Annotated in this window: 59 protein-coding genes (2 of these 59 running past the window's edge); 31 read left to right on the forward strand and 28 right to left on the reverse strand. The window is 68.9% G+C overall.

Translation table 11 applies throughout. The features are described from left to right. Together NL115_RS18090 and NL115_RS18095 are read right to left on the reverse strand one after the other, a co-directional pair. Window positions 1-1,188, reverse strand: partial view of an MFS transporter gene (locus NL115_RS18090; RefSeq protein WP_254830721.1) — the 5' portion only. The gene continues 276 nt to the left of window position 1, outside the view; 1,188 of the gene's 1,464 nt are visible here — the first part of the coding sequence; it begins with the start codon at window positions 1,186-1,188; the stop codon falls past the left edge of the window. Window positions 1,189-1,290: 102 nt separating this feature from the next. After that, entirely contained in the window at window positions 1,291-1,995 is a 705-nt protein-coding gene (locus NL115_RS18095) for a 6-hydroxymethylpterin diphosphokinase MptE-like protein (RefSeq protein ID WP_254830722.1), read from the reverse strand. A 246-nt stretch (window positions 1,996-2,241) separates the two neighbouring features. Between NL115_RS18095 and NL115_RS18100 the strand changes: the two genes are divergently transcribed. Beyond that, window positions 2,242-2,634 carry a DUF5658 family protein gene (locus NL115_RS18100; protein ID WP_254830723.1) on the forward strand — a complete coding sequence of 131 codons (393 nt, stop codon included), beginning with the start codon at window positions 2,242-2,244 and terminating at the stop codon, window positions 2,632-2,634. A 60-nt stretch (window positions 2,635-2,694) separates the two neighbouring features. Here the strand turns inward: NL115_RS18100 and folP are convergent, their stop codons facing one another. Continuing rightward, window positions 2,695-3,831, reverse strand: coding sequence for a dihydropteroate synthase (gene folP, locus NL115_RS18105; protein ID WP_254830724.1), 1,137 nt, complete (start codon window positions 3,829-3,831; stop codon window positions 2,695-2,697). A 131-nt stretch (window positions 3,832-3,962) separates the two neighbouring features. On the opposite strand from folP, the gene NL115_RS18110 reads away from it, so the two are divergent. The 3 genes from NL115_RS18110 (at window position 3,963) to NL115_RS18120 (ending at window position 7,490) form a co-directional block, all read left to right on the forward strand. After that, window positions 3,963-5,600: a potassium channel family protein gene (locus tag NL115_RS18110; RefSeq protein ID WP_254830725.1), complete on the forward strand. Its 1,638-nt coding sequence runs from the start codon at window positions 3,963-3,965 to the stop codon at window positions 5,598-5,600. A 68-nt stretch (window positions 5,601-5,668) separates the two neighbouring features. Beyond that, on the forward strand, window positions 5,669-6,694 hold the full coding sequence (locus tag NL115_RS18115; RefSeq protein WP_254830726.1) for a deoxyhypusine synthase: 1,026 nt from the start codon (window positions 5,669-5,671) through the stop codon (window positions 6,692-6,694). Window positions 6,695-6,782: 88 nt separating this feature from the next. Next, entirely contained in the window at window positions 6,783-7,490 is a 708-nt protein-coding gene (locus NL115_RS18120) for a FlaD/FlaE family flagellar protein (protein ID WP_254830727.1), read from the forward strand. A gap of 42 nt (window positions 7,491-7,532) precedes the next feature. On the opposite strand, the gene NL115_RS18125 is transcribed toward NL115_RS18120, so the two are convergent. Continuing rightward, window positions 7,533-9,185, reverse strand: a complete 1,653-nt coding sequence (locus NL115_RS18125; protein ID WP_254830728.1) for a vWA domain-containing protein — start codon at window positions 9,183-9,185, stop codon at window positions 7,533-7,535. 161 nt (window positions 9,186-9,346) lie between these two features. Between NL115_RS18125 and NL115_RS18130 the strand changes: the two genes are divergently transcribed. Next, complete coding sequence (locus NL115_RS18130; protein ID WP_254830729.1) at window positions 9,347-9,655, forward strand: hypothetical protein; 309 nt, start codon at window positions 9,347-9,349, stop codon at window positions 9,653-9,655. Window positions 9,656-9,769: 114 nt separating this feature from the next. After that, on the forward strand, window positions 9,770-10,060 hold the full coding sequence (locus NL115_RS18135) for a hypothetical protein (protein ID WP_254830730.1): 291 nt from the start codon (window positions 9,770-9,772) through the stop codon (window positions 10,058-10,060). A gap of 33 nt (window positions 10,061-10,093) precedes the next feature. Here NL115_RS18135 and NL115_RS18140 read toward each other — a convergent pair whose 3' ends face one another. After that, entirely contained in the window at window positions 10,094-11,308 is a 1,215-nt protein-coding gene (locus NL115_RS18140; RefSeq protein WP_254830731.1) for an MFS transporter, read from the reverse strand. Between the two features lie 143 nt (window positions 11,309-11,451). Here NL115_RS18140 and NL115_RS18145 point away from each other — a divergent pair, with 143 nt between their 5' ends. Beyond that, window positions 11,452-12,027: a hypothetical protein gene (locus NL115_RS18145; RefSeq protein ID WP_254830732.1), complete on the forward strand. Its 576-nt coding sequence runs from the start codon at window positions 11,452-11,454 to the stop codon at window positions 12,025-12,027. Between the two features lie 37 nt (window positions 12,028-12,064). On the opposite strand, the gene NL115_RS18150 is transcribed toward NL115_RS18145, so the two are convergent. After that, entirely contained in the window at window positions 12,065-13,156 is a 1,092-nt protein-coding gene (locus tag NL115_RS18150; RefSeq protein ID WP_254830734.1) for an actin-like salactin, read from the reverse strand. A gap of 62 nt (window positions 13,157-13,218) precedes the next feature. Continuing rightward, the gene (locus tag NL115_RS18155; protein WP_254830735.1) at window positions 13,219-13,602 is read right to left on the reverse strand and encodes a FlaD/FlaE family flagellar protein; all 384 of its coding nucleotides are present in this window, start codon (window positions 13,600-13,602) and stop codon (window positions 13,219-13,221) included. 306 nt (window positions 13,603-13,908) lie between these two features. Here NL115_RS18155 and NL115_RS18160 point away from each other — a divergent pair, with 306 nt between their 5' ends. After that, window positions 13,909-14,103, forward strand: a complete 195-nt coding sequence (locus NL115_RS18160; RefSeq protein WP_254822335.1) for a cold-shock protein — start codon at window positions 13,909-13,911, stop codon at window positions 14,101-14,103. A gap of 287 nt (window positions 14,104-14,390) precedes the next feature. Here NL115_RS18160 and NL115_RS18165 read toward each other — a convergent pair whose 3' ends face one another. Further along, entirely contained in the window at window positions 14,391-15,005 is a 615-nt protein-coding gene (locus NL115_RS18165; protein WP_254830736.1) for a class I SAM-dependent methyltransferase, read from the reverse strand. Between the two features lie 95 nt (window positions 15,006-15,100). Further along, window positions 15,101-15,607 carry a response regulator gene (locus NL115_RS18170; RefSeq protein WP_254830737.1) on the reverse strand — a complete coding sequence of 169 codons (507 nt, stop codon included), beginning with the start codon at window positions 15,605-15,607 and terminating at the stop codon, window positions 15,101-15,103. 304 nt (window positions 15,608-15,911) lie between these two features. Between NL115_RS18170 and NL115_RS18175 the strand changes: the two genes are divergently transcribed. The 3 genes from NL115_RS18175 (at window position 15,912) to NL115_RS18185 (ending at window position 19,106) form a co-directional block, all read left to right on the forward strand. Then, entirely contained in the window at window positions 15,912-17,006 is a 1,095-nt protein-coding gene (locus NL115_RS18175) for a CapA family protein (protein WP_254830738.1), read from the forward strand. 83 nt (window positions 17,007-17,089) lie between these two features. Then, on the forward strand, window positions 17,090-18,208 hold the full coding sequence (locus NL115_RS18180; RefSeq protein ID WP_254830739.1) for a sensor histidine kinase: 1,119 nt from the start codon (window positions 17,090-17,092) through the stop codon (window positions 18,206-18,208). 28 nt (window positions 18,209-18,236) lie between these two features. Next, complete coding sequence (locus NL115_RS18185) at window positions 18,237-19,106, forward strand: ion transporter (RefSeq protein ID WP_254830740.1); 870 nt, start codon at window positions 18,237-18,239, stop codon at window positions 19,104-19,106. 144 nt (window positions 19,107-19,250) lie between these two features. On the opposite strand, the gene eif1A is transcribed toward NL115_RS18185, so the two are convergent. Next, window positions 19,251-19,535, reverse strand: a complete 285-nt coding sequence (eif1A, locus tag NL115_RS18190; RefSeq protein ID WP_286667195.1) for a translation initiation factor eIF-1A — start codon at window positions 19,533-19,535, stop codon at window positions 19,251-19,253. A 202-nt stretch (window positions 19,536-19,737) separates the two neighbouring features. Here eif1A and NL115_RS18195 point away from each other — a divergent pair, with 202 nt between their 5' ends. Then, entirely contained in the window at window positions 19,738-19,896 is a 159-nt protein-coding gene (locus tag NL115_RS18195) for a hypothetical protein (RefSeq protein WP_254830741.1), read from the forward strand. 1 nt (window position 19,897) lies between these two features. On the opposite strand, the gene NL115_RS18200 is transcribed toward NL115_RS18195, so the two are convergent. Together NL115_RS18200 and NL115_RS18205 are read right to left on the reverse strand one after the other, a co-directional pair. Then, complete coding sequence (locus tag NL115_RS18200) at window positions 19,898-20,335, reverse strand: universal stress protein (protein WP_254830742.1); 438 nt, start codon at window positions 20,333-20,335, stop codon at window positions 19,898-19,900. A gap of 78 nt (window positions 20,336-20,413) precedes the next feature. Next, window positions 20,414-21,538 (reverse strand): sulfite exporter TauE/SafE family protein, encoded by a 1,125-nt coding sequence (locus NL115_RS18205; protein WP_254830743.1) that lies wholly within the window; start codon window positions 21,536-21,538, stop codon window positions 20,414-20,416. Window positions 21,539-21,815: 277 nt separating this feature from the next. On the opposite strand from NL115_RS18205, the gene NL115_RS18210 reads away from it, so the two are divergent. Continuing rightward, on the forward strand, window positions 21,816-22,247 hold the full coding sequence (locus tag NL115_RS18210) for a universal stress protein (protein WP_254830744.1): 432 nt from the start codon (window positions 21,816-21,818) through the stop codon (window positions 22,245-22,247). A gap of 7 nt (window positions 22,248-22,254) precedes the next feature. Here the strand turns inward: NL115_RS18210 and NL115_RS18215 are convergent, their stop codons facing one another. Together NL115_RS18215 and NL115_RS18220 are read right to left on the reverse strand one after the other, a co-directional pair. Next, window positions 22,255-22,533, reverse strand: a complete 279-nt coding sequence (locus NL115_RS18215; RefSeq protein ID WP_254830745.1) for an Rpo12/RPC10 RNA polymerase subunit family protein — start codon at window positions 22,531-22,533, stop codon at window positions 22,255-22,257. 38 nt (window positions 22,534-22,571) lie between these two features. Beyond that, the gene (locus NL115_RS18220) at window positions 22,572-24,203 is read right to left on the reverse strand and encodes a spermidine synthase (protein WP_254830746.1); all 1,632 of its coding nucleotides are present in this window, start codon (window positions 24,201-24,203) and stop codon (window positions 22,572-22,574) included. A gap of 85 nt (window positions 24,204-24,288) precedes the next feature. Here NL115_RS18220 and NL115_RS18225 point away from each other — a divergent pair, with 85 nt between their 5' ends. The 7 genes from NL115_RS18225 to NL115_RS18255 all read left to right on the forward strand — a co-directional run bounded on the left by NL115_RS18225 (window position 24,289) and on the right by NL115_RS18255 (window position 30,802). After that, a complete protein-coding gene (locus NL115_RS18225; RefSeq protein ID WP_254830747.1) occupies window positions 24,289-24,762 on the forward strand; it encodes a GNAT family N-acetyltransferase in 474 nt (157 codons plus the stop codon). Window positions 24,763-24,848: 86 nt separating this feature from the next. Further along, window positions 24,849-26,267: a cytochrome P450 gene (locus NL115_RS18230; protein ID WP_254830748.1), complete on the forward strand. Its 1,419-nt coding sequence runs from the start codon at window positions 24,849-24,851 to the stop codon at window positions 26,265-26,267. Window positions 26,268-26,314: 47 nt separating this feature from the next. Next, a complete protein-coding gene (locus tag NL115_RS18235; RefSeq protein ID WP_254830749.1) occupies window positions 26,315-27,250 on the forward strand; it encodes an E3 ubiquitin ligase family protein in 936 nt (311 codons plus the stop codon). Between the two features lie 183 nt (window positions 27,251-27,433). Further along, window positions 27,434-28,132 (forward strand): type 1 glutamine amidotransferase domain-containing protein, encoded by a 699-nt coding sequence (locus NL115_RS18240; RefSeq protein WP_254830750.1) that lies wholly within the window; start codon window positions 27,434-27,436, stop codon window positions 28,130-28,132. Window positions 28,133-28,298: 166 nt separating this feature from the next. After that, window positions 28,299-28,526, forward strand: coding sequence for a hypothetical protein (locus NL115_RS18245; RefSeq protein WP_254830751.1), 228 nt, complete (start codon window positions 28,299-28,301; stop codon window positions 28,524-28,526). Window positions 28,527-28,609: 83 nt separating this feature from the next. Then, window positions 28,610-29,512, forward strand: a complete 903-nt coding sequence (locus NL115_RS18250) for a CbiX/SirB N-terminal domain-containing protein (protein ID WP_254830753.1) — start codon at window positions 28,610-28,612, stop codon at window positions 29,510-29,512. Between the two features lie 168 nt (window positions 29,513-29,680). Continuing rightward, window positions 29,681-30,802, forward strand: a complete 1,122-nt coding sequence (locus NL115_RS18255; protein WP_254833116.1) for a DR2241 family protein — start codon at window positions 29,681-29,683, stop codon at window positions 30,800-30,802. 34 nt (window positions 30,803-30,836) lie between these two features. Here NL115_RS18255 and NL115_RS18260 read toward each other — a convergent pair whose 3' ends face one another. From NL115_RS18260 to NL115_RS18270, 3 genes are read right to left on the reverse strand one after another with little or no spacing between them, the layout of a single operon-like run. Continuing rightward, entirely contained in the window at window positions 30,837-31,475 is a 639-nt protein-coding gene (locus NL115_RS18260) for a DUF7524 family protein (protein WP_254830754.1), read from the reverse strand. A gap of 53 nt (window positions 31,476-31,528) precedes the next feature. Beyond that, entirely contained in the window at window positions 31,529-31,726 is a 198-nt protein-coding gene (locus NL115_RS18265; RefSeq protein WP_254822354.1) for a methytransferase partner Trm112, read from the reverse strand. 49 nt (window positions 31,727-31,775) lie between these two features. Next, on the reverse strand, window positions 31,776-32,606 hold the full coding sequence (locus NL115_RS18270; protein WP_254830755.1) for a hypothetical protein: 831 nt from the start codon (window positions 32,604-32,606) through the stop codon (window positions 31,776-31,778). A 78-nt stretch (window positions 32,607-32,684) separates the two neighbouring features. On the opposite strand from NL115_RS18270, the gene NL115_RS18275 reads away from it, so the two are divergent. Then, window positions 32,685-33,317, forward strand: a complete 633-nt coding sequence (locus NL115_RS18275; protein WP_254830756.1) for an MBL fold metallo-hydrolase — start codon at window positions 32,685-32,687, stop codon at window positions 33,315-33,317. Between the two features lie 122 nt (window positions 33,318-33,439). Here NL115_RS18275 and NL115_RS18280 read toward each other — a convergent pair whose 3' ends face one another. The 3 genes from NL115_RS18280 to NL115_RS18290 all read right to left on the reverse strand — a co-directional run bounded on the left by NL115_RS18280 (window position 33,440) and on the right by NL115_RS18290 (window position 35,303). After that, window positions 33,440-33,922, reverse strand: coding sequence for a TspO/MBR family protein (locus NL115_RS18280; RefSeq protein ID WP_254830757.1), 483 nt, complete (start codon window positions 33,920-33,922; stop codon window positions 33,440-33,442). Window positions 33,923-34,015: 93 nt separating this feature from the next. Continuing rightward, entirely contained in the window at window positions 34,016-34,417 is a 402-nt protein-coding gene (locus NL115_RS18285; protein WP_254830758.1) for a universal stress protein, read from the reverse strand. A gap of 61 nt (window positions 34,418-34,478) precedes the next feature. Continuing rightward, window positions 34,479-35,303 carry an ATPase gene (locus NL115_RS18290; protein WP_254830759.1) on the reverse strand — a complete coding sequence of 275 codons (825 nt, stop codon included), beginning with the start codon at window positions 35,301-35,303 and terminating at the stop codon, window positions 34,479-34,481. A 126-nt stretch (window positions 35,304-35,429) separates the two neighbouring features. Here NL115_RS18290 and NL115_RS18295 point away from each other — a divergent pair, with 126 nt between their 5' ends. Then, on the forward strand, window positions 35,430-36,689 hold the full coding sequence (locus NL115_RS18295; RefSeq protein WP_254830760.1) for a DNA double-strand break repair nuclease NurA: 1,260 nt from the start codon (window positions 35,430-35,432) through the stop codon (window positions 36,687-36,689). 22 nt (window positions 36,690-36,711) lie between these two features. Here the strand turns inward: NL115_RS18295 and NL115_RS18300 are convergent, their stop codons facing one another. From NL115_RS18300 to NL115_RS18310, 3 genes are all read right to left on the reverse strand, one after another. Continuing rightward, entirely contained in the window at window positions 36,712-37,056 is a 345-nt protein-coding gene (locus NL115_RS18300; RefSeq protein WP_254830761.1) for a DUF7113 family protein, read from the reverse strand. 138 nt (window positions 37,057-37,194) lie between these two features. After that, a complete protein-coding gene (locus NL115_RS18305; RefSeq protein WP_254830762.1) occupies window positions 37,195-38,145 on the reverse strand; it encodes a thiamine pyrophosphate-dependent enzyme in 951 nt (316 codons plus the stop codon). Beyond that, the gene (locus NL115_RS18310) at window positions 38,145-40,034 is read right to left on the reverse strand and encodes a 2-oxoacid:acceptor oxidoreductase subunit alpha (protein ID WP_254833117.1); all 1,890 of its coding nucleotides are present in this window, start codon (window positions 40,032-40,034) and stop codon (window positions 38,145-38,147) included. Before NL115_RS18310 ends, NL115_RS18305 begins: the two co-directional genes overlap by 1 nt. Window positions 40,035-40,236: 202 nt before the next feature. Between NL115_RS18310 and NL115_RS18315 the strand changes: the two genes are divergently transcribed. The 4 genes from NL115_RS18315 to NL115_RS18330 all read left to right on the forward strand — a co-directional run bounded on the left by NL115_RS18315 (window position 40,237) and on the right by NL115_RS18330 (window position 46,489). Continuing rightward, window positions 40,237-40,971: a DICT sensory domain-containing protein gene (locus NL115_RS18315; protein ID WP_254830763.1), complete on the forward strand. Its 735-nt coding sequence runs from the start codon at window positions 40,237-40,239 to the stop codon at window positions 40,969-40,971. 208 nt (window positions 40,972-41,179) lie between these two features. Continuing rightward, window positions 41,180-43,198 (forward strand): COG1361 S-layer family protein, encoded by a 2,019-nt coding sequence (locus tag NL115_RS18320; RefSeq protein ID WP_254830765.1) that lies wholly within the window; start codon window positions 41,180-41,182, stop codon window positions 43,196-43,198. Next, window positions 43,195-45,738, forward strand: coding sequence for an efflux RND transporter permease subunit (locus tag NL115_RS18325; RefSeq protein WP_254830766.1), 2,544 nt, complete (start codon window positions 43,195-43,197; stop codon window positions 45,736-45,738). The genes NL115_RS18320 and NL115_RS18325 overlap by 4 nt, the downstream gene beginning before the upstream one ends. 139 nt (window positions 45,739-45,877) lie before the next feature. Next, the gene (locus tag NL115_RS18330) at window positions 45,878-46,489 is read left to right on the forward strand and encodes a DUF7504 family protein (RefSeq protein ID WP_254830767.1); all 612 of its coding nucleotides are present in this window, start codon (window positions 45,878-45,880) and stop codon (window positions 46,487-46,489) included. A gap of 88 nt (window positions 46,490-46,577) precedes the next feature. Here the strand turns inward: NL115_RS18330 and NL115_RS18335 are convergent, their stop codons facing one another. The 3 genes from NL115_RS18335 to NL115_RS18345 form a co-directional block, all read right to left on the reverse strand. Further along, window positions 46,578-47,378 carry an N-acyl homoserine lactonase family protein gene (locus tag NL115_RS18335; protein ID WP_254830769.1) on the reverse strand — a complete coding sequence of 267 codons (801 nt, stop codon included), beginning with the start codon at window positions 47,376-47,378 and terminating at the stop codon, window positions 46,578-46,580. Window positions 47,379-47,552: 174 nt separating this feature from the next. Continuing rightward, window positions 47,553-48,755, reverse strand: a complete 1,203-nt coding sequence (locus tag NL115_RS18340) for an LEA/WHy family protein (RefSeq protein WP_254830770.1) — start codon at window positions 48,753-48,755, stop codon at window positions 47,553-47,555. Window positions 48,756-48,814: 59 nt separating this feature from the next. Then, window positions 48,815-49,858 (reverse strand): hypothetical protein, encoded by a 1,044-nt coding sequence (locus NL115_RS18345; protein ID WP_254830771.1) that lies wholly within the window; start codon window positions 49,856-49,858, stop codon window positions 48,815-48,817. A gap of 123 nt (window positions 49,859-49,981) precedes the next feature. Between NL115_RS18345 and NL115_RS18350 the strand changes: the two genes are divergently transcribed. The 4 genes from NL115_RS18350 to NL115_RS18365 all read left to right on the forward strand — a co-directional run bounded on the left by NL115_RS18350 (window position 49,982) and on the right by NL115_RS18365 (window position 51,867). After that, window positions 49,982-50,170, forward strand: a complete 189-nt coding sequence (locus NL115_RS18350; protein ID WP_254822370.1) for a DUF7525 family protein — start codon at window positions 49,982-49,984, stop codon at window positions 50,168-50,170. A gap of 104 nt (window positions 50,171-50,274) precedes the next feature. Beyond that, window positions 50,275-50,499 (forward strand): DUF7123 family protein, encoded by a 225-nt coding sequence (locus NL115_RS18355; protein ID WP_254822371.1) that lies wholly within the window; start codon window positions 50,275-50,277, stop codon window positions 50,497-50,499. A 67-nt stretch (window positions 50,500-50,566) separates the two neighbouring features. Further along, window positions 50,567-51,004 carry an SRPBCC family protein gene (locus NL115_RS18360; RefSeq protein ID WP_254830772.1) on the forward strand — a complete coding sequence of 146 codons (438 nt, stop codon included), beginning with the start codon at window positions 50,567-50,569 and terminating at the stop codon, window positions 51,002-51,004. Then, a complete protein-coding gene (locus NL115_RS18365; protein WP_254830773.1) occupies window positions 51,001-51,867 on the forward strand; it encodes a carbon-nitrogen family hydrolase in 867 nt (288 codons plus the stop codon). Before NL115_RS18360 ends, NL115_RS18365 begins: the two co-directional genes overlap by 4 nt. 274 nt (window positions 51,868-52,141) lie before the next feature. Here the strand turns inward: NL115_RS18365 and NL115_RS18370 are convergent, their stop codons facing one another. Together NL115_RS18370 and NL115_RS18375 are read right to left on the reverse strand one after the other, a co-directional pair. Then, a complete protein-coding gene (locus tag NL115_RS18370; RefSeq protein ID WP_254830774.1) occupies window positions 52,142-53,272 on the reverse strand; it encodes a glycosyltransferase in 1,131 nt (376 codons plus the stop codon). A gap of 81 nt (window positions 53,273-53,353) precedes the next feature. After that, window positions 53,354-54,325 carry a transcription initiation factor IIB gene (locus tag NL115_RS18375; protein ID WP_254830775.1) on the reverse strand — a complete coding sequence of 324 codons (972 nt, stop codon included), beginning with the start codon at window positions 54,323-54,325 and terminating at the stop codon, window positions 53,354-53,356. 321 nt (window positions 54,326-54,646) lie between these two features. Here NL115_RS18375 and gatC point away from each other — a divergent pair, with 321 nt between their 5' ends. Next, a protein-coding gene (gatC, locus tag NL115_RS18380) for an Asp-tRNA(Asn)/Glu-tRNA(Gln) amidotransferase subunit GatC (RefSeq protein ID WP_254830776.1) crosses the window boundary here: on the forward strand, window positions 54,647-54,838 show its 5' portion. 90 nt of this gene lie beyond the right edge of the window; 192 of the gene's 282 nt are visible here — the first part of the coding sequence; its start codon is at window positions 54,647-54,649; its stop codon lies off the right edge, out of view.

A 54,838-nucleotide genomic window follows, 5' to 3' on the forward strand; every position in this document is an offset into this window, starting at 1 on the left:
GGTCTCACCGGTCGGGGAGAGGTCGCCGAGTGTGGCGAGCAGCGCCGGGCCGGAGCCGCCCGTCCCGGCCCCGACGAGTGCGACGCCCGCGGCAACGCCGAGGAACGAGGGGACGAGGGCGAGCGCGGCGAAGCCGGCCGCGAGCAGCGCGAACGCGGGCAAGGTCACCAGCGCCCGGTGCTCGACGCGGTCGGAGAGATGACCGCTCACGACCGTCGAGATGGAGGAGACGACGACGCCCCCGCCCATGACGAGGCCGCTGACGCCGGCCGCCGTGAGGACGCCGACCTGCAGTTCGAGTTCGGCAGCGTACTTGACGGCGGTCGTCAGGAGGATGCCGCCGAACAGGAAGCGGATGGTCCCGTTGGCGATTCCGACCGGGACGACGCCGGGCGTCGAGCGCGCGAGTCCGGGCAGTTCACGCAGTGGCACGCGTGCGCCGGCACTCGCCCGCACGTCGGGGAGGACCACGAAGGCGACGACGCCCGCCAGCAGCGCGAGGGTCCCCGCGGTGAGGAAGGCGGTCTGCACGTCGAACACGTCCGTGAGGACACCGCCGACGACGAGGCCGGCCGGGAAGCCGAGCGACTGCCCGCCCCGCATGTAGCCCGTCCACTTCCCGCGGGTCTCCCGGGTCGTGATGCCGGTGATGATGGCGAACGCGCCGACGAAGACGAACGCCGAGCCGACGCCCCAGAAGGCCCGGGCGAGGACGAAGACGAGCCCCGGCGCCGAGACGGTCCCGACCACCGGGAGCGTCGCGAGGTCGACGGCCGGCGTGTAAAGGCCGACGACGTAGCCGAAGGGAGCGAGGCCCTGGACGAACAGGCCGGCTATCATGGGCTTGCGAGCGCCGCGCTCGTCGATGAGCTGCCCAGCGGGCGTGTTCATGACGAGCCGGGCGATGCGGTTGGCCGCGAGGATGACGCCGAGCATCACCGCGGAGATGCCCAGCACGCGGTCGAGCAACGGAAGCGTCGGGAAGGCGACGCCGGTGGCGACGCCGCCGAGGAAGACACCCGCGGTGACGGCGATGGCGACGGTCCGAACGGAGTGTTCGGAGCCGTCGCTGCCGGCTGCTCCGTCGTCCGGCGGGCCGCTCGCGCCCGCATCCGCCGGCACGGAACCGCCATCCGGCGCCGCGACACGGCGCTCGTCGGCTCCCGACTCGACTGCCTGTTCAGCCATCGGTGTCGATGGTCCGCTTCGGTGTTACCACTGTTAAGTGATGTGTCTCGTTTTATCGGGTTCGTTTATGCAGGGTGGCTTCCGGACGGGCGCGCCGACCCGTCAGTCGGCATACGGCGGCGTGAGTGGGTCGGCATCGAGCGCCGGACGGCGCCCGTCCAGCGGCGCGAACGTCTCGTCGCGACGGCGCTCCAGCCAGCGGAGGAGGCGCGCGGCCCAGTCGAGTTTCGCGTGCTTCTCCGCGCCGACCGTCGGGTCCCGGAGGTCCCAGCCCGGGAACCGCAGGCTGTCGGCGCCGAGGTGGTCGGCGAGGAAGGCCGCCCGGTCGCCGTCCGTGAACCCGCCGAAGTTCCGGACCGGCCCCACGGGCGCGGCCTGCGTCGTGGGGAGGAGCGCGTCGGGGGCACAGTCCGGCACGACCGACTCGACGAGGCCGAGGTTGTCACCGTGGGCGTGCGCGGCCACCGGGACGCCCTCGTAGGTCAACCGTCGGACCGTGTCGGGGTTCTTGTCGAGGTCGGTCACCATGCAGTCGACGGTGACACCGTACTCACGGCAGGTGTCGGCCGCGACGGAGGCCGCGAACACCACCTCGGCGTCCCGGGCGACATCGAGTTCGTCGACCAGTCGCTCGGCGCCGCCGGCCACGGCGACGGTCGCCCCCGACACCTGCTCGCGGAGGGGACCGATATCGAAGGGGGTCGCCAGCGCGGCCAGTCGGTCGCGGGCTCGCTCGTCGCCGCCCCGGTCGTAGCCGAGGTCGGCGAGGAGTCGTTCGTAGACGGGGTTCCACTGTTCGAAGTGCATTGCTGGACCTGTAGCTCCGAGACTGCTGTGACTCCGCAGATAGGTTGCGGGCCGAAGGGCACCAAGGTACCCCTACCCGGTGTGCCCTCCGGCTTCCACCTGCGCGTTGTCGTGGGGATGTCATAAGTTTTCTCGTCCGAGCGCTGATACCTGGCGTTCGGGCGTCGGACCCCTGTCGGACGTGTGTTTTCACGCTGGGAGAACGGTCGGGGGGCTTTCAAGTACCGGTAACGAACGGGTAGTTGAATGAGCGTCGGGACCGATGCGGACGACGGAGCAGGTGTGGTGGGCCGGGTGGGTGAGCTCTCCTCGCTCGGGCGCTTCTGCACGGAGGAGTTCGCCAGGCTGTGGCTCATCGCCACGGCCACGTACGTCGTCGGTGACAGCGTGACCACACTCGCGATCGTCAAGCACTCACAGACCGTGGCCGAGGGGAACGTGGCCATGGCCACAGCCATCGACGCGTTCGGCGAGGCCGGCCTCATCGGCCTGAAACTCGTGGCCATGCTGTTCGGTATCGCCGTCAGCATCTACGCGACCCGCGACCACGACCGGATGCTCTACTACACGCCACCTGTCTTCCTCGCCGTGGTCGGGGCGTTCGCCACTGCCTACAATATCCGATTACTTGTCGGATAGTTCCGAGAATCCCAGACTATTTCGATTATTCTCGATTTACGCAGGCATTATATCGATAACTCATAGCGCATCCTCGATACGCTCCAGCGCCGCCCGTAGTCGGTCGGAGCCGTCCACCTCGCGGACGACCGACCGGAGTGCCGCGGGCGTCCCGTAGAGGACGCCGGTCCCCGTCTCGCTCCCGGGCGCGAAGCCGGCTCCCACGGGTGGGGCCGTCAGCGTCGCGCGGTCCCGCTCGCTCAACCCCGACAGTTCGAACACGCGGGTCGCAGCACGGGCGGCGTGGTCGATGTCCGCTGGCGCACCGAGCCGGTTCAGGTGTCGCTGCACCTCCGCCGGCGTCCGTGCGTCCAGTTCCTCGACGCCAGCGGACGCGTCCCGCAGGCGGTCCGGCGTGAACGCGTCGCCGACGAGCGCGGCGTCGCGGGTCTCGGCCACGTCGTGTGTGCGGACGACGTGGGCCCCGCGTTCGATGGCCATCGCGGTCGCGGCCAGTGACACCGGCAGGGCCGCCTCGGTGTCGCGGCCGGCCAGGTCGCGGAGAAAGTTCTTCCGGTTGATGGAGACGAGGATGGGGCGGCCGTACCCCCGGAACTCCCGGAGCCGCCGGAACGTCTCGCGGTCGTTCTCGAGGGTCTTGGACTCGGACCAGCCGCCGAAGGCCGGGTCGACGATGGTCTTGTCCGTGAACCCGTTCATCGACAGGGCCTCGTAGATGTCATCGACTTCCTCCACAGCACCGGGGCGTTCGAGGTCCGGCGGCGAGGCCATCTTGCCGACGGCCACGTCGTACTCCTCGCAGACACGCGGCATCTCGGGGTCGGCGAAACCACAGATGTCGTTGACCATGTCGAACCCGCGGTCGAGAGCGGCTTCGGCGACCTCGTGGTAGCGTGTCTCGATGGAGAAGACGGCGTCGCCGGAGACGGACTGGATGGTGTCGACGGCCGTATCGAGGCGGTCGAGCTCCTCCTCGGCCGACAGGACCTCGAGGCGCTTGTTCGCGGATTCCAGGCCCACGTCGACGATGTCGGCGCCCTCACCGATGAGCGCCTCGTCCACGTACTCTGCCGCTGCGCCGGGGTCGTCGAACACGCTGGGCTTGTACGGGGACTCCTTCGAGACGTTCAGCACACCCATGATGCGGGTGGGCTGGTCGTCGCCGATGGCCAGGCCGGCCGCGTCGACGGTTCGCATAGCCGAATCGAGGGGCGGCGGCCGGAAAGACCTACGGAAACCGGTGGTCGGACGAACGCCCGCGGTCGGGTCCGGCGGGCGACCCAATCCCAGGGCGGTGGGTTCAGGACCCCCGGCGAGGTAACGCCGCCATGGTGTGGCGTAACCGTCGTGCAGCCTACTACTTCGCCGCCGTTCTGCTGGTGACGGTCGGGTTCACGCTGACCTACAATGCCGGGATGCGGGTGTGGGAGGGCCGGCCCCAGCCGCTGTACCGGTCGGTCGAGGTCGTCTTCCAGACGTTCACCACGACCGGGTACGGCGAGGACGCGCCGTGGGCGACCCCGCAGATGAACGTGCTCGTGGTCGTGATGCAGCTGACCGGTATCGGGCTCATCCTGACGGCTGTCGACGTGTTCGCCGTGCCGTGGATCCAGGAGGCACTGGCCGTCGAGCCCCCGACGGCGGTGCCGGACCTGGCCGACCACGTCGTGGTCTGTGGTTACACGTCGCTCGGCGAGACGTTCCTGGAGGAACTCCGGAACCGGAATCACGACTACGTCATCGTCGAACCCGACCGCGAGGCCGCGGTCGAGTTGCACCGCGAGGAGGTGCCGGTCGTCCACGGCGACCCGGAGCGACGGGAGACGCTGGAGAACGCAGGGCTCGTCGACGCACGGACCGTCCTCGTCGACGCGCCGGACGACATCAGCGCCAGCGTCGTCCTCACCGCCCAAGACGTCGCGCCCCACGTCGACGTGGTGACGCTCATCGAGGACGCGGACCTCGCACAGTACCACTACATCGCCGGCGCCGACGAGGTCCTCTCGCCCCGGCAGCTGCTGGGCCGGAGTCTCGCTGCGCAGGTCCCCACCGCCGTCTCCACCAACGTCGAGGAGGGCGTCGTCATCGGCGAGAACTTCGAACTCGTGGAGCTGGCCGTCCGCGAGGGGAGCGACCTCGCCGGCCAGTCGTTCCGGGAGGCCCGCATCCGCGACCGCTTCGGCGTGACGGTCATCGGCGCGTGGGTTGACACCGACTTCCGGATGCCCGTCGACCCGGGGACGATCATCCGGGCGGGGACCCGATTGCTGGTCGCGGGCAGCGAGGCCGAACTCGACCGACTGCGCGACGCCACGGCCGCCAGCGTCCGTCCACTCGCCCCCCAGCACGTCGTCATCGCTGGTCTCGGGCAGACCGGGGTGGCCGCCTGCGAGGCACTCTCCGACACCAACACCCGGCTGACGGTGCTGGACCGTGAGTCGGACGAGGGGGTGGACGTGGTCGGCGACGCGAGGGAACCGGAGCGACTCGACGCCGCCGGCATCGGCGAGGCACGGGCGTTCATCCTCGCACTCGGCGACGACACCTCGACCGTGTTCGCGACGCTCGTCGCGCGCGACCGCAACCCGGACCTCGACATCGTGGCCCGGGCCGACGAGGAGGCCGACGAACCCAAGCTCTACCGGGCCGGCGCCGACTACGTCCAGTCGCTGGCCACGGTCAGCGGGCGGATGCTCCTCTCGACCGTCTTCGAGGACGAGGAGGTGCTGGGCTACCACCAGCGGATCGAGGTGGTCCAGGTTCCGGCCGGCGACCTCGCCGGGCAGACGCTGGCGGACGCTGCCGTCCGCGAGACCACCGGCTGCACCGTGCTCGCCGTGGAGCGCGACGACGTCACCGTCACCGACATCGACCCACACGAGTTCGTCTTCGAGGCCACCGACGAGGTGGTCGTCGCCGGCACGGACGCGAGCGTCGAACAGTTCGAGGCCCAGTTCCGCGACTGACCCCGGCAGGCGGCCACCCCCGCCCGGCCAACCACGCCGTTCAAACACCCGCCGCACGCATCGCCGGTATGACCGAGGACGATTCGACGGACGACGCACACGAAGAGCCACCCCGCGAGGAGTTCAGCCACGACCCTGTCGACCACGTCGACGTGCGCGGGGGGATGAGCGTCGCCGACCTCGTCGCGGAGTACGGCGACGCGGGCATCGGCGCCGCGGACCTCCACGAGGCCGTCGACGTGACCGCAGAACTGTTCGACGACGATGTGACCACCCTGATGGGCCTGGCGGGCGCGATGGTGCCGGCGGGGATGCGAGCAATCGTGGCGGACCTGATTCGGGACGGCCACGTCGACGCGCTCGTGACGACGGGTGCGAACCTGACCCACGACGCCATCGAGGCCATCGGCGGGAAGCACCACCACGGCCGGGTCCACGCGCCCGACCGCACGGAGCGCGAGCACGACGAGCAGCTCCGCGACGAGGGGGTCGACCGCATCTACAACGTCTACCTCCCGCAGGAGCATTTCGCGGCGTTCGAGAGTCACCTCCGCGACGAGGTGTTCCCGGAACTGGGCGAGGAGGTCGTCTCCATCGCCGCGTTCACCGACGCACTCGGCGCGGCGAACGCCCGCGTGAACGACGCGGACGACGTGGACGAGGACGCCGGTATCGCCGCGGCCGCCCACGAACACGACGTGCCCATCTACGTCCCGGCGGTGCAGGACTCCGTACTGGGGCTCCAGGCGTGGCTCCACTCGCAGGTGTCGGGCTTCTCGCTCGATGCGCTCTCGGACATGAGCGACCTGAACGACCTCGCGTACGAGGCCGACGAGACGGGCGCGCTCGTCGTCGGCGGCGGCGTCCCGAAGAACTACGTCCTCCAGACGATGCTCGTCACGCCGGGCGCGTACGACTACGCCGTCCAGTTGACGATGGACCCACCACAGACCGGCGGCCTCTCCGGTGCGACGCTGGACGAGGCCCGGTCGTGGGGGAAACTGGAGAAGGAAGCACGGAACGTCTCCGTCTACGCGGACGCGACCATCACGCTCCCGCTGGTGGTCGCGGGCGCACTGGACCGGCTGGAGTGACCGGACAGGCTCCCACCGGCGGCGGGCCGTTTCGAGCGTCGAATCCGACTCCGAATTTATATACTGAGGGAGCCCACCTCACGATAGCATGCAGTTGAGCCCCCAGGAGTACGACCTGATGGAGCTCCGGCAGGTCGCGCGGCCGGCGGAGGACGGGACGGAGCCGCCTCGGGAGGACCGGCCGGGGGGAGACAGGGGAGCGCACCGGGCCGACGGCGGGGCCGCCGTCGCTGGGGGGCCGGACCCGTGGGGGGAGACGGGCCCTCGGCAGCCGGACGCGACGCCACCGGGGGCGTCGAACCAGTCGTCGGAGCGCGGCGACCGGTCGGCGGCAAGCGAAGAGCAGTACACGGGCGGGGTGCCGGACCACCTCAGGGCCTCGGATGGACGGACCCGCGCGACCGCGGCCCGCCGACCCGAAACGGCCGGGCGCGAGCCGCCGGCCCGTGGTCAGGCACCGCGCAACGAGCGGCCGGGACTCGCGTCCCTGGCGCTGGCCGGCACGGGCTCGCAGGAGCGGCCGTACCTGCGCTCGCTTCCGGAGGGGGCGGCGACCGAGTTGCTGATCTTCCGGTGGCTGGAGGGCCTCGTCGAACGGGCCGGGAGTCAGGGAGCCCACGACGCGCTGGAGTACTACCGGGCCATCGACTGGCTGACCGAGGATGCGGCCGCGAACCTGCAGGACTACCTCGGCGGCCTGCCCGACCCGGCCGGCGACCAGCCCGGACTGACGACCGAGGACCACCGAACGAGCCTCGAGTTCGTCATGCACATCGCCGGGCATCACGGAGACTGACTCGGCCCACTGGAGCGGGTGACCGTCCCGCTCCCACCGCCGTCAGGCCACGCCCTCGCCCGGTTCACCGGGAGTGACGGTCGGCGTCCCCGCCCGGGTCCCGTTGGCGAGCGTCCGGACGATATCGAGGTCGCGCTGCATCCGTTCGGCCCTCAGCGCCTGCTTCTCGCGGGCGAAGTAGTCGGCGAACCGGTCGAACCGGGTCCGATACACCGGGGACACCTGCAGGTCGAGCGAGCGCTGTTCCCACTCGCTGCCGCCGGTCGCCGTGAGTGCCGGAATCCCGTCGCCCTCGGCGGGTGTGGTCGGTCCACGGCCGGCCGCCTTCCGCCGTTCGTAGGCCGCCCACGACCGCCCGAGTTCGGCGTAACGCGCCAGCGCGACCGCCTTCCGGACGCCCGTGGTGGCGAAGAACTCCGGCTCACGGTCCCGGAGGTCGACCGTCCGGGTCGTCCGGTGACGCTCCCCGTCACGGGTCCGGTAGGTGGCCACCAGCGTCGCCCGCCTCGGGCCGTCGCCGGTCGGTTCCAGCTCGACGAGGGTCACGCTCCCCTCCGTCCGGTTCCCCTCACGCCGTGAGGGGAACAGCGTGGTCACGTGCATCACCTCGCCGCTCGTCGCGTTCGCGTCGGGGGTCCCGTGGACCCGGGCCACGTCCATCCCGTCGGACTGCACCTGCACCCGGAGGTCGTAGACGAGCGGCGTCACCATGTACTGGAACCCCTCGTCCATGCGCTCCCGGAAGGCCTCGGCCGAGCGGACGGTGTAGTGGTTCGCGCCCTCGACGGCGTTGAGCTGCTCGACCAGCCGCGAGTTGAAGTCGACGCCGACCCCGACGAAGGTGGAGTGTATCCCGTTCGCGGCGTGCCCGCCGAGCCGCTCCTCCAGCGCGCCCTCGTCGGTCTGTCCGGTGTTGGGCATCGCGTCCGTGACGTAGACGATGCGGGTCGCACGGTCGCTCTCGGGGTCGGCCCGCTGCTGTGCCATCTCCACCGCAGTCCGCATCCCGTCGTCGAGGTTGGTTCCGCCGTCGGCACGCAGCGAGTCGATGCGCTCGTCCAGGCGTTCCTCACCGGCCTCGTCGACGCGCTGTAGCTCCTGGACCACTCGCGCGGAGTCGTCGTAGGCGACGATGCCGACCCGGTCGCTCGCGTTCAGCCGGTCGGTCATCGTCTCGACTGCCTGCTTCGCGGCCTGCATCTTGCGCACCGTCTCCGGGCTCTCGCCCGAGGGCGTGCCCCCCTCGCCGTCGTAGTAGTAGCGACGCATCTCGTCGGACATCGACCCGGAGGTGTCCACCACGACGACGAGGTTCAGTTTCGGGCGCTCGAACGCGGCCTGTGAGATGCCGGAGTTCAGCCCGACGGTCGTGAAGTACTCGGTCTCGTTGGAGAGCGGGTCACGGCTCACCGCGGGCGATGCCGAGGGGCAGAACGTCCGGTCGCAGCTCCCGTTCCCGGTATCGAAGTAGTAGTCGTGGTAGAGCCCGGCAGCGGTCATGTCCGTCGGCTGGGGGACGTAGCCCGCGTCGATGTTCTCGCGGAAGGCGTGAGCGTCCTGTGCGCCGCCCGCGGCGAGCCCGACGCTTCCCCCGCCGCTCGCGGCGAACCCGCCCCCATCCGGGCCTCCGACCCCGGAGCAGCCAGCAGTCACCAGCAGTGCAGCCGTCGCCACCGCGAGGACCACCCGACGCATGACATCAGAACGTGTGGGTCGCTATCACATGTAGGCGACGTAGCATCAAAGGCGGATTTGAGCGATTGGACGGGGCCGGTATCGCCCCGGTACGGGACTGCATCGCAGGTTTCGGGCCTGTCGTCACACCTATCACCCGGGTTCCCTTATCCCCGACCGCCATGAGTGCGAACGACGACAACGACCCTGTCGAGGAGCTGACCCAGATGTTCGAGGACGGCCCCTTCTCGGACCTGCTCGAGGGCACCGACATCGACCCGGAGGACTTCGTACAGGACCTCATCGACGCGGCCGACGAGACCAACACCGCGCTCGAGGACCTGTTCATCGAGTTCAACGAGTCCAGCCCCGTCCCCGGGAGCGACCTCCTGGCGGAGCTGGGCGAGGAGACCCAGCAGACCCGCAAGGAGCTGCTGGACATGTTCCGCGATGCGGCCGAGGAGATGGGCGACCGGGGCGGCCGGAACTGACTCGCGACCCACCACGGAAACTGTCTACCGCCGTTTTATTGCCGGTACGGGGGAGAATAGTCCGCCACGACCCCCGTAAAACGTTTTAGTCCGACGGCACTCGACCCGGATGCAATGAGCAGTAGTTCGACACTCATCGACGAGCTACAGCAACGTCTCGACGAGACCGAGGACGGCCTCCAGGACCTGCTCGACGAGGCGCAGTCCGACAGCGACAACCCCGGGTCGGTCGTCAAGACACTCCGTGAGGACGTCCAGAACACCGGTCAGAGCGTCGGCGAGATGATCCAGACCGCCTTCGAGTCCACCGACTCGAACGACGAGGATTTCCTCCAGAACCTCAAACAGGACATCCAGCAGGAGGGCCAGGACCTGAAGCAGTCGCTGCGGGAGCGGACGAACTGAGGTCAGGACACGCCGGCCGTCTCTCCTCTCGATCTATCGCGCGAACAGTGCCCGCCGGTCCACATCCAGCCGCAGGAGGAACGGGAGCGTCGCCAGCGCGAGCAGGAGTTCGAGCCCGCCGGCGAGCAGGAACGCCGTCTCGAACCCGAACGCGTCCGCGGCGGTCCCGCCGCCGACGATGCCCACGAGGAAGCCGATACTGCCGAAGATGTTGAACCCACCCATCGCCGCCCCGCGCTCGCCGCTCCCGGCGAGGTCGGTCACCAGGGCCATCGTCGCGGGCGCCATCAAGGCACCCAGGACGCCGACCGTGACCATCGCCGCCGCGACGAGCGGGACGCTCGGGGCGAGGCCGACAAGCACCACGCCGACCCCGTACAGGGCCGAGCCGGCGACGATGGGTGTGGTGCGGCCGATACGGTCCGAGAGCACACCGAAGGGGTACTGCAGCAGTGCGAACGGGACGAAGAAGGCCCCGAGCAGGAGGCCCGTGGTCGCGGGCGTGGCCTCGAACGCCGACCGGAAGTAGAGCGTCCCGACGAGCGCGAAGAAGCCCGCGGTCAACCGGTCCACGAAGCCGAAGGCGTACGGGACCGCCAGCGCCGGCGTCCGCTGGAGTCCCGCGACGACCTCCCGGAACGAATCGCGGTCCCGGTCGGTGCCGTCTGCCGTCGAAGCACCGGCAGCGGGCTCACCGACGGCCAGGGCCAGTCCCGCGGCGACGAGCAGGACCCCGGCGGCGACCCACAGGGGGAGCAGGGGGGTCACGCCGTAGAGCTGTCCACCCAGCGGTGCGCCCAGCGCCGTTCCGGAGCCGATGGCGATACCAGCGGCTCCCATGTTGCGACCGTGACCGCCGTCGAGTTCCATCAGCGCCGTCATCGCCAGCGAGAAGGGCGCGATGGTCGCGGCACCCTGCAGCGCCCGGACCAGGAGGACCACTTCGAACGAGGGGGCAACCAGCTGCGGGAGGAGCGCGAGTCCGACGTAGCCGAGCGCGCCACCCAGCGCCCCCGCGACGATGAAGGGGACGCGGCGGCCGGCGGCGTCGCTGGCGGCGCCCCAGAGCCCGGCGAACAGGACGAACGCACCGAACTCGGCCGCGAGGAACCACATGCTCGCGTCGAGGTCGGTGGTGGCGCCCAGCGCCCCCACCAGCCGGTCGACGCCGGGGTAGAGGAGGACCTGCGCGAGCAGGACGCTGAAGACCACCAGCGCGAGCACGGTTCGGGCCCGACGGTCCGGCATCGGTTGCTCTAGCTCGGCCCGATACATCCCTCTTTCTTGCGCCTCCGGACGAGGCTTCTTGCGCTCCCGCATGGCTGCAAGGGTGTCCGCCCTCCGTCGGGCCGTGGGCTTCTTTGCGCTCGGCGGGACATCTCCGACGAGGGATGCGATTCGACTTCACGGAGCCCGAGCGGGTGTTCGAGGCGCTCGACCGGGGGCGGGACCAGAGCCGAGACCGGAACCCGGCGTCCACTGGCGACCATCGATACCGGGCGGCCGTCGAGACGGCGCTGCCGTCGTTTCCCGACGGGCTGGACCGTCTCCCCTGTCGTGTCATCGACCGGTCGGACGACGGGGAACCGGTCCACCGGTTCGGCGTGACGCCGGTGATGACCACGCCGCTCGTACACACCTTCGACCTCCCCCTCTCCCGCGTCCGGACGTACGACCACCGGGTGCGGGTCCTCGGTGTCGGACACGGGCGAACGCCGACGGCCGCGCTCCGGTCGCTCCGGCGTCGAGGGCTCGTAGTCCAGCTGGAACTCCGGCGCGGCACCGGCGAGTTCGAGCCGCTCCTGTGGGCGACCGACACCCAGGTCTACATGGAGGGCGTCTCGGGGTACGACATCCACCGGGAACCGGATGTCGTCGACAAGGGTGTGCAGGCGAGGCTGCTGAGTCGGGGGGAGGAGTTCGTCCACGTGGACGAGGCGTCGGACCGGAACGACGCCGAGGGATAGCTGCCCGTCCGCGGGCACGTCGTAGCTGGTGACGGAGTCAGTACGCGCCCCGGTCGACGAGGCGGTCGGAGATACGCTGTGCGCCGCGGGCCGCCGCCGTCACCGGGTCGTCCGGTGCGATGACCTCGACCTCCCGCTGGAGTTCCGCGCGCAGGCGCGCCTCGAACTCGTCGACGAGACCCGGGATGCAGGTCATTCCCCCGGTGAGAACGACGGGGTTGTCGAGCGCGAGGTTGTACGTCTTCATCGAGTCGTTGGCGAACTCCGGGAGGAAGGTGTTCGCGAGTTCGTCGACCGCCGCGTCGACGTACTCGTCCATCGCGTCCATGACACTGCGCTCGATGGTGAACTCGTGACTCCCGCCACCGGGCTGCTGGATGACATCCGTGAACGGCTCGAACGAATCGAAGTCAGCGTGTTGCTCCTTGTACTCCCGGGCGGTGGTGCGGTCGATGTTGACCCGGCCCTGCGTCTCCTCCTCGACGAGGTTGGCGATACGGCGGTCGACCTCGTTGCCGGTGACGGCGCCGGTAGCGAAGTGCGAGAACTGCTCGCCGCGTCGGTACGCCGAGGCCTCCATGTTCGTCGACCCGAGGTTGATACCGACGAATATCTCCTCGACGGCCTCGAGCCCGTCGCCCAGCGCCGGAATCGCCCCGCAGAGCGACTCGGGATACGAACGGATGCCGTGGTCACCGATGCCGCTCTCGTCGATGACGCGCTCCAGGTTCGCCAGTCCCTGCTCGTTGTCGATACTGGGGATGGCGTAGACCACGACGCTGTCCGAATCCACGTCGTTGGCCGAGACGACCTCGCGGAAGAACCGCTCGGCCAGGTCGGCGCGCTCGTCGTCCTCCGGCAGTCCCGACCGGAGCATGAACTCCACCTCGTCGGGGTACTCCAGTGCGGCCTCCTCGCCGTAGAGCAGGCGCTCCTCGCCGGTGATGGCGTCCTCGTAGGTGGCGATACAGGTGAGCGTCGTACTGACAGACAGGTTGCCGTCGGCGTCCGGGTGGACCACGACCGTCCGCGTGCTCCCGAGTTTGACGCCGACGGGCGCCGGGTCGTCGTCCGTGCTCTCGCCCTGCTCGTCCTGCTTCCCCCCGTCGTCTTCGGATTCACTCGCCATACGCGTCGCCTCTCGTGAGGATAGTAAATAGCTCCCGGCTAGCACCGGGTCCGAACGGCCCCTTATCGCTCCCGGACCTCCCACTCAGCCAGCCGCGCGATGCGTGCGAGACTCCGCATGTGGTCGGCGCGGTCGAGGTCGTCGAACCGGCTGGGGCGGTTCCCGACACCGAGCAGGTACGCTTCCAGGTCGTCGCGGACCTCCGGAGTGAGCCAGCCCATGAAGCGGTAGTACTCCAGCGCGGCGACCGCGCCGTCGAATCCACCCGACGCGACGAGGTCCGCTAGCCAGTCGAGGACGAACGACGTCGTCTCCTCGTCGTTCGGAAGGGCGGAGAGATACGGGAGTTGCACCCCGAGATTCCCACCGGTGCCCGGACCGGACGCCGACTGCTCCCGGAGCGCCCGCAGTTCCTCCACGTCGTACTCCAGCGGGTTGACCCCCATCGGGCGTCGATGTGAACCGCAGGTTCATAATGGGCCGGGCCACTCCGGCCCCGTCCGGTCACAGCGCGCCATGCTACGGCGGGGTCGTGGCTCCACCACGAGGAAGAGCCAGGTGCGGCGAGAACTGTGATTACGACCGAAGCCGGCGCCGTCCCCGACCGTTCAGGTGGTACGGGATGGTAGAACCACACGAATAGCAGAACACCTCATCAAAACGAACGTATTCGAAGCGGACTTCCGATATTTTCGAGCTACACTGGGACTTTCGGAACTCTTATCCCCACTCTCCGGTTCCCTTTACTCGCAATGGCAAACGGTAAGGTTGACTTCTTCAACGACACGGGCGGTTACGGTTTCATCACGACTGAGGACTCTGACGAGGACGTTTTCTTCCACATGGACGACGTCGGCGGCGAGGACCTCACCGAAGGTACCGATCTGGAGTTCGACATCGAACAGGCCCCGAAGGGCCCGCGCGCGACGAACGTCGTCCGCGCCTGAACTGACGGCTACGCACGTCGCCTGACGGCGACACAGCGCACCGAACTTTCTCGGACTGCTACACGGTGAGCAACAGTGCCGCCTCCATCCTGCCGTGGACCCGACCCGTTTTGACATCGGGCGGCCTACCGACGACCGGCCGATGACGAGCGCTCGCACCGAGCCGGCGTAGGCACCCGGCGATGACGACCCCTATGAGTGCCGAGGCCGCTATTTCGACAGTAGCACCGCCTCCGGGAGAATCTTGCCATGAAAGTAGCCGTCGGCCCCGTTCTGGGCCGTGCCCGTCAGACGGCCCGGAACGCCCGGAGTGTGTCGCGGTCGCAGTCCTCGACAGCCACCTGCTCGAATCCGCGCTGGGTGAAGACCGCGTTCCAGTCCCGGTAGTAGAGCGGGACCTCGTCCTGGACGTAGTTGACCTCCGTCTCGGCCGGCGGCTCCTCGTCGTGCCCTTCGTTCTCGACGGTGACGATGAGGTCGTCGGTCACGCGGGCGATGTCGTCGAACACCCACTCGGCGTCGGGATGGATGTGCTGGAGGGTCTCGACGGAGTAGGTCACGTCGAACGCGTCGTCGTCGAACGAGGGGACGACGTCCTCGATGGCGTCGAGGTAGAATCGGCCCGTGGCGGCGAGGTCGGGGTAGTTGTCGGTCATCACCGCCAGCGCCTCGTCGTTCAGCTCGATGCCGGCGAGACGCTCGAACCCCTCGTCGTGGAGGTGCGCGAGGTGACGCCCGGAGCTACAGCCCAGCTCGAGCACCCGGGCGTCGCAGTCCACGAACCGCTCGAGCACGCCCAGCACGGCCTCGCTGCGTTCGTCCGGGCCGTAGTAGGCGTAGTACGCCGGCGAGAACTCGCCGGACCGTTCCGCCCACTGACGCCGGACATCGTGAGAATCCACAGTGAGACAACCGGGAGCAGCGTGATAGACCCGTCGGAATCGTCGGCCCAGCTCGTGGGGTGCGGCCGGAGGCGGGCGCAATCGACCGGATGTCGCTATGAGGAGTTCGCGGCTGGTGCCCCGACGGCCTCCCGGATGCGCTCGACGAGCAGGTCGTGGTCCGGGTCGGTGCCCTTCGGGACGTAGTCCGTGACCCCCTGTTCCATGGCCGCGTCCGCCACCGCCTCGGAGCCCTTGTTGGTGAAGAGGATGAACGAGACCTCCTCGTCGCGTTCGCGGACTGCATCGAGGAACTCCAGGCCGTCGACCGCGGGCATCCGGTAGTCGCTGACGATACAGTCCACCGCCGTATTGGTCAGCTCCCTGAACGCGGTGACGGCACCGGTGGCGGTCGTCACCCTGATATCGTCGTGGTCGCGCTCGATGAGCCCCGCGACGGCGTCGACGAGTTCCGGCGAGTCGTCGACGAGCAGCACGTGGATCTGCCGGGCAGCCGCGTCCGCGTCTCCGTCCGGGCGGTCGGTCGGCGCTATCGGCGAGTCCCCTGTCGGTGGGTCCTCTGTCGGTGGGTCCTCTGTCGGTGGGTCCTCGGATGTGGTCATGGTGGGTCACTCACGGCGGCCCCGCGGCAGGCTATCGGGGCGCCACACTCCGGGCCGGGAGGCCCGCGCTCGCGGGTGCGGCGCTCGGCTCACGACCCGTGTCCGCCCGGGGCGTGCCTGATGGTCCCATGCGTGCTCCGGGCTCTTAACCTGGGCATGTGGCTCATCTGATATATCCTGGCGGCGAACGACCGCCGTCCTGACAGCGGACACCCGGGACGACGGTTCCGTGGCGATTCCCCCGCGTCGCGGGACAGTCCGCGCCCGAGGGTTTTCCTCCGTTCGTCACGCTCGTCCGTCACGGATGTCGCCGACACGCCGGGCCGTGCTCGCGGCCACCGCGTCACTCGTCCCGCTGGGAGGCTGTGCCGGGTCGGCCTCGCCTGGGCCGACGAGCGGTGGAAGCGGTGGGGACGCGCGGATCGGGCTGGCTGGTGACGTGATGCTCGGACGAGGGGTCGACGAGCGCCACGCCAATCGACGGCCGGCGTCGGTCTGGGGGACGACACTGCCCGACCTGCGCCGACTCGACGGCACCCTCGCCAATCTCGAGTGCTGCATCTCCGAGCGCGGTACCCGGTGGCCGGGGAAGGGCTACTACTTCCGGGCTGGCGAGTGGGCCCTCCCGGCGCTCGACGTGGCCGGCATCGAGGCGGTCAGCCTCGCCAACAACCACACGCTCGACTTCGGGCCCTCGGCGCTCCGGGACACGCTCGCCGGGCTCGAACGGACCGGAATCGAATCGGCTGGTGCCGGGAGGGACCGCCGGGCGGCGCTGGAACCCGCTATCGTCGACATCGGCGATGTCTCGGTCGCCGTCCTCGCGCTGACCGACCGGATGCCGACCTTCGCCGCCGGCCCCCGACGGCCGGGCACCGCGAGGATGGGGCTCGGCGAGCGGAGCTGGCGTGCGCGCCGGCTCGTCCGGGACGTGCTCCGACGGCCGGCCGTCGCCCGCGCGGACCTCGTCGTCGCCTCGCTCCACTGGGGGCCGAACTGGACAGTGGTCAAACACCCCACACGCCGGGCCTTCGGCCGGTGGCTGGTCGACGCGGGTGTCGATGTCGTCCACGGCCACAGCGCGCACGTCCCGCACGGTATCGAGGTGTACGAGGGCGCCCCCATCCTGTACGACTGTGGTGACCTCGTCGACGACTATCTGGTGAAGGAGTCCCTTCACAACGACCGGAGCTTCCTGTTCGAACTCGTAGTCGAGGGCGGGAGCGTCATCGCGGTCCGCCTCCATCCGGTCGAAATCAGCGGGCGTACGGCCCACCGCGCGACGGGCGAGGTGGCACGCTGGCTGCGCGAGCGGTTCCGGACGCTCTCGACCCGGTTCGACACGCCGGTCCGCGCCGTTGGGACGGGACCGCTCCGGATTCCCGTCGCCGACGAGTGATGGCACCGGTCCATACCGGAGACAGGTAATCACCCGGCGTTATCCGCGTAAAGCTTCTTGCGGGGAGCGGTTCCAGTGGGCCCGTGTCGCGGGAAATCGGCGATAGCGAGATGGGGGTCTGGGCCTGGCTAGTTGTCATCATCGGGGCGCTACTCCTCCTCGGGGGCATCGCGTACGGGATGCTGTTCGAGATCGTCATCGACCGGCCGGCGACGACCCGCGAGTACCTCGTGCTGGTACTGGAGGTCATGACGCTGGTACTGCTGGCCGGATTCGCGCTCGGCGTCGTCGCCGGCGGCGTCTGGCTCGGGCGGTCGTCGTTCGGGCCGGAGTGCCAGCGCCGTGTGGCCATGTGGTGTCTGGTCGGTCTGTTCGGGAGCTGCCTGGTCATCGTCGTGCTGCAGGGGAACGAACTGCTGGTCGGGAGCAGGAGTTCCATCCGGTTCCTCGTCCAGGACGCGGTCGTGGCGGTCTCGGGCGGGACCTTCGCGGGCATGTTGCTCGGGGGCTACGATGCCAACCTCCGTCGACGTGCCGCCGAGGTAGTCGCCCAGCGCAACGCCCTCGCGACGGCGAACGAGCTCCTCCGCCATCACGTCCTCAACGGGATGCAGGTGGTGCTGGGGTACACAGAGATCGTCCGCGAGGAGCCCCAGGAGGCCGACGAGCGACACCTAGACGCCGTGGCAGACCGCGGGCGGGGCGTCGTGGACCTGGTGCAGCGGATGGGGTACCTGATGCGCTCGCTCGCCGAGCGAACCGAACTCTACCCCGTCGCTGTCGCCCCCATCGTCAGGGACCGTGTCGATGACCTGCAGGCCGAACACCCCGAGGTCTCGCCCTCGGTGAGATGCCCGGAGCCAGTACGGGTCCAGGCCGACGACCTGCTCGGCGAGGTGGTCTGGAACCTCCTCGACAACGCGGTCGTCCACAGCGACCGCGAGACACCCACAATCGAGGTCACGGTGACCCGGAACGGCGACCGGGCGATAATCGAGGTGGCCGACGACGGACCCGGAATCCGTGACGAACGGAAGGAGTCGGTCTTCGAGCCGGAGGAGTCCACGGCCGACGTGGGTCGCGGACTCGGGCTCTACCTCGTCGAGACCATCGTCGACCGGTACCACGGAGCCGTTCACGTCGAGGACAACGACCCCCGTGGCGCCGTCTTCGTGGTGGTGCTGCCGGGCGCAGCCGCCTGAATGGCGTTCCCCGGGGCGGAGCATCCCGATGGGACTACGTGGGACGGCCGCGTGGAGGCGTGACGTGACGACGCCTCCTGCCGACCTCCGCAGGACCGTCCGCTTCTACCTGCTGGACCACGAGACGCCGCTCGGCAAGGCCATCGACATCGGGCTGCTGGTCCTGAACCTGCTGTTCGTCGTGGTGCTGGTCGTGGAGACCTATCCGCTCCGGGCGGCGACGGCGGACCTCCTCCGGACGGTCGAGGTGGCGCTCGCGACCATCTTCCTCGTCGAGTACGGTCTCCGACTGTACGGTGCCGAGTCACGGATGGCGGAGGCGACGGACCCGTACACGGTGGCCGACCTCCTCGCGGTCCTCCCCACCGTCCTCGTGTTCGTCGTGCCCGGTGTGGCCCTCGTGTTCGCGGCGGAACTCGGCTTCTTCCGGGCGCTCCGGGTGGTCCGAGTCCTCCGGTTCTACCGATTCACCCGCGACGCCGAGTTCTTCTTCGGCACCGTCTCGGACAACACGTTGCGGGCGCTGAAGCTCCTGTTGACCGTGCTCGTGGTGTTCTTCCTCTCGGCGGGGCTGTTCTACAGCGCAGAGCACGCCGTCAACCCGGACGTGAACACGTTCGGTGACGCGTTCTACTACACCGTGGTCACGCTGTCGACCGTCGGGTTCGGTGACATACTGCCGACCACCCCTGCAGGGCGCTGGGTCACGGTCGCCTCCATCCTCGGTGCCATCATCCTCATCCCGTGGCAGGGGAGCCGCATCGTCCGTGAGTGGGCCCGCCGGGACAAGGTGGACGTGACCTGTCCGAACTGCGGACTGGCGGCCCACGACCGCGACGCCTCACACTGCAAGGCCTGCGGCGAGGTCATCTATCAGGAGTACGACGGCGAGCCCTGACACTCCGTAGCTATCCCGTAACTAGTCCTCTTATGCACCGGGTTATCGAGCCGAATCAACGATAACTCCCGAAGGTCATGAAGTAGCGACTCGAAACGAAGTAGAATGGAGAGATACGCTCCGCGTAGCCGACGGCCGACGGCGTTACTCGATGTGGCCTTCGCGGCGGAGCTGCTCGGCGTCCTGCTCGTCGTAGCGCCACTCCACGTTGGCCTTCTCGTCCTGCCAGTCCCACGGCTCGACGAGGACCACGTCGCCCTCGTTGATCCAGACGCGGTACTTCATGCGACCGGGGATGCGGCCCATCCGGTTCTTGCCGTCCTGGCACTGCACCCGGACGTGATTCCCGCCGTTGTGTTCAGTCACAACGGCGAACAGCTCGTCGTCGTTGGGCATCCGGAGGTTCCGGCGCCCGCTCTCTTCGCTCATACGTACGGTACGTCGTGTGGCCGTATAAGGTTCCTGATAGCCGCGGTACCACGAGACACGGGACCGAGATATCGGTGCCACCGGCTGGCAGTGACTGGAATCAGCGGTCAGCAGGTGGTGGGAACCGTTCCTCACAACCACGAGCTACCGACCGATAGATGACCCACCAACATTTATGACAGTTCGCGTGGTACCGACACACATGAGCTACAAACAGCGACCCACCGGCGGGGAAGATGGGGCCCCGGCGACGGTCGCCAGTGTTCTGCACCGGCTCGCAGAGAAGTTCCGTACGCACGTGGCCGAATGGCCGTCCCGGTTCGTCCGGATGCAGGAAGAGGCCCTCCGCGGCCTCGAGTAGGTCAGTCCGCGGCCAGTTTCACCGTCAGCACCGGCGCCGGTGACTTCCTGACGATCTCCTCCGTGACGCTCCCGATGAGGTAGTGGTCCAGCCCCGTCCGGCCGTGCGTGGCGATGACGACCACGTCGATGCCGGCCTCGTCCACGTAATCGAGGATGCCCTGTTTGGGTGTTCCCTCCTGCACCACGCGCTCGATGGTGAGCCCGTCGTCCAGTTCCGTGACGGACTCGTCGATGGCCTCCTCGGCGCGCTCGCGCTCGCGCTCGGTCCATGCTTCGGGCGCGAGCCCGCTGGAGGGGCTCTCGAACCGGTTGCGCGTGTCGACCACCGAGAGGACGTGCACCGTCGCATCGTAGGTGGTCGCGAGTTCGTTCGCGTGCGTCACGGCGGCCCGGGTTCCTTCGCTCCCATCGGTGGGGAGCAGGATATCGTCGTACATGAGCGTCGGTTCGGCGGCCGGATAGAAAACGCCCGTGGTGGCTGGTTCCACGCCGGCGGCGCGCGCTGAAGCCGCGGTTCAGAGGCCGATGAATCCCACGCCGCCAGCCGCCATCAGGAACAGCGCGACCGAGATGACAGCGAACAGGCCGCCGACACCCTTCTTGATGGTCCCGGTGTCCAGCGCGTTCGAGACGTACGGAGCTATCTGTCCACCCGTCACCGTCGCCGGGACGGTCCAGACGACCATGTTCCACGGCGTGGCGGCGAGGTCCAGCGAGTGGCCGCCGACGAGGCCGCCACCGAAGACGTGGACCAGCGAGGCCAGGATAGCCGTCGTCGCGACGATGATGTGGTTGGTTCCGATGGCGACCCTGACCGGTACCTCGGTGCGGAGCATCGAGATGATGCCCAGTTCGCCCGACCCGAAGCCGGCCAGCCCCTGGAACGTGCCACCGACGGCGTAGTTGGCGAACCGTTCGAGATACCCACTCCGGGTGTAGCTGTAGTCGTCACCCTCGCGGTCGACACGGGTGACGTTGCCCTCGGCGTCCGTCTCGACGCCGGCCGGCCCGAGTTTGTCGTCGTCGTTCGGGAGATCGCGCTGGCCACCGTCGGAGCGAGGCTCGCCCCCGTCGGCCGCAGCGCCGGCCTCGCTCTCACTCTCGCTGTCCGACTCGTGACCGTGCCCGAGGTCGGCCTTGAACAGGAGGTACGACGCGGTCATCAGCGCCAGCCCGAGTGCCAGGTGGAACAGGGGCTCCGGAATGATGAAGGAGAGCAGCGCTCCACCCACCACGAACGGGACCGAGCCGCCGACGATGGTGAGCGCCACCCGCCGGTCGACCAGCCCGTACTGGATGAAGGCGATGGACGAACTGGAGAGGCCGAACGACTCGCTGATGAGCCCCACCTTCACGATGGTCTCGGGGGAGAGCGGCCGCGCCAGCAGTGGGAAGATGAAGATGAGGAACGGCACGAACAGCGCCGAACCGCTGATTCCCACGGTGTTGACGATGGTGGCACCCAGCAGGAAGAAGAAGAACAGCCACCAGTACTCGAACCAGTATCCCGGTTCGACGGTCCCGGTCGGCGCGAACAGGTAGACGCCCGCGACGAACAGGACCGGCGCGAGGAAGACGAACACGTGCTGGTACTTGAGGAAGGACTTCTGTACCCGGCTGGAGGACGGTGTATCAATCATCGTCTGGTGACACCAACTTGGACGTTACGAGGAGAGAGCGGCTGTCGGCCTCGGACGTTGACATCTAGGAGAACTCACCCAGCAGTGAACGACGGAATCGTTCGGCGGCGCGAGCGGTCGACGCAACCGTGGTCATGAGTACCCGGCAGTACGATGTTCCGTATAAAAAAGGCCTTCCGTTGTCTGGCGGCGTGTGGTGCCGGCACACGGGTGTGGCGGCACCTGGGGACGGAACGAAACCGGCCGAGTGATTTACTCGGACATCGAACCGGCACGCGTGTACGACCGCATCCTCGTCCCGACCGACGGTAGCGACGCGATGGAGACGGTGTTCGACCACGCCGCGGACCTCGCTGGCAAGTACGACGCTTCGGTCCACGTCGTCCACGTCCTCGACAAACGGGCTTTCCTCACCCTCGACGAGGGGATGAAGGCCGACGTGGAGGCCGAGCTGGCCGAACAGGGCGAGCGAGCCGTCGCCGCGGCCGCCGACCGGTTCGACACGGCGGGCCTGACGGTGACGACGGCGTGCCGGAGCGGCGACCCGGCCGAGGAGCTGTCGGAGACGGTCGCCGAGGCCGACATCGACCTCGTCGTGATGGGAACCGAGCGCGGTGAGTTCAGCCGCTCGATGATGGGCAGCGTCTCGGGGAAACTGACCGCCAACGTCGACGTGCCGGTGCTGGTCGTGAACCTGCCGGCCGAGTGAAGCGTGTTCAGGGCGACGACGGTCCCGACGGCGCCCCGGAGGCCGTCGACCCGTCGCCGGTCGAGTCGTCCGCGTAGGACTGGCGGAGCTCCTCCTCGAACACCAGCCGGGTCGCGTGCCCGCAGTAGGGACATCGGAGCTCCGTCACCGCCTCGACCGTCCAGCCGTTGAGGACGCCGATCTCGCCGCCGCGGACGCGTTCCTCGAACGGGCGCCCGCACTCGTCACACTCGATGCCCGTCAGCTGGACGTAGGCGATGTTCTCCAGGTCGAGCTGCTGTACCACGGGTGCGACCGTTCCCACTCGAACGGCTTAAACCTCCGTCAGACGCCCGACACACGGGCGACGGCGGCCCTCGGAGCCCGTACCGGCGGCTCGATAGCTGGTGCTCCCGTCGACGTTCCGTTCCGGGTCGTCTCCTGCACGACGTACCGCTGGCCCACCATCGGGTCGAGCAGGCTGTCGACGGGGGCACGGTCGTCACGCAGGACGGGGACGTCGTCGGTCGGGGGCGGCTCCTCGCGGAGCTTCCGAACCTCGAACGAGAGGTCGATACCGATGTCACGGCGCACCTCCCGGGCCCGGAGGGTCGCCTCGCTCACCCGCGTCCCGTTCCGGGTCGCGACCAGCTGGATGTTCTGGACGATCGAGCCACCGACCGTCGGGAACGTGTAGACCTGCGGGTACACCTCCGACATGGTGCGGTACTCCGCGCGGTAGAACTTCGACGCGGGCCCGCTCTCCGCGGAGATGACGTTCGCGTACAGCATCCCGTCGGCCGAGAGCCGAGACTCGGCCAGTTCGAAGAACTCCACCGTCGTCAGCTGGAAGGGGACCTTGTCCTTCTTGTACGCGTCGAGGACGATGAGGTCGTAGGACCGGTTCGTCTCGCGGAGGTAGCGCCGGCCGTCGCCCTGGTAGATGTTGAGCCGCTCGTGGGACTCGTCGACGGCGAAATATCGCTTCGCCACGTCGATAACCTCGGGGTCTATCTCGACCACGTCGACGGTCGCGTCGTACTCCTCAACGAACCGCTTGGGCCCGGTGAACCCGCCCCCGCCGATGAACAGCACGCGGTCGATGTCGTCGGGGTCGTCGGTCAGCAGGTAGGGGAGGTGGAAGTACCGCGTGTACTCGAAGACGTGTCGCGTCGGCCGGTCGACATCCATCGCACTGTGTTGCTGGTCGTCGAGGTACAGCGTCCGGGTGTCGTTGATCTGGGTCACCTCGAGTTCCTGGTACGGCGTCTGGGTCTCGTAGAGGACGCGCCCCTCGACGGCGAAGCCGAACGAGCCGCTGGTCGCCGCCAGGACGAGCAGTACCGCGACGGCGAGCGAACGCGCCGTCAGCCCGGATAGCGGCGGGTAGCTGAGGTAGACCGCCGTCCCGACCAGCAGCCCTCCGAAGACGAGACCGATGTACTCCACCGACAGCGTCGGGATGAGGAGGAAGGTGGTGCCGAAGGCGCCCAGGATGCTCCCGACCGTGCCGACCGCGTAGACATGGCCCGAGGCCCGACCCACGCCGTCGGCCTCGGCCAGTTCGGCCGCGTACGGGCTGATGTAGCCCAGCAGGTACGTCGGCGGCCCGAACAGGAGCGTGACGGCCGGGAGCGACGCGAACCGGGCCGGCAGCGGGAGCCCCGCGACCGCGGCCAGCATCAGGTCGCCCGCGAAGATGATGGCTGCGACGTACCCCGCGGTCGCCATCAGCGCCCACGCCATGCGGTCGGTCGAGGCGTGCTCGGCGGCGCGCTGGCCGCCGCGGTGGTAGCCCAGACTGAGCGCCGCGAGGAACACGCCGATGATGGTCCCCCAGGTGTAGATGCTGCTCCCGTACTGTGGCGCGATGATACGACCGGAGAGAATCTCCAGGCCCATGCTGGCCACGCCGGAGACGAACACCGCCAGTCCCGCGTCGGTCACGACCGGCAGCCGCCCTCGGACCGTACTCATTCGTTCCCGGTTCGGCCACCGGGTGATTAAACGTTCCCCGCGAGCGGACGCCAGCTACTTGTTCGCGATTCCCCGACGGAACGGTATGCAGGTCCGGGAGGCGACGAGCGACGACGCGGCCGACGTGCTGACCGTCCACCGGGCCGCCATCGGGGCCATCGAACCGGGCGCGTACACGGCGGCGCAACTCGACGCCTGGGCGGCTGCACAGGACGACCCCACGCAGTACCCGTTCGACGATGCGAGCCAGTACCTGGCGGTGGCCGAGACCGATGCGGCCGGAGTGGTGGGATTCGTGGGCGTGGACCGCGACGACGGCGTGCTGGAGACACTGTACGTCCATCCCGACCACGCCGGGGCAGGTGTCGGGGGCGACCTCCTGACCCACGCCGAGAGGGTGCTCCGGGAAGCCGGGCACCACCGTGTGGTGATGGCCGCGTCACGGAACGCCGTCCCGTTCTACGAGCGTCACGGCTACGAGACGACGCCGGAGACGTTCGACCTGGAGATGGGCCGGGAGACGCTCTCGTTCGTCCGCATGGAGCGCCCCCTCGACTAGCGGAACGGCGAGGCTGGTGACCCGGTCCCGAGCGCCGTCGTCCGAATCGGCGAAACCCACTAACCGCTCGCGTCCCTCGTACACGTATGGCACGCGAACTCCCGAAACCGCCCGAGGCCGGCATCCTCAACGCCCTGCGGTTCGGGACACAGACGTTCCGGTTCCTGGAGGGAGTGCAGTCCCGGTTCGAGGACATCGTCGCCGTCCCGGTCCCGGGGCGTGGCCCGCTGGTCATCGTCACGAACCCGGCTCTGGTCCACGAGGCGCTCTCGCGCCCGGAGGACTTCCCCCGCGTTCCGGCGCAGGGTCCCTCGGCGATGATCGCCGAGCAGGGCCTCGTCCAGAGCGAGGGCGACCTCTGGCGCCAGCAGCGCGACATCGTCGGCGACGCCTTCGCCGGGCCCCAGGTCCGGGCGTACGCGAACACGGTCGGCGAGCGCGTCGAGGGGCTCGCCGGGGAGTGGCGCGAGGCGCTGGAGGAGGCGCCGACCGCCGCGGCGGACGGGGGAGCCACGGCGAGCGGCGGTGCGGCCGAGTCCGTGACGAGCGCAGGCCCGACGCTCGACCGCAACCTCCACCGCGAGATGACGACGCTCACGGTGCGGGTGGCCAGCGAGATACTGCTGGGCGAGGACATCGGCCGGTCGATGGCCGACCGGTTCCACTCCTGGATGAGCGTCGCGGGCGACGAGTTCGAGTTCGACGCGAGCGCGGCCGCCCCGGCGTGGTTCCCCACCCCCGTCACCGCCGAGTTCGAGGGCGCGGCCGAGGGCGTCCTCCGACTGGCGGAGCTGATGATCGAGCGGCGCCGCGAGGCGATGGCCCGCGGCGAGACGGGGTCGATGGACATGCTGACGCTCCTGCTCGCCCGCGAGGACGACCCCGAGGTGGACTACCCGCCCAACCAGATTCGCGACGAGGTGGCCACCTTCCTCATCGCCGGCCACGAGACGACCGCGCTCTCGCTGACCTACACGACGACGCTGCTCTCCTGGCATCCCGAGGTGCGCGAGAAGGTCCGAACGGAGGCCCGCGAGGTACTCGGCGACGCGACGCCGCGCCACGACCACGTCGCCGACCTGGAGTACACGGGGCAGGTGTTCCAGGAGGCCCTGCGGCTCTACCCGGCCGCGTGGGCGGTCTTCCGCCGGACGACCGAGGACCAGCAGCTGGGTGACTACCACGTCCCGGCGGGCTCGGGCGTCATCATGCCCCAGTGGTCCATCCACCGTGACGGCCGCTACTTCGACCGCCCCGACGAGTTCGACCCCTCGCGCTGGGACGACCGCAACCCGCAGGCGGTCGAGGCGTACTTCCCCTTCTCTTCGGGGCCGCACGCCTGCATCGGCCGGCAGTTCTCCCTGACGGGCGCCCGCCTCGCACTGGCTCGCCTCGCACAGGAGTTCGACGTGGAGGTGCCCCGGCACGCGCTGGACGACCTCCGCGCGACGCCGACGCTGCGCCCGCCCGAGGGCGTCCCCGCGACGGTCCGGTTCGCCGAGTAGCCTGCCGCTACCCGTAGACAGGTGTCCGTGGCCCGACCGCTCCCGCCGTGGTTTCCGTCGAGACACTCGTCACGCTCATCGTTCTCGCCTTCCTGATACCGGCCCTGCTGGTCGGCGCTGCAGCGGGCTACGCCGTCGCCCGGCTGTTCGGGTTGCCCTCGCAGCTCGCCGTCTACGGCCGGGTCCTCGGCGTGGGGCGCTGGTCCGCCGCCCTCCCGACGGCCCTGGCGCTGGCGGTCGTGTTCACCATCCAGTTCGCAGCCGGCATCCCGGGCGGGGGGGAGCCGGGGGCGGCCCTCGCGAACGGCGCGATGGCGGGGCTGTTCGTCGGTGCCTTCGCGCTCTCGGTCGGCCTCGGCAACCTCCGCCGCTACCGCCGCGTCCGGACCATCGACGATGTCATCGACGCCACGGACGGCCACGTGACCGTCACCGGGACGGCCGAGCCGGGGCCGGACGGCGAGACGGTGGCACCGCTCAGCGGCGAACCCTGCCTCGCATGGGCCGTCAGGGTGCGCGAGCGCCACGGCATCGGTCAGCGGGGCATCCGCGGCCTGACCCGGACGGACCACGGTGGCGTCCCGTTCACGGTGCGTGATGGGACCGGCGGCGTCCGGGTCGACCCAGCGGCGCTCGAACTCCGTGGCTGGTCCGTGCCGCCGCGCTCGGGCGACTACCGTGTCGAGGCGCACGATGGCCACCCAGAGCGCGTCGCGACCTATCGGGACGAGCGCGACCTCGGTGACGGCGACGAGCGCATCTACGAGGAACGCCGCCTGACCGCCGACGAGACGGTCACGGCGACCGGCCAGGTCGTGACCCGGAACGGCGTCGCCACGGTCGGGGAGTCGGGAACCCTGCACGCCGAGCGAGCCAGCGACGTCCAGCAGTCCCGCAAGCGTCGCGTCCTCGTCGGGGTGGCCGGCGTGGTGTCGATGCTGGGCTCGACGGCACTCCTGGCGGTCGTGGTCGGACTGGTCTGAGTCACCCTGCAGAACGGCCGACCACGGGTCGCATTCCGTTTCCGGACAATAATATCTACACGCGTAATAGTTGCAGATTACGCCAGATATACTGCAATTATTCCGAGAATGCCTGGCGTTGAACCAGAGAGTTCCACAGGTACCCGGGAACTCTTCCGCGTCGGTGTCCTATCGGAGCGTACAATGACTTCGGCACTGCTGGTCGTCACTGAACACGGCTACTGGGGAGAGGAGTGTACCACGCCGCTGACCGAACTGGACGATGCAGGCGTCGATGTGACGGTCGCGACCCCCTCGGGCGCGGCCCCCGAGGTCGACGAGATGTCCGTCGACCCCGACGAGGTCGGTGCGGAGACTGCCGAGCGCGTGCTCGAGGTCCACGAGAACGACGCGCGCCTGAACGACCCCGAGCCGCTCGCCGAGCAGTCCGCCGACGACTACGACGCCGTCGTGTTCCCCGGCGGCCACGGCACGGTCTGGGACGTGAACCAGGACCGTCACGCTCGCACGCTGCTGCGCGACGCCGTCGAGGGGGAGGCGGGCCTCGGGGTCGTCATCTGCCACGCCGCCGGTATCCTGGCGCACACGCGGGGCAGCGACGGGTCGTTCCTGGTCGAGGGCCGCGACGTGACCGGCTTCCCCAACGCGTGGGAGGCGGACATCGTCGACGAGAACGACGTCATGCCCGACGGCCGGAAGCTCCCGTACTGGGTGCAGGACGAGGTCGAGGCCGTGGGCGGGAACTGGGACGCTGAACTCGACGCGGAGGCGAGCGTCACGGTCGACGGCGACCTCGTAACCGTCCGCGGCCCGGGCTCCTCCGAGGCAGGTGCGGAGCGACTGCTCGAGGAACTGCGCGTCGAGCAGACCGCGGCCGACTGAGGTCGGGCGCCGCGGCCGACGAAGCGCACCGACGGGAGACCCCTTCTCGATGACTGCTTCTGGATGTCACCGTACCGACGGCGCACGTTCCTGGCCGACTCTGGCACAAGGCATATACTCGGATCGGGACCAGACCCGCACAGACGACGGCGCTGACCACCAGACCATGACCGGAGACACCTCACCGACGGAGCGAACACTGCATCCGCATTCGGACCACGGCATCCTGGAGTGCCCCGACTGTGCCACGACCATCCTCGGCGACTACCAGGACCTGAAGCTCCACTACCTCGACGCCCACTTCCACGCCGGGCCGGACGATGAAGAACCGGTCGGGAAGGACACTCTGGTCCAGATCAAGCGCGCGCAGGAGGCGGCCAGGCGGGAGGACTGACGCGCTGACGACGGCCTCGATGGTCCGTTGCCCTCACCCGCGCCTCCGACACCCCTAAGCCCGCGACGGCCCTCGCTCCACGCATGAGTCAGGCGCTGGTCATCGTCGCCCACGGGTCGCATCTCAATCCCGAGTCCAGCACGCCGACCTACGAGCACGCCGACACCATCCGGCGGGTCGGCGCGTTCGACGAGGTCGTGGCCGGGTTCTGGAAGGAGGAGCCCCACGTCCGCGAGGTCCTGCGGACCGTCACCGCCGACGAGGTGTTCGTCGTCCCGCTGTTCATCAGCGAGGGCTACTTCACGGAGGAGGTCATCCCCCGCGAACTCCGACTCGACGGCTGGGCGGAGGACGCCTGGGAGTCGGACGGGACGAGCGCGACCTCGGTGACGCTCACGGCCGCGGATACCGGCCAGCGCATCCACTACTGCGGGCCCGCCGGCACCCACGACGCGATGACCGACGTCATCGTCCGGCGCGCCGAGTCCGTGACGGGCGACCCGGACGTGGGCGAGGGGTTCGGCCTCGCCGTCGTCGGCCACGGCACGAACCGCAACGAGAACTCGGCGAAGGCCATCCGCTACCACGCCGACCGCATCCGCGAGATGGACCGCTTCGACGAGGTGCGCGACCTCTACATGGACGAGGACCCGGAGGTCGACGACGTGACGGAGTTCTTCGAGAGCGAGGACATCGTGGTCGTCCCGCTGTTCGTCGCCGACGGCTACCACACCCAGGAGGACATCCCCGAGGATATGGGCCTGTGCGAGGACTACCGCGACGGCTACGACGTGCCCGAACCCGTGGACGGCAAGCGCATCTGGTACGCGGGCGCCGTCGGGACGGAGGCGCTGATGGCCGACGTCATCATCGAGCGTGCCGCGGACGCCGGCGCCGACGTGGGTGACGCGGTCGAGCGGGTCCGCGAACTCACGCGGGTCGCCGAGGAGGATGGCGGGGCAGAGGCTCCGCCCGCCGACGACTGAGCCCCTGCCTCGTCCGGCCGCTGAATCCCCGCCGTATCCGGCCGCTTCGATAGCCTTCTTGCACGGGGAACCCGTACGTCGAGCCATGACCGAGGACCGACGCCGGACGGGCGGGGTGGTGGCGTGAGCGCGCCGGATACGCCGAGCGCGAGCGACGAACGGGTGACCGTGAGCGACGGGGCCATCGCCGCGCTCGTAGCGGCGGCCGAGGAGGGGGTCGAATTCGACGGTCTCCGGGCCGTCCGCGACGGCGACGGGGACGCGGGCTACCGCTTCGGGACCCCCGAGGTGACCCGCGAGGGGCTCACGGAGTCGGAGTTCCGCGACGCCTGCAGCAACCACCCGGAGTACGTCGACAACTGGTGGTTCTTCGAGGGGGTCGACCGGTCGCCCGCCGACCGTGCGTTCCTCCGGTGGCTGGAGAGCGGCGACGCCGAGGACTGGGATGTGGCGACGCGCTACGACGCGCTCCGCGAGGGTGTCGTCCGTTCGTGGGGGCAGGTCGCCGTGACGGCGATGCTGGGCGCCGGCGGCCGCCGCTACGAGCTCCGCCACGAGGACGATATCGGTACCCCGCTCCCCGACCTCGACCGGCACGAGGACCCCCTGACAGCCCGGGAGCTGGTCAAGCACGACGACCGGGGCCGCTACCGACCGCTCAAGACCGCACCCACGCTCCCGACGGGCTGGGCCTTCGTCGGGCTGGCGGGACGCGACTGCACGCGCGCGCTCGACCTCATCTACCCCGCCACGGTAGCCAACTGGCACCTCGAACGCGAGGGCGAGCTGGACGTGGACCACTGGCGCCCGACGATGGAGCGACAGACCGGCATCTACGGCGTCATCGAGACGTGGGACCGCGGTGACGGCCACGAACACGTGGAGTGGGTCGCAGAAGCGTGCTGTGAGGACTCCCAGTGTCTCAAGCGCCGTGAGTGGCAGTACGACGACGAGACGGACCTCGACGCCGACGGCGGCGACGGCGTCTTCCCGTGCCGGGAACCCTGCTCGCTGGTCGTGGCGGCCGCGCGCAAGTGGACCCGGCTGGAGGGTGAACAGTCCCGGACCTACGAGTTCGAGTTGACGCCGAGCGAGAAGGAGCAGGTCGAGGCAATCATCGACGCCGTCGCGGACGGTCGTACCGAGGACATCCGCGAGGCCGACATCTACGAGGGCGCGAACCGATACCGGACGCGGTTCCTCCGAGCGAAGCGATTCGACGACGAGGGGAACCTCTGTGGCGTCGAGACCGACCCGGATGGGGAGGGGACGAACGAGGAGGAACACTGAGTCGCGCGTCGGACCCGGACCGTCGCGTCCGGGGTCACGTGAGGAGGAGATAGGCAGCCGCTAGCACGGCCGCCGCAACCGCCAGCCCGCCGAGCGAGAGGTTCGGCGTGCCCGCGGGCACCACCGCCGCGGCCGCGAGTCCGACCGCGACGAGGCCCAGCAGGACCGCCGGAAGCAGTTCCACCGTCCGGCTCCGCGCCAGCGGCGACGAGCCGCCGGCTGCCCCCGAGACGTCCGTCGCCGTCCCCTTCGGGCCCCCAGCTGTCCGTTCGGCGCCGCCACTACCGCTGCTGGGCGTCGCCAGGTCCGGGTCGACGTTCGCTGGCTCGTGGCTGCTGAGGTCTATCGTCAGGTCGACGAACCGTGTCTCCTGCCCGTACGCGATGGCGATCTTCAACCGGCCCGTGACCGGCTCGTAGTCGCCGTCTTCGGGCTCGAAGACGTTGACCTGGACGCAGCGGGAGTCCCCGCTGGAGACGTGGAGGTTGGCGTTCGAGAGCCGTGCGACCTTCGAGAGGGTGTCGTCGAGGTGGAGATGGACGTGCGTGGCCATCCCGTGGTTCTGGAGGTCCACGGTGAACGACCGGTCGACGGTCACCGAGGTCGGCGCCGCCAGCGACCGGGCGCCGTCCTGGTTGAGATCGACGACGAGTCTGTCGGTCGCGTCAGTCACGGGGAGTGAGACACCCCGCCACGATGAAAACCTGTCGACGGTTCAGACGGCGCTCAGGCCGCGGCCTCGTCCCGCATATCCGGCGGGAGCAGGTTCGGGATGCCGTCCTCGATGGGGTACTCCTCGCCACACTCCGTGCAGACGAGGCGCCCCTCGAGAATCTCGTCGTCCTCGTCCCGGCGGATGACCTCCAGGTCGAGGTCGTGCTTGTCCAGGGGACAGCAGATGATGTCCATCAGGTCCTCCTTCATAGAGGCGACTTCGAGCGACCCCGGCAAAAGGGTGCCGTTCGCGGGCCCCTCACGTCGTCTCGTTGGACCCCCCGGGAAGCGGGGTCGCGGCCCAGCCCGGTCGCTGGACGCCGCTGTCGTCGACGGCGACGACCCGTGTGACCCGTCGCGCGGTCGCGTTCTCGCCCGCGACCCGAACCGGGACCAGCATCGAGGTCTGTCGGATGCGGCCGGTCGGCTCGACCACCGCCTCGAGCCGAGCATCGGCCCGCGGGGGCCCGCCGGCATCTGGGAACGCGAACGGTTGCTCCGTCCGGAGGACGAACCTGTCCGCGATAGCCACGACGCGGACAGCGGTCGGGTCGATATCGTCGGCCAGCCAGTCGGTGCCGCGCGGCGGCGCGTTGACGGGCGGTGCCCGGCGGGTCCGGCTGCTCCCGTTGGCGTACGTCCGCCGGACGACCCGTCGCGAGCCGTGCTGCCACCACTCGATGGCCACGACCGCCGCCCCGTCAGGTGCCCGGACGACAGGGGCGCCGCTGTAGGAGACGGTTACGTGTCGCGCGCCGTCGGGTCCGACGCGGCCGCCGAACCGAACCCGCCGGTAGCGGGAACCGTTCGCGAGGGTCACGGTCGTCCGGGCGGTGACTGTGTAACTGCGGTTCGCCAGCGAGTCCTCGTGGGCTGCGAGCAGCGCCCGCCGGTCGGTCAGCCCGGTCGCGTCGATGCCGGGTGGGAAATCCGTCCCGGGGTCGGTGGGGACCGGGGCCGGAGTGATCGTCTCGGAGGGCGATGGCGTCCCCGCGGTCGGGAGACTGCCACACCCGGCGAGACCGACGAGGACGACGAGGGCGGCCAGCCAGCGGCTGGCCCCGGTCCGCTCCGGCCACGGGAAGGGCACGGGTGGGACTGGGGGGCGCGCACACTCCACCGTTTCGGACACACAACGGCTTAACAGGGGGAGCTACAAGGGGGGGTCGTGATTCGGAACCTCGCGCAGGGACAGCGTGGCTTCACCAGCAACGCGTTCCTGGTCGCCGGCGCGGACGTGATGAGCGACGGGACCGACCCGGGGGAGTCGGGGGCCGATGTCGACGGGCGGACGGTGCTCGTGGATACCGGTAACGAGTTCGACGTCGTCTCCGTGGTCGAGCGCTTCGTCGACGATATCGACGCGGTCGTCCTCACCCACACCCACCCGGACCACGTCGGGAACACCGAGGCCGCCGTCGACGCGTTCGACGTGGACGTCTGGGGGTTCGACCCGGACCACCATCTCGTCGACCACCGCATCGCCGACGGCGACACCGTCGAGCTAGGCGCCCACTCCTACGAGGCCATCCACACGCCAGGCCACAAGGAGGACCACCTCTGCTTCCACTCGCCGGAGGCGGGCGTCCTGTTCGCGGGTGACCTCATCTTCGCCGGGGGGAGCTTCGGGCGGACCGACCTCCCCGAAGGGAACCGGGAGGTTCTCATCGACAGCATCGACCGCATCCTGGAGGCCGTCGGCCCAGACCTGCGCGAGTTCCACACCGGCCACGGCCCGAGCGTCACGAAGTCCCCGTACGAGGATATCGAGTTGTCCGCGCGGGCGGCGCGGACGATGTGAACTCGGCTGTGCGACGGTACAACGATATTGTCGCAGTTCTCCAAGGCAGAAACAGCTCCTTGACGCAGAATTCAGCATATTAATCGGGAATCTGCCGTATTTGTGATTTATCTCTGCGCGTCTCACCCGGCGTAGATGGCGTAGTTCAGCACGGCGGCGAACGACACCCACGCGAGATAGGGAACCAGCAGTAGTGCCGCGCGGCGGTCCACGCGGTCGAAGGCGGCGATGGTGGCGACGATGGCGACCCAGAGGAGCACGATTATCACGAGGCCGAGCCCCGGGCGCTGGAGGCCGAAGAAGGCCGGCGTCCACGCGACGTTGAGCGCGAACTGGCCGGCGAACGCCACCAGCGCGAGTCGGGTGTCACGGGCGTCTGCCTCGGCCCGCCAGACCAGGTAGAGCGCGACACCCATGAGCGTGAACAGGAGCGTCCAGACCACCGGGAAGGCGATGGTCGGCGGGAAGAACCAGGGGCGGTCGAACCAGGTGGTGTCCGCGCCGACGAACAGCGACGGTGCCGCACCCAGCGCGTTCACCGCGACGACCAGCGCCACCGCGAACAGTGCCTCCCGACCCGGCCGGTCGACGTTGATGTAGCTCATCTCGCATCGGTGTACGCACCCGGAGCGGGTAGCTCTTTCTCGGCCCCGATGCCGGCAGCCAGCGGGCACTCCGCGCGGGTCGGGTCAGGCCTCCTAGTCGGCCCCCTCGTCGAGCGGGACGAGCGTGATGGGGATGGTGACGCGCTGGAGGAGCGAGTGGGCGACGCTGCCGAAGATGACGCGCTCGGTGCGCGAGTGTCGCCGGAGCGCGATGAGCATCCGGTCGGCGTCGACCGTCTCGGCGTAGTCGACGAGTTCGCGCGAAGGGGCCTTCCCGCGGTTGAGCTGGTGGACCTCCACCTCGGGCCCGTCCGCGAAGCGCTCCTCGAACACCTCCAGTGCGGCCTTCCCCTCCCGGATGTGGGGCACGTCGTCCGTCATCTGGACGTTGACGACCACGAGGTGGTCGTCCGGTCCCAGGCTGGTCTGTTCGAGGTCGTCGCAGATGGCGTCGCTGGCCGCCTCTCCGTCCGTTCCGATGAGGTACGTGACCATACGGCTGGGTATCTCGGAGTCATGGCATAAATCGAACGCCGATTCCCGGTCGCCCGGAGGGTCAGTCGAACGCCGCCGCCAGCAACGCCTCGTACGCCGGGCCGTAGGCCTCGGCGACGCGGTCGGGGTCCTCGCGTTCGGCGCCCGTGAGCGCGGGCAGTTCCACGCGCGCTCGGGGCTCCAGCAGCTCGATGACGTTCCCGACGCGCTCCTCCAGTCGCCCCTCGTGAGCGCTGCCCGAGGCCACCTCGCAGGCGTTCGCGTAGCGCTCGCCACCGTAGATGCGGGCGCGGCGTGGCTCGACGACCGCGACGGCGTCCGGTTCGAAACCCGTCAGCGGGCGCGCGATATCCGCGTACGACTCGACGACGGCACGGTCGGCCGCGGTGACCGCCTCGGCGACGGACTCCATGGCCGGACGGTGGAGGTCGGCCATCGCCGCGTTCGCCTCGTCGAGGTCGGAGACCCGGCGCGCGTCCCCGAGGGGAAGACGCTCCGCGAGTCCGTCCGGGAGGTCGGCGGTCTCGTTCACCACGAACGACGGCTCCGCATCGGGTGCCATCCCGCCGACCCGGTCGACGAGGAACTCGCGCCCGTCCTGGCCGAGCAGTCCCTTGCCCGCGCCGGGCGTCGGCGTCCACAGGCGGTGGACCGGGTTGATGGCCTCGGGTCGGTAGCCACCGGGGGCGGCCGCGGCGAGTCGCTTCGCGTCCTTGCCGTAGAGTCGGCCGTCGTCGACGGCCCGGCGGTAGTCGTCGTGGTCGAACCAGTAGTCGTTTCCCGCGCGGGGTTTGTAGCCGGTCGCGCCGGTCTCGGCCAGTAGCCCCACCGAGAACGTCGTCTTCCCGGCGTCCACGCGGTCTCCGCCGGCGACGAGCAGTTGCATATCCGACGGTGGGTGGTCACGAGGCAAAGCCGCCACGGTCCGCGAGTGGGCGGCACTCGCCCCGGACGGCTCCACTTCCACCGGGCTCTCGAGGGGTTCTTGTGCGGCGGCGTCCCAACCGCCGGCATGACCCTGGACCCGGTCCACTTCAAGGCCATCACGCGACTCGCGGGCCGGGTGTCCCGCGAGGACGCCGAGCGGGACCACCGCGACTTCGCCGAGACCGTCTGGAACGAGTTCCTCGACCCGCTCCGGAGCGACGGTGCGGTCGTGCTGGAGTCGCTCGGCGAGCACCGGCGCCGGCGCGTCCACGCCGAGGACATCGCGCTCGCCGAGGACCCGTTCCCGACCCGACACGGCCTCGACTCGGGAACCATCAACCCGACCACCTTCAAGAACGGCCTCGTCGTCGACGTGGCCCAGGCCGCGATGAGTGCGGTCCCCTCCGACGTGGACCTCCACCGCGGCCGGACGATGGTGACCGCCGTCCACACCAACGACGCGACCACGACCTTCGAGGAGGACTGGCGGATGGACGACGAGGGCTTCGTCCGCGGGCGCGTGCTGCACGTCCCGCGCGTCGACCGCACGGTGACACCCGTCGTCCACGAACTCGCGCTCTACCTCGCAGAGATCACACACGCCTACCGCAACCGCGAGGTGGTGGACGACCTGCTCGTCCTCGACGGGCCGGTCTACCCGAAGGGGCTGCTGACGTGGGCCGACCGCGACCCCGAACTGCAGGAACTGCTCGCCGCCGAGGAGCAACCCCAGGAGATTATCGGCCAGTACGTCCGGATGGTCGAGCACTTCGCCGAGCGTGGCGTACCGCTCATCGGCTTCGTGAAGACGCCCGTCTCCCGGCAGGTCACCCGGACCATCCGCGAGAAGGAGGGCTCGGCACCGTGGGTGAACGACGCCGCGTTCTTCTCGCAGGTGCTCGCTCCCGACACCTACGGCACGGACGAGCGCGAGCGTGACACCTCGAGCCTCACCTTCACCAACTGGTTCACCTCCCGCGGGGGAACCGACGGCGCACTCTCGGCACCCTCGGTCCCGTACGACATCCAGCGTGAGCGCGACCCGGCCGACTACGAGGTGACCTTCTGTATGCTGTACGACCCCCGCACGGACACGGTGTACCGGGTGGAGTCGCCGGCCGTGTTCACCCGCGACCCCGACCTCCGCGAGCGCCTGACCCGGCACGTCCTGAAGTCCGTCGCCACCGAGCGCGGGCCGCCGCTGGCGGTCCGGAAGGCCGACCAGCTGGCCCGCATCTCCCGACGTGAGACAGTCGCGCTCCGGGAGGCGCTGGAACGGGCCTTCGACTCGGAACTGGACACGAACTACGGCGACGAGCGGGCGGCGAAGTGGGGGCTGGAGTGAGAGGTGGGCTGTCGGCGGCCGGTCAGTTCTCCGGAAGTTCCGCGCTCTGGACGATCTCTACCTCGACGGTGTCCCCGACGACGCCCAGTCGTGCGAACTGGGTTCGGACGTGCTCCTTCGCCGCCTCGATTGCCGCCTCGCGCTCCTCGAATCCTCGCGGCATCGGCGTCTCGAACGCGACACGGAGTTCACGGTCGCCGACCTGCTGGACCTGGCCGCCGGACTCGACCTCGTAGAACGCGTCGCAGACCCAGACGTACGGCGAGCCGTCGTCGGGCGCCCCCTTGAACGAGGGAGCCTCCTCACCCGGTTCGTACAGGGTCCCGGTCAGGGTGGTTCCCCCGGCACTCCCTTCGACGAGTAACATATCTCCGAGTAGGTCGGCGGGGCGTATAACCACCGCGCTGGCGGCGAATCAGGCCAGATTATATCGATAAAGGATAACGTATCCGCCAGATATCGGGAACAGGTCGAAAGATGGCGATATTATACTTTTATGCTGGAATTACTTGTGCGCGTCCATGAGGTCGTAACTGCGCTCCCACTCGGCGTCGTCGTCGTGGTAGCGCTCCGCGAGCGGGTCCTCGGGCACGTCGCCGTGTTCGCGTTTCTCCTGCTGGTAGGAGGGCCGGTCGGGGTCGTGGTAGAACCGGCCCGTCAGCACCTCGCCCTCGTGGAGGGCGTCCTCGACGTCGTGCATCATCTCGGAGGCCTCGCGGCGGTCGTGGTGGTCGAACTCGTAGTCGTCGGACTGCTGGACGTCGACGTAGGGGACGTACTGCTTGGCGTCCTTGTTCCACGTCGGGCACTGGGTGAGGAAGTCGACGTGGGCGAAGCCGTCGTGCTGGATGGCCTCCTTGAGTATCTCCTGGGCCTGGTTCGGGTTGACGGCCGCGGTCCGGGCGACGTAGGAGGCGCCCCCGACCAGTGAGAGCGAGAGCGGGCGGATGGGCGCCTTCGCGGAGCCGTGGGGCTGGGTCTTCGACTTGTGGCCCATCGGGGAGGTGGGCGAGGTCTGGCCCTTCGTCAGCCCGAATATCTCGTTGTTGAACACGATGTAGGTCATGTCGTGGTTCTCCCGGGCGGTGTGGATGAAGTGGTTCCCGCCGATGCCGTAGCCGTCGCCGTCACCACCCGCGGCGACCACCTCCAGCCCGGGGTTGGCGAGCTTGGCGGCCCGGGCGACCGGGAGCGACCGGCCGTGGATGGAGTGGAAGCCGTAGCTCTCGAAGTACGAGGAGAGCTTGCCCGAGCAGCCGATGCCCGTGACGAGCAGCACCTCCTCGGGCGTGTAGCCGAGGTCACCCATGGCCCCTTTCAGCGCCTTCAGGACGCCGAAGTCGCCACAGCCGGGGCACCACGTGGCCTGCGGTTCGATACCGGGGGTGAACGCTTCCCGGTCGGTCGGCTCGCGGTCCGAGTCGTCGTCGTGCTGGTGGAGTGGTGTGAAACTCATCAGTCGCTCCCCGCGGGGACGTAGCGCGTGGACGCGGTCGCGGGGTCACCGCTGCCCAGGCCCTCGACGGCCTCCACGATCTCGTGGGGCTCGAAGGGTTCGCCGTTGTACTTGAGGAGGCTGTGCAGGATGTCGCCGTAGGCGCCGAGTTCGCGCTGGACGAGACCTCGGAACTGTCCCGATGCGTTCATCTCGACGACGAGGCAGGTCTCGACCGAATCGAGGAACTCCCGGACATCCGCCTCGGGGAACGGCATCAGGTCCGAGACCGAGAGCGAGGCCACACTGTGCCCGTCGTCGACGAGCCGGTCGATGGCCTCGTGGACGGTTCCCTGGTTCGAGCCGTAGGTCATCACGCCGACCGTGGCGTCGACCGCACCGTGCCGTTCCTGGTTGCTCTCGCGCTCGTCGAGGCGCTCGCGGATGGCCTCCAGTTTCCGCATCCGGCGGTCCATCTGTGCCACCCGGTTGTCGGGGTCCTCCGAGATGTGCCCGGTCGGGTGGTGCTCGTTACCCGAGGCGAGGTAGCGGCCGTCGGCCTGTCCCGGAATCGAACGGGGTGCGACACCGTCGCCCTCGGGCGGGTCGTGCTGGAACCGCTCGAACGTGCCCGTCGCGTAGTGGGCCGCCTCTGCGAGTTCCTCCTCCGTGAGCGTCTTCCCGAGGTCCGGCGACGGCTCCCGGTCGAAGAACTCGGCGTCGACGTTGCGCAGTTCGCCCGACAGCTTCTGGTCGTAGACGACGATAGCGGGCAGGTGGAAGTCGTAGGCGAGTTCGAACGCGAGCCGGGTCTGCTCGTAGGCTTCGCGCTGGTTGCCCGGCGCGAAGACGACGCGGCAGGAGTCACCCTGGCTCGTGTAGAGGACGTGCTCGAGGTCGCCCTGCTCGGTCTTCGTCGGCATCCCGGTCGAGGGGCCCGCACGGGTCGCCTCCACGAGGACGAGCGGCGTCTCGGTCATCTCCGCGAGTCCCAGCGGCTCGGACATGAGCGCGAACCCGCCACCGGAGGAGCCCGAGAGCGACTTGACACCGGCGTGGCTCGCGCCGAGCGCCAGCGCGGCCGCGGCGATCTCGTCCTCGACCTGCTCGGCGATACCACCCATATCCGGCAGGTGCTGGCTGAGGAGGGTAAACACCTCCGTCCACGGCGTCATCGGGTAGCCGGCCACGAACCGACAGCCCTCGTCGATGGCGCCGTAGGCGATGCCGTTGGAGCCGGAGACGAGTGCCTGCTCGGCGTCGTGCTCGCCCTCGGGCATCCGGAGGTCGTGGGTGTGCTCCAGTTCGTCGGCCTGCTCGGCGGCGTACTCGAGTATCTCGAGGTTCGCCTGGAGCACGTCGCCGCTCATCCGGTCCTCCATCAGCTTCTCGATAGGTTCGAGCGGGTAGGAAAGCAGCGCGCAGGTCACGCCCACGCCGGCCGTGTTTCGCATCACCTCGCGGCCCTGGTCACGGGCCATCCCGCGGAGGTCCATCGGGTAGACGTGCCAGTCGTGCTCCTCTGCGCGGGCCTCGAAGTCCTCGATAGCGCTCGCGTCCAGCAGGCCCTCGTCGTAGACGACAACCCCACCATCCCGGAGGTCGTCGAGGTTCTCGGCGAGGGGCTTGGCCTGCTCGTTCCCGTAGTAGGCGTGTTCCTTGGGGTTACGAGCGAACGAGTCCCCTAGCGCGAGGAGGAAGTTGAAGCCGTCACCACGGGCCCGTACCGGCTGGTCGTCGGCCCGGACCTCGACGTACGTGTGACCACCGCGGATCCGCGAGGGGTAGTGGCGGTGCGTGAACACGTGGAGGCCGGACCGCATCAGTGCTTTCGCGAAGTTCTGGCTGGTCGAGTCGATCCCGTCACCGGAACCACCCGCGATACGCCAGACGATTTCTCCTGTCATGATACCATGCGCCCGGAGGCGCCTTGGTGCGAGATTTGCCGGGAGAGGTGAAAAGCGTTTGCGCCGTGGTAGCACACGAATATTCGTGACTTTCCCGTGACGGAACGGCGACGGGCGACGAACTGAGAGACCGACCGACCGTGGGTTCTAGGTGATTTGGGGGAAGTTTTAAAACCGAAACTGTCGTCCCCACGGTTGACGAGTAATGTCCCTCACCGAACTGATATCCGGTGTGGAGGACCACGAGAAACGCCTCACGGTCTTCAACACCGACGAGGAGACCGTCGAGGCCGTCCGGGAACAGTTCCGGGACCGCAACCTCACGGTTGTCGGGGACCGGTCCGAGAGCGGGCGACCCGGATCGTTCGTCGTGCTCTCCAGCGAGCGGGCCGAGGGGGACGACGAGTTCGTGACCGCCACCAGCGTCGACGAGGTGCTCTCGGCGCCCCAGGGGGAGGGCACGGAACTGGACAGTGATGTCCGCCATCCCATCCTCGACCACCTCGACGAGACGATGTTCACCTCCTACGACACCCGGCAGATGGTGGCGGCCTCCCGGGAGATCGAGGACCGGGCGTGGCGACTCGGCGAGGGGTCGCTCCACGCCGGCTTCCAGCAGCTCTCCATCCTCTCGGACCAGATGGAGGTGTACACGCGACTGGCCTCGCGTGAGGGACTCGACGTCCACGCCTACGCCTGCCCGGACGCCGAGGTCCCGGAACACGACACCGACATGACCATCCACGTCGAGCGGTCCGACGAGATCGCGAAATCGTGGTTCGTCGTCTACGACGGCGACGGCGTCGACGTGAACAAGTGCGCCCTGCTCGCCGAGGAGCGCGAGTCACGGGCCTTCTACGGCTTCTGGACGTACGACCCCGACACCGTGGACTGGCTCATCGAGTATCTCGAAGGTGCATACGGTCTCATCGAGCAGTAGCGCCCCGACTGGATGGGATGACCCTTGCGCCGCCGACGCGAGCGGCCCCGGTTCCGCACGTCCTGTCCGGTCGTTTCACTCTCGTGCCGGTCGCTCCGTTACCAGTTCACGTCGCCCGGCAACGGCCCGTGGGCGCACCAGCCAGATACGTACTACCCATTCAGTGGTTCACTGACTCTTAAATACTCTCCGTGCGTCCTGCAGGGCAATGAGTTCCGGCTCCGACTCCTCTCGTGTGGCGCGTGGGCTACGCGTCCTGTTCGCCCTGGTACTGGTCCTCTCGATGGTCGCCGCGTTCGCCGCGCCCGCGTCGGCGTTCGTCCGTGGCAAACCGGACATCTCGGTCACGCTCTCCGACGACACCGTCGAGCCGGGTGCCACGACGACGCTCGACCTCTCACTGCTGAACAGCGGCGATGTCTCCTTCGGCGCGAGCAGTTCAGTGAATACCGGCAAGGAGCAGGTCGTCACCACCGCGCGAGGGACCGTGGTCCGGGTCGAACCTGCCACGCAGAGTAACCCAATCGAGGTGGAGAGCGGCGAAATCGGGGTCGGATCCCTGAGTGAAGGGCCGCCGCGGTCAGTTCCCGTCAGCATCTCGGTCCCGGAGAACGCGGAGCCGGGGACCTACGAGTTCGACGTCGAGGTCGAGTACGATTACTACGACCAGATATCCGGCGACGTACGCTCGAACGGCTACAGCAGCAAGCACGTCACGAAGGAGTTCACCGTCGAGGTGACCGTCGAGGAGGCCGCCCGCTTCGAGGTTGTCGACACGGCGACGAACGCCCCCATCGGCGGCCCGGGGACGGTGAACGTCACCGTCGCGAACGTGGGGAACGAGCTTGCCTCGGACGCGTCGCTCTCCCTGCAGTCCACGAACGCCGCGCTGACGTTCGGCGGGTCACAGACCACCGAGTCGTACGTGGGCGAGTGGGCGCCGGGCGAGCGCCGGACGGTCTCGGTCGGCGCCAGCGTGGCCGAGAGCGCGACGAACCGGTCGCTCGCGCTCCGGACGACCATCGACTACGAGGACGGCGACGGGACCGCCAGACAGTCGACGCTCTCGACGGGCGTCGTCCCCGGACCAGAGCAGCAGTTCACCGTCGTCGCGGTCGCGACCGGGGCGTCCGTCGGCACCGAGGACTCGACCATCCTCCTGTTCACCAACGAGGGCAACCGGACACTCGAGGACGCGACGGTGCGACTCGAATCGGACAACGCAGCGCTGACCTTCGGTGGGGCTCGGACCGCGCGCGTCCACCTCGGGAGGTGGCCAGCCGGTGAGATCGAGCGGGCCGAGGTGGAGACACAGTTCGCTCCATCCGCCGAGCGGCGCAGCTACGCCGTCGATGCGACCATCTCGTACACATCTCCCGCCGACAACACCGAACAGGTAGACATCGGACCGGTCGGCATCACCCCTAACGAGGAGCAGTCGTTCGACCTCGCCAGTCACGGGACACAGCTCCGGGTCGGCGAGGAGGGGCAGCTGAACGGGACCTTCGTCAACGAGGGGCCCCGTGAAGTCGAGAACGCGGTGCTGGTGCTGGAACCCCCGGCGAACGTCGTGACCGCCGAGCGCGAGTACGCGCTGGGTGACCTCGACGAGAACACCAGCGTCGACTTCCGATACGACGTGGAGGTCTCCTCGGAAGCCCGGGAGGGGCCGCGCCAGTTCACCTACCGCCTGCGCTACGAGACGGACGGGGGCGACACCGTGACCTCCGACCCGCTGTACGCCCGCGGCACCGTGGCCCAGCAGCGCGATACGTTCTCCGTCGACACGAACGCGACCGTCGCGGCTGGGTCGTCGGAGACCATCGAGATGCAGGTCACGAACGATGGCGACGAACCCCTGACCGCGGTGAGCGCGAAGCTGTTCGCCGACGCCCCCATCAGTGCGAGCAACGACGAGGCCTTCGTCGAGGCACTGGGTCCCGGCGAGACGGCGACGCTGACCTTCCGCATCTCCGCGAGCGGTGATGCCATCGCGAAGCCGTACCCCGTTTCGCTGGACTTCCAGTACGAGGAGCCGGACGGTGACACGAAGGTCTCCGACAGCTACCAGGTCGCCATCGACGTGGCCGAGCGGAGCGGCGGCGGGCTGCTGTCCACGTTCGTCGTCCCCGGCGGCATCGGCGGCGCCGGTGTCGGCCTCGGCGTCGTGCTCTCGCTGGGTGGCCTGGCCGCGGTCGGCCTGGGACTCGTCGGACGACGGGAATGAGCAGCCCCGTCGACTATCAACGGTTCGTCGACGCGGCCGACGACCAGATCGTCAACCACCCCAAGCGCGTGGTTGGGGCGTTCCTCGTCCTGACACTCGTGTTCGGGGCCGGCCTGGGTGCCGTCTCGACGGACGCCGGGACCGCGGGGTTCACCCAGGACGTGCCCGCGCAGGTGGCGTTCGAGAAGGTGCAAGACGAGTTCGAGACGAGCGCGTTCGAGACCGACACCGGGAGCACACAGCTCATCCAGCGGGGCGAGAACGTGCTCTCGAAGAAGGGGCTAGTGCGGATGCTGGAGGCGCAGAACCGGGTCGAGGACCACGACGAGCTCCGTGTCACGTCGACGGCGTCGGCCGCGACCATCGTCGCGGCCACGCTGGACCCGCAGGCCCGGACCACCGAGCAGCAGATCCGCGCGGTCGAGCGGGCCACGCCCAGGGAGGTCGACCGGGCGGTCCGAACGGCCGCCGACCGGAACCCCCGGTTCGTGGGGCTCCTCTCGAACGATTTCAACCGCGGCTCGGCATCGGCCGGCGCCACCATCGGTGTCGTCACCCACGAGGTCCCGGCCGGGCTCTCGGCCTCTGCGGGACAGGGTGGCTCCAGCCCCCTGACGCCGCTCCAGCTCCGGACGGACTACGTCGTCGGGAGCGTCGGCGGCGAGATGATAGTCTTCGGGTCTGGCATCATCTCGGCCGAGTTCGCCAACGTCATCTTCGACTCGCTCATCATCGTCGTGCCCGCGGCGGTGCTTTTCATCCTCCTGTTCCTCGTCGTCTCCTACCGGGACCTCGCCGACCTCCTGCTGGGGATGGTGGCGCTGGCGATGGGGCTCATCTGGACGTTCGGGTTCATGGGGCTCGCGGGCATCCCGTTCAACCAGATCCTCATCACCATCCCGCCGCTGTTGCTGGCGGTCGGCATCGACTTCGGCATCCACGCGGTGAATCGCTATCGCGAGGAACGGGTCACGGGCAAGGATATCGGCCCGGCGATGCGAATCACGACCGACCAGTTACTGGTCGCGTTCTTCATCGTCACCGGAACCACCGTCATCGGCTTCTCGGCCAACCTCACGTCGGCGCTGCCACCCATCAGCGACTTCGGCATCGTCGCCGCCGTCGGTATCGTGTTCACCTTCCTCGTCTTCGGGGTGTTCCTCCCCGCGGCGAAGGTGCTGCTCGACCGCTCGCGACAGAAGTACCCCATCCCTACGTTCTCGACGACGCCCCTGGGTGCGGAGGGCTCACGGCTGGGGTGGGCCCTCTCGGGTGGCGTGGTCGTCGCGAGACGCCTGCCGGCCGTCTTCCTCGTCGTCGCCCTGCTCGCGTCGGGCGGGATGGCCTACCACGCGACCGGCGTCGATACGACCTTCTCGAACGAGGACTTCCTGCCGCCCGAGGAGAACCCGGACTACCTGATGGCGCTCCCCGAGCCGTTCAAACCCTCCGAGTACACGGTGACGGCCCTGACCAACTTCCTCTCGGAGGAGTTCGAGTCGAGCCAGTCCGACACCGTGACGGTGTACGTCGAGGGGCCGATGCGACAGGACCAGGCGCTGGAGGTGCTGTACCGCGCCGGCGACGACCCGCCAGATGCGTTCGTCCGCCAGGGCGGCCGTGCCGACGCCACCTCCATCATCACCGTCATCGATGACTACGCCGCCCGGGACGAGGAGTTCCGGGAGCTGGTCGAACGCAACGACCGCAACGGCAACGGCGTCCCCGACGACGACCTGCCGGCGGTGTACGACGCGCTGATGGCGGATGACTCGCCGGTCCGCGGGCAGGCGTTACGCTACATCACCGACGACCGCCGCTCCACGCGGCTGGTCTACAGCGTCAAGGCCGACGCCACGCAGGGCGAGATCACCGAGGACGCCCGGAGCGTCGCGGCGGATATGGAGCGGCCACGCACCTCGCTCCAGGCGACCGCGACCGGCTCGACCGTCGTGTTCGAGGCCATCTCCGGCCTCATCCTCGACTCGGCGGTCACCTCGCTCGTCATCGCGATGGGGGGGACCGCGGTGTTCCTCCTGTTCGTCTACTGGGTCCTCGAGGGCAAACCCTCGCTCGGCATCGCGAACCTCGTCCCCATCGTGGTCACGGTGTCGTTCGTCGCCGGGTCGATGCGCGTGTTCGACATCTCGTTCAACGCCTTCACGGCGACCATCCTCGCCATCACCATCGGGCTGGGCATCGACTACTCGGTCCACGTCACCCACCGCTTCGCGGACGAGTACAAGGAGCGTGACCTGTACGAGGCACTCGACCGCACGGTGCGGGGAACCGGTGGTGCGCTCGCCGGTTCGATGCTGACCACCGTCTTCGGCATCGGCGTGCTGGTTCTGTCGGTGTTCCCCGCCATCGGTCAGTTCGGAATCCTCACGGGACTGAGCGTCATCTACGCCTTCGTCGCCTCGCTGCTCGTCCTGCCCTCGGCACTCGTCGTCTGGGCCCGGCTGTTCGGTGGCGGCGGCACGACCGTCGAGAGCGGCGACACGCCACCGTCAGCAGCGGCGGCTGGCGACGCGGACTGACCGTCGGTGCCCCATGGAGGTTCTTTCGGCCAGCTGGACGAGAACCGTCGATTGAGTGCCCCTCACGCACCTTTTGATACTCTTGTCAGAATCGCTTAAGTGGTGGATACCATCGGTCCAGGTACGCCACCCCGTACCCATGTCCCAGCCCACGACCTCGACGGACCCCATCGCCCACGCGGTCCCGGCCCGACTGGCGACGGCTTCGGGCAGTAACGTCGCCGTCGTCGGCGAGCCGATGGTCGGAAAGAGCGGTGTCGCCCTCGACGCGCTCGAGGCGGCCGCCGATGCCGGCCGCGACACCCTCCTCATCTCGGCCGCCCGTGGCCCCGGACGGATGCCCGTCCCGGACTCGGTGTCGGTCGTCGACTGCACGCCGGGGCCGGAATCGGAGGACGCCGTGTCCGTGAACTCCCCGGCCGACCTGACGGGCATCGGCATGCCCGTCTCGAAGGTCCTCGGCGACGCGGACCGCCCGGTCGTCGCGGTGGACTCGCTGACCTCGCTCCTCCTCTACAACGAGACACGGGAGGCTTTCCGGTTCTTCTCCGTACTGAGCACACAGGTCGCGAGCGCGAACGGCCTCGGGATGTACCTCGTCGACGACGGCGCCCACGACGAGCGGACGGTCCAGACGTTCGCCCAGCTGTTCGACGGTCAGGTCGAACTCCGAAGCGGTCTCGGCGGCACCGAGGCCCGCGGTCGAGGGGTCGAGACGCTGCCCGCCGAGTGGTTGCCGGCGCGGAGCTGAGCCGGCGCGGAACCGACCGGGTGGAGCCGACCGACGCGGTTCGGGACACGGTACGCGGCCCGGATGTAACACCGGGACGTTCTCCGACTCAGTGCCATTCGTCGCGGAGCGACGCGGCCTGCTCGGGGTCGTGCCCGCACAGGACGGTCGCATCCGTCCGACGCTCGATATCCTTCAGCCGGCGGAGTGACTCGTGCCAGTCGACGTTGCTCGTCGTGAGCGACTGTCCCATCGGTGCCTCGTCCTCGTAGTTGGGGCGCAGGAACGCCTCGTCGCCGGCGACGAGCACGGTGCCGTGGTCGTCGGTGTCGAGCCGTGCGCCGAGTAGCCCCGGGGTGTGGCCTGGGAGGTGGAGCAGGTCGAAGCCCGGCACGAGCTGGCGCTCGCCCGCCACGACCTGCCAGTTCAGGTCGTGGTCGAAATCGCTCGCGAGGTAGGCGTTCGCCCCGGCCGGCGTCTTCGCCGAGAGGTAGGCGAACTCGACTTCCCGCTGGTGGACGTAGACGGGAACGTCCGTGCCGGCGAACGCGTAGAGGCCGCCGGCGTGGTCGAGGTGGAGGTGGCTCTGGACCACCATGTCGATATCGTCGAGCGCGTAGCCCACGTCCGAGAGGGCCGTTTCGAGGTCCCGCTCGCCCGCGTCGGGGTGTGCGAACGCCTCGAACAGCGGCTCCGGCCAGTAGCCGTCGCCGGCCTCCGGGTGCGACCCGGTGTCCCACAGGATGGTCCCCTCCGGGTGGTCGACGAGCAGGTTCCACACCGCGAACTCGCCGTAATCGGAATCTGGGTTCCGGTTCGAGTAGGTCGCCGCAGTCGTCCCGTCGATGGCGAAGTTGCGGTCCGACATAATCGTCCCACGGTCCAGCAGGTAGAGGTCCATCTCGACCATACGTCCAGTAGGAGCGGAACGGTCAAACCCTTGTGGGCGACGAGGCAGCGGAGCGTGGAGGGTGTGCCGAGAGAGTTGTATCCTCGTTAGTATGTATATACGTTCCTCAACCAGGAATCGCGAGAGCTATCTGGACATTATCCAGATAATATCGGGCATTCGGCTAGAAATCCGTCACGTGCTGCTGGGAACCACTCGCATCACGGCCCCGATGAGGCCGCCGTCGTCGGTCGGGGTGGCGGCGGGGCCCTGTGGCTCCGTCGGTGTCGTGGCAGGGGTCTCGTCGGGGGCGCTCGTCGGAGTCTCGTCGCCGACCAGTCCGTCGGTCGCTTCGGTCGGCGAGGGGGTGCTATCACCGCCGCCCGGCCCCCCGTCATCCGCCGCCGATGTGGGCGTCGGGGTCGGCCCGGTAGTGCCGTCGGACTCGTTCTTCGTACCGAAGATGTCCGTCTCGAACTCCTGGACGTAGGTCATCCGGTCGAGCGGGACGCGGATCTCGTTCCCGGTCGGGAGTTCGACCTTCGCGTAGAAGTCGATGCGAAGCGTCGTCTCCTGGTCGTTCTGGAGGTGCGAGACCCACCACTCGTCGAGGTTCCCGTTGTCGATGGCCGGGGTGGTGCGGAGCGTCTCGGTGCTCCCCCCCGGGATGACGTAGACCTCGTCGGTCGCCCCCGACCCCATCGAGATGTTGTTCATCGTGATGTCGTAGCCGACCTCGGTGATGGTGTAGGGCTTCAGCTGCGGGTTGTAGACGACGAACTCCATCGGAATCGGCGTCTGCTGGCGGTCGACCTGCCCCCACTCGGCGTCCGTCCGGTTGATGTAGAGGACCGGATTGGCGTAGAGCGGGTTCTCCGGGCCGTTCACCGGTCGCGTCTCATCCGAGGCGAACGCGCTGATGATATCCGTCTCGACCTGCTTGCGCTGGTTCAGGTCGAACGAGCGGTTGCCCAGCACCGAGGTCTGCACCGTCGCGTCGATGGTGACGTTGGTCACCTCGTCGTTGCGGATGTGCGAGACCCACCACGGCGGGATACGGTCGTTGCGCATCTGGGTGCGGAACGGGAGCGTGGTGTTGCCCGAGTCCACGTCGAGTCCCGCCTTCGACCCGTGGGCAATCTCGACGTCGTTCATGTAGACGGTGTAGTTGACCGTCGAGCCGCCCAGTCGGACCCCGATGGGGTTGGGGTTGTTCACCACCAGGTCAGTCAGGATCATCGTCTGCTCGTCGTTCACGTCGCCGAACCGGTTCTCCACGTCGACGACCGACGGCGCACCCACCAGACCCAGGGCGAAGGCCCCACCGACGCTGGCCGTCAACACGCCCAGCGCGGCGATGACGGCCTTCACCCGTGCTATGGCACGGTCGTCCATCATATCGGCCGGAGTCGTGGCCCGCGTATCAACCTTCTGCCCCCGTCTCGCTGACGTTTCGTTCAGTTCGCGGCGCCTCCGTGCGGTCCCGGCCGGGGCGCGCTCAGCAGGCCGAGGAACCCCCCGACCACCGCGGCGAGGAAGACGGCCCCGACCCAGAGGTGGACCGTCCACGAGAGAGTGCCGCGGGCGGCCAGCGCAAGGAAGTGGGCCGTGACGATAGCACCCGGGGTCACCGAACCGACCAGGGCGGCTCGGCGACGGGGGCCGAGGCCGCGCCGGGCGAGCGCCGCGGCCACCTCGGCGACCAGTCCGGCAGCCAGGTACCACGGGACCAGCCAGGCGTGTGCACCGAGCCACGCGACGGCAGCCGTCGGGACCACGACCAGGAGCGTCACGGCACCGAGTGGAAGTGTGACCCGTGTCGAGAGGAACAGGACGACAGCCGCGATGAGCGCGGCGTGGAACAGAAGGCCCGAGAGGCCGTGGGCCGCGCCCACACCGCCGCTTCCGGCGAGCAGGAAAGCGGGATGAGCGTAGACCGTGAACACCGTCGCGACGACGGCGGCGAGCGTGCTGGTCAACACGAGCGGGCCGTATACGAGCCATCCCTGCGAAACCTCGCCGTCGCGGGCTCTCGCGAGCGTTGCCCGTAGCGGGGAGGTACAGAAGAGGACACCCCCCGTCGCGAGCGCGAGGTGGGTCGGACTGGCGAGTGCTTCGACATTGGCCTCCGCGCCGAAGGTCGCGTGCCAGAGCGCGTCGCCCGGCCCGGCGAGCGCGAACAGGACGAGTCCGACGAGCCCGAGGCCGTAGCCCGTCGGGACCGCCTCGCGCCAGTTCGCGCCGCGCCAGCGCTCCCGCTGGACGACCACCGCGAGCAGTCCTGCCACGGCGAGGAACCCGGAGTAGATGACAGCGTGCTCCGGCGTGAGGAAGCCCTCCTCCGCGAAGCTGAACCCCTCGACGTGGGACCGAACGTCGAGGACGAGCCCGGCCGTCCCCCAGCAGACGCAGGCGGTCACCAGCCAGTCCAGTCGGCGCCCGGCGAGCCAGTCCGTTCCGTCGCTGTCGGCGCGGCCGGTGGTCACCGTCGCCTCGGTCATGAGTCTCCATGCCACGGGGACGAGCGAAAGGCCACTGCCGTACATCACAGGGGCGTTATATCCGGCGGCAGGTCCGGTCGGGCGAAACGGCAGTCTCAAGTGGGCGCCGACGGACGCTCGGGTATGGAATCTACGGCCACGTCCGACAAGTCCGTGGGGCTGAGTGTCCTCTTCGTCGCGCTCGGCCTCGTCGCGGCGCTCGGCATGTTCCTCACGGCCATCGCCCACGACCAGCTCGGCTCGGGAATCGCCTTCGCCGTCGCGATGCTCGGCGGGGCACTTGCGGTCGCCGCCGTCCACGTCTACAGCTGAACGCTTCGGGACAACCCCCGGCAGCACGCATCCTGCCTCCCGATATCCGGAACGTATGACACGAACCGACAACCGTTAAGTTCGTCCCGCGCCTACGTGTTCCCATGAGCGAGATGAGCGAGGAGGACGAGCGCATCCTGTCCTATCTGCGCGACAGCGTCTCCGGGGGCGAGCGCTACTTCCGGGCGAAGAACATCGCCACGAAGGTCGGACTGACCGCCAAGCAGGTCGGTGCGAGACTCCCGCGCCTCGCCGAGGAGTCCGAGGACGTCGACATCGAGAAGTGGGGCCGGGCGCGCTCGACCACGTGGCGCGTCACCCCCGAGTGACGACCCGGCTGACCACCCGCGGCCGTCGTACCGTCCCGCTTTTCTACCGACGGCCCGACATGACCGTATGACCGTCCGCGTCGAGCGTACCTTCGACCTCGCGGCGCCGCCGGCCGACGTGTGGGCCTTCATCGCCGACCCGCGCAAGCGGGCCGAGCCCATCAGCGTCGTCGAGGAGTTCGAGGTGACCGGCGAGCACACCGCTATCTGGCACGTCGCGCTCCCCATCCCGTACACCGACCGGACCATCGCCGTCGAGACCGAGGACACCCGCGTCGACGAGCCGTCCTACGTCGAGTTCGTCGGCCGCTCGAAGGCGATGAACGTCCAGGGGGAGCACACCCTCGAACCGACCGACGACGGCGGAACACGTCTCGTCAACCGGTTCGTCGTCGACGGCAAGGTGCCCGGCGTCGAGCGCTACTTCAAGGGGAAGCTGGACGGGGAACTCCAGAACCTGGAGGCGGCCATCCGCGCCGACCTCGGGCTGGAGCCGGGACGATGAGCCCACGCACCGACGCCAGGGTTGGCGACGGTGACACCGACACCTGGACGGTGACGTGCGCACAGCTCTCGCTCGAGGGTGCGGACGTCGACGGCAACGTCGAGCGCGCCGTCGCGGCCATCGAGCGTGCGGCCGACCGCGGCAGCGACCTCGTCGTCCTGCCGGAGATGTTCACCGTCGGCTACTTCGCGTTCGACTCGTACGCCCGCACCGCGGAGTCGCTGGCGGGCGAGACGATGACACGGATGGCGGCGGTCGCCACCGACCACGACTGCGCCGTGCTCGCGGGGACGTTCGTCGAGGACCTCGAAGCGACGGCCGTGGAGACGGCCGCCGAGGTGCCCGCCACCGAGGGATACGCCAACACCGCCGTCCTGTTCGACAGTGCGGGCGAGCGCCGGGCAGTCTACCGGAAGCATCACCTGTTCGGCTACGGCTCCGCCGAGCAGGAGCTACTGACGCCCGGGGAGTCGCTCGGTACCGCGGACCTCGGCGGCCTCACCGTCGGGATGACGACCTGCTACGACCTCCGGTTCCCGGAACTGTACCGCGACCTCGTCGACCATGGCGTGGACCTCGTGGCGGTGCCGAGCGCGTGGCCGTACCCGCGCGTCGAGCACTGGCAGCTGCTCCCGCGGGCCCGCGCGGTCGAGAACCTCTGCTACGTCGCCGCCGCCAACGGGAGCGCCGAGTTCGGCGACGACCGACTGGTGGGGCGTTCGACGGTCTACGACCCGTGGGGCACGCCGCTCGCGTCCTCGGGCGAGGAGCCCGCGCTCGTCACTGCCGAGGTCGACCCCGAACGCGTCCGCGAGGTTCGCGAGGAGTTCCCGGCGCTCCAGGATCGGCGCCACCCGAACTGAGCCGTCGCGCACCCGACACGCGTCCGACGACTGGCCGACACGTCGGAAATCGGGGGCCGAACCGCCCATCACCGAAGCGAGATTTTATATACAACGGGGAGCAACGACCAGATGCCCAAACGACGCTTTTCTCGTCGTGAGGGCGACAACAACAACGCGCCCGCCACAACGCGTCGGGTCGCCCGGCCCCCGACGCATCATCCACCGGCCCCACTCCCCCTCGCCTCTTCCGTTCACCACGTCCCCAGCGGTGGCGTTCTCCGCCGTAGCGGCGTCAGCACCGGTCCAGCGTCTCCCGGTACACGTCCTCGAGCGTGTCGACGGCGTGTTCGACGCTGATGGCGTCGCGCCGTTCGAGACAGGTCTCCGAGAGCACGTCACGGTCGGCGATGACCCACCGGATGGCCTCCCGGAACGAGTCCGTGTCCCCGGGCTCGAAGTGGAACCCGGTCTCGCCCTCGTCGACCGTCTCTGCCAGCGCGCCGCTATCGACGCCGACGACCGGGGTACCACAGGCGTTGGCCTCCAGCGCGACCAGCCCCTGCGTCTCGACCGGGCTCGGGAAGAGGAAGGCGTCGAGCGAGGTGTAGAACGCCGCCAGTTCCTCGCGGTCGAGGAAGCCGAGGAAGCGCACGTCGGCGTCGATGGTCTCCGCACGGGCCATCAGACCCTGGCGGGCGGGGCCGTCGCCACCGAAGACGACCGTGGGTCGCTCACCGTCGATGCGGAACCCGTCGACAGCGTCCAGGATGACATCGAGGTCCTTCTCGTAGCCGTGGCGGCCGGTGTACCCGAGCAGGTACCCGTCGCCGAGGTCGTGACGGGCACGGAACGCGTCGGTGCCGACCGGCCGGAACCGGTCGATGTCGACGCCGTTGGGCACCACCTCGATCCGTGCCGAGACGCCGATGTCGATGAGATGCTCGCGGGCCGGTTCGGAGGGGACGACCACGGTGTCGGTCCGGTCGAGATACCAGCGCTCGTAGCGCCGGGCGACACGCTCGACGGCGTCTGCCAGCCGGCCGTCCGTGATGTAGTCCGCGTACTCGGCCGTTGGCGTGTGGTAGGACGCGACCAGCGGGAGGCTCTCGTTCCGGGCGAAGCGGGCACCGCCGAGGCCGAGGAGGAAGGGCGTGTGCGCGTGGACGATATCCACGTCGTCGCGCTCGACGGCCGCGGGAACGCCAGGGACGCCGACACGGAACCCCTCGTAGTAGGGGAACGCGACGCTCCTGACGGGGTGCTCGGTCGACGCTGGCTGGTGGTCCGCGGCGTCGGGATAGACGACGTGCATGCGACCGCCACGGCTGCCCCACCGCTCGCGCCACGTGCTCACGGTGTAGGTGACGCCGTTCACGGTCGGCAGGTACGTGTCGGTGAACGCCGCGACCGTCGGTACCGCCATCGCCCGACGGTTGACGGGGCCCATTTTAATCCGTTCGGGTTCCCGCTCACCGTGGAAGACCCACCGAGGAAGAACGAGTGTTCAGGCCGCGAGACCGTCCTCGGCTTCGAGTAGTTCGTGGTACCGGTTGCGGATGGTGACCTCGGAGATGTTTGCCACCTCGCTGACCTCGCTCTGCGTGACCTTCTCGTTGCAAAGCAGCGATGCGGCGTAGACGGCGGCCGCGGCCAGCCCGACCGGTGACTTCCCGGAGTGGATGCCGGCTTCCTTCGCGGACTGGAGCAGTTCGCGGGCGCGGCGCTCGGCCTCGTCGCTCAGGCCGAGGTCGCTCGCGAACCGGGGCACGTAGCTCTCGGGGTCCGCCGGCTGGATTTCCAGCTTCAGCTCCCGGACCACGTAGCGGTAGGTCCGGGCGATTTCGTCCTTCTCGACGCGGGAGACCTGTGTAATCTCGTCGAGCGAGCGCGGCGTGCCGGCCTGTCGCGCCGCGGCGTAGAGCGCACTGGTGGCGACGCCCTCGATGGAGCGGCCGGGGAGCAGGTTCTCGTCGAGCGCGCGGCGGTAGATGACCGAGGCGGTCTCGCGGACGTTGTCCGGGAGCCCGAGCGCGCTGGCCATCCGGTCGATTTCCCCCAGCGCCTGCTTGAGGTTGCGCTCCTTGGAGTCGCGGGTGCGGAACCGCTCGTTCCAGGTGCGCAGGCGCTGCATCTTCTGGCGCTGCTTGCTGGACAGGCTGTTGCCGTATGCGTCCTTGTCCTGCCAGCCGATGTTGGTCGAGAGCCCCTTGTCGTGCATCATGTTGGTCGTCGGGGCGCCGACGCGGCTCTTCTCGTCGCGCTCGCTGGCGTCGAACGCGCGCCACTCGGGGCCGCGGTCGATGTTGTCCTCGTCGACCACGAGGCCGCAGTCCTGGCAGACGACCTCCCCGTGCTCCGTGTCGGTGGCGACGTCACCGCCGCACTCCGGGCAGGTGAGTTCGTCTGCTGCCTCGTCCTCGCGCTCGGCTGTGTCCTCGTCCTCCCGTTGAAAGCGTCTGACACTCGTGTCTGTCATTGGTGTGCTGAGCCGGGATAGGGATGGAGATAAGAAGCTCCCTACTCGTTATCACGTTGGGGCCGAGCCGACTTAAATTCTCGGGCGGAAACCCGCGGAACGGTCGTGGAAGAGGCCCGAATTCATCGCAAATCCCCTCGTCGAAGAAGTATCATGATTCCGAACGGATGTCGCTCCAGAGACAGACCGGGCCGTCGAATACCGGGTCGGATATACGCTTTCGAAGGGGACCGAGTGACCAGCCGCGGTCGCGGGAGACCCCCGGAACTGGCGGAGCCTGGAGTCGAAACCCTTAGTGCCAGGTCAATCGCATGCCCGGGCATGACCGACACGGACGCCGTCGACCCCGAGGAGGTCCGCCACGTGGCGGGCCTGGCTCGTGTCGACCTCGACGAGGAGGAGGTCGAGCGGTTCGCCGAGCAGTTCGGCGACATCCTCGCGTACTTCGACGCCCTCGACGACGTGCCGGAGACGGACCGCGAGGCCGACCTCGCCAACGTCTTCCGGGCCGAC

Origin of the sequence: Haloglomus salinum, assembly GCF_024298825.1 — an archaeon.
GTDB classification, from domain to species: domain Archaea; phylum Halobacteriota; class Halobacteria; order Halobacteriales; family Haloarculaceae; genus Haloglomus; species Haloglomus salinum.

Bases quoted from the DNA above. Each gene is read 5' to 3' on its own strand.
- NL115_RS18095 (WP_254830722.1), bottom strand. From the start codon at position 1,995: ATGCACTTCGAACAGTGGAACCCCGTCTACGAACGACTCCTCGCCGAC.
- NL115_RS18100 (WP_254830723.1), top strand. From the start codon at position 2,242: ATGAGCGTCGGGACCGATGCGGACGACGGAGCAGGTGTGGTGGGCCGG.
- folP (WP_254830724.1), bottom strand. From the start codon at position 3,831: ATGCGAACCGTCGACGCGGCCGGCCTGGCCATCGGCGACGACCAGCCC.
- NL115_RS18110 (WP_254830725.1), top strand. From the start codon at position 3,963: ATGGTGTGGCGTAACCGTCGTGCAGCCTACTACTTCGCCGCCGTTCTG.
- NL115_RS18115 (WP_254830726.1), top strand. From the start codon at position 5,669: ATGACCGAGGACGATTCGACGGACGACGCACACGAAGAGCCACCCCGC.
- NL115_RS18120 (WP_254830727.1), top strand. From the start codon at position 6,783: ATGCAGTTGAGCCCCCAGGAGTACGACCTGATGGAGCTCCGGCAGGTC.
- NL115_RS18125 (WP_254830728.1), bottom strand. From the start codon at position 9,185: ATGCGTCGGGTGGTCCTCGCGGTGGCGACGGCTGCACTGCTGGTGACT.
- NL115_RS18130 (WP_254830729.1), top strand. From the start codon at position 9,347: ATGAGTGCGAACGACGACAACGACCCTGTCGAGGAGCTGACCCAGATG.
- NL115_RS18135 (WP_254830730.1), top strand. From the start codon at position 9,770: ATGAGCAGTAGTTCGACACTCATCGACGAGCTACAGCAACGTCTCGAC.
- NL115_RS18140 (WP_254830731.1), bottom strand. From the start codon at position 11,308: ATGCCGGACCGTCGGGCCCGAACCGTGCTCGCGCTGGTGGTCTTCAGC.
- NL115_RS18145 (WP_254830732.1), top strand. From the start codon at position 11,452: ATGCGATTCGACTTCACGGAGCCCGAGCGGGTGTTCGAGGCGCTCGAC.
- NL115_RS18150 (WP_254830734.1), bottom strand. From the start codon at position 13,156: ATGGCGAGTGAATCCGAAGACGACGGGGGGAAGCAGGACGAGCAGGGC.
- NL115_RS18155 (WP_254830735.1), bottom strand. From the start codon at position 13,602: ATGGGGGTCAACCCGCTGGAGTACGACGTGGAGGAACTGCGGGCGCTC.
- NL115_RS18160 (WP_254822335.1), top strand. From the start codon at position 13,909: ATGGCAAACGGTAAGGTTGACTTCTTCAACGACACGGGCGGTTACGGT.
- NL115_RS18170 (WP_254830737.1), bottom strand. From the start codon at position 15,607: ATGACCACATCCGAGGACCCACCGACAGAGGACCCACCGACAGAGGAC.
- NL115_RS18175 (WP_254830738.1), top strand. From the start codon at position 15,912: ATGTCGCCGACACGCCGGGCCGTGCTCGCGGCCACCGCGTCACTCGTC.
- NL115_RS18185 (WP_254830740.1), top strand. From the start codon at position 18,237: ATGGGACTACGTGGGACGGCCGCGTGGAGGCGTGACGTGACGACGCCT.
- eif1A (WP_286667195.1), bottom strand. From the start codon at position 19,535: ATGAGCGAAGAGAGCGGGCGCCGGAACCTCCGGATGCCCAACGACGAC.
- NL115_RS18195 (WP_254830741.1), top strand. From the start codon at position 19,738: ATGAGCTACAAACAGCGACCCACCGGCGGGGAAGATGGGGCCCCGGCG.
- NL115_RS18200 (WP_254830742.1), bottom strand. From the start codon at position 20,335: ATGTACGACGATATCCTGCTCCCCACCGATGGGAGCGAAGGAACCCGG.
- NL115_RS18205 (WP_254830743.1), bottom strand. From the start codon at position 21,538: ATGATTGATACACCGTCCTCCAGCCGGGTACAGAAGTCCTTCCTCAAG.
- NL115_RS18220 (WP_254830746.1), bottom strand. From the start codon at position 24,203: ATGAGTACGGTCCGAGGGCGGCTGCCGGTCGTGACCGACGCGGGACTG.
- NL115_RS18225 (WP_254830747.1), top strand. From the start codon at position 24,289: ATGCAGGTCCGGGAGGCGACGAGCGACGACGCGGCCGACGTGCTGACC.
- NL115_RS18230 (WP_254830748.1), top strand. From the start codon at position 24,849: ATGGCACGCGAACTCCCGAAACCGCCCGAGGCCGGCATCCTCAACGCC.
- NL115_RS18240 (WP_254830750.1), top strand. From the start codon at position 27,434: ATGACTTCGGCACTGCTGGTCGTCACTGAACACGGCTACTGGGGAGAG.
- NL115_RS18245 (WP_254830751.1), top strand. From the start codon at position 28,299: ATGACCGGAGACACCTCACCGACGGAGCGAACACTGCATCCGCATTCG.
- NL115_RS18250 (WP_254830753.1), top strand. From the start codon at position 28,610: ATGAGTCAGGCGCTGGTCATCGTCGCCCACGGGTCGCATCTCAATCCC.
- NL115_RS18265 (WP_254822354.1), bottom strand. From the start codon at position 31,726: ATGAAGGAGGACCTGATGGACATCATCTGCTGTCCCCTGGACAAGCAC.
- NL115_RS18280 (WP_254830757.1), bottom strand. From the start codon at position 33,922: ATGAGCTACATCAACGTCGACCGGCCGGGTCGGGAGGCACTGTTCGCG.
- NL115_RS18285 (WP_254830758.1), bottom strand. From the start codon at position 34,417: ATGGTCACGTACCTCATCGGAACGGACGGAGAGGCGGCCAGCGACGCC.
- NL115_RS18290 (WP_254830759.1), bottom strand. From the start codon at position 35,303: ATGCAACTGCTCGTCGCCGGCGGAGACCGCGTGGACGCCGGGAAGACG.
- NL115_RS18295 (WP_254830760.1), top strand. From the start codon at position 35,430: ATGACCCTGGACCCGGTCCACTTCAAGGCCATCACGCGACTCGCGGGC.
- NL115_RS18300 (WP_254830761.1), bottom strand. From the start codon at position 37,056: ATGTTACTCGTCGAAGGGAGTGCCGGGGGAACCACCCTGACCGGGACC.
- NL115_RS18305 (WP_254830762.1), bottom strand. From the start codon at position 38,145: ATGAGTTTCACACCACTCCACCAGCACGACGACGACTCGGACCGCGAG.
- NL115_RS18315 (WP_254830763.1), top strand. From the start codon at position 40,237: ATGTCCCTCACCGAACTGATATCCGGTGTGGAGGACCACGAGAAACGC.
- NL115_RS18320 (WP_254830765.1), top strand. From the start codon at position 41,180: ATGAGTTCCGGCTCCGACTCCTCTCGTGTGGCGCGTGGGCTACGCGTC.
- NL115_RS18325 (WP_254830766.1), top strand. From the start codon at position 43,195: ATGAGCAGCCCCGTCGACTATCAACGGTTCGTCGACGCGGCCGACGAC.
- NL115_RS18330 (WP_254830767.1), top strand. From the start codon at position 45,878: ATGTCCCAGCCCACGACCTCGACGGACCCCATCGCCCACGCGGTCCCG.
- NL115_RS18335 (WP_254830769.1), bottom strand. From the start codon at position 47,378: ATGGTCGAGATGGACCTCTACCTGCTGGACCGTGGGACGATTATGTCG.
- NL115_RS18340 (WP_254830770.1), bottom strand. From the start codon at position 48,755: ATGATGGACGACCGTGCCATAGCACGGGTGAAGGCCGTCATCGCCGCG.
- NL115_RS18345 (WP_254830771.1), bottom strand. From the start codon at position 49,858: ATGACCGAGGCGACGGTGACCACCGGCCGCGCCGACAGCGACGGAACG.
- NL115_RS18350 (WP_254822370.1), top strand. From the start codon at position 49,982: ATGGAATCTACGGCCACGTCCGACAAGTCCGTGGGGCTGAGTGTCCTC.
- NL115_RS18355 (WP_254822371.1), top strand. From the start codon at position 50,275: ATGAGCGAGATGAGCGAGGAGGACGAGCGCATCCTGTCCTATCTGCGC.
- NL115_RS18360 (WP_254830772.1), top strand. From the start codon at position 50,567: ATGACCGTCCGCGTCGAGCGTACCTTCGACCTCGCGGCGCCGCCGGCC.
- NL115_RS18365 (WP_254830773.1), top strand. From the start codon at position 51,001: ATGAGCCCACGCACCGACGCCAGGGTTGGCGACGGTGACACCGACACC.
- NL115_RS18370 (WP_254830774.1), bottom strand. From the start codon at position 53,272: ATGGCGGTACCGACGGTCGCGGCGTTCACCGACACGTACCTGCCGACC.
- NL115_RS18375 (WP_254830775.1), bottom strand. From the start codon at position 54,325: ATGACAGACACGAGTGTCAGACGCTTTCAACGGGAGGACGAGGACACA.